Origin of the sequence: Rosenbergiella australiborealis (assembly GCF_018494035.1) — a bacterium.
GTDB lineage: Bacteria > Pseudomonadota > Gammaproteobacteria > Enterobacterales > Enterobacteriaceae > Rosenbergiella > Rosenbergiella australiborealis.
Window position 1 is genome coordinate 1 of sequence record NZ_JABBFO010000013.1, and the last position, 57,671, is coordinate 57,671.

Below are 57,671 nucleotides of genomic sequence, written 5' to 3' on the forward strand. Positions count from 1 at the left end.
GGCTTCACACCAATGCAGCATATTCAACGTATTAACTGATTCTACTTATCGCCTCCGTTAAAAATGGGGGGATTACCCTTGAAACCCATGATGGTAAATAACCTTGGTAAATTTGTAGGAAGAACAATCCCAGTACTTGGATGGGTTCTACTAGCTAATGATGTTGCTACTATATTTTTTAAGGCAACCACTCGTTATAACAAGATAGCTTGAGGGGACGACAAAATATGGTAACTGATCAAGATGTATTAGACTTTTTTCGCAAAGAATTATCTCTAATGACCACCATAGCGATGGATCCTATACACCTTCAGTTAGACACACCCTTGCAAAGCTATACTGAATACGATGAATTAGGTGATGCTATAGAGAAATATGATGAAGTATTCAATGTAGATATTTCTGCCCTTAACATGGATAAATACTATCCATGTAAATTGGAATGGTTTTTCCGTAAATGGTTTACAGAAAAACCAATAAAGCAAGTGTCGAAATCACTCACTGTCCGCATGTTTGCTGAGTCAGCTAGAGCTGGAAGTTGGCTTTATGATTGATAATGGATTTACCATAATGTCGTAACTTTTGAATCAAACGTATCACCTACGATTCTTTCCTTTTTGTTCTACTTGCTGCTGAATGCTACCCATAATCCCCTTTCCAACTTCCTTTGTAATTTCGTTAGAAATTTTTCTAAATTTCGAGCATTTAACATAGAAAAAAAGAATATTATCAATCCTAGAATTATTAAAATTAGCATGAGTTTATAGCCAGCTCAGACCTCGCCAATATAATGGTGGTTTGACGCCGAATGAATCAGAAAGATTGTTTTGGAAAAACTCTAAAGCCGTGGCCAGTTTTTGTTGACCACTACAACCGGCTTATGAGCCTACACCACGATACAAATGGATAAAACAAAAAGGCCAATCAGTGTTCACTGACTGGCCTTATAAATAAACCGCCGTATTAATTAGCGCTTATTCTTCTTCATATGCGCCATTAAACGCTTACGTTTACGCTGCTGCGTCGGAGTAAGCAGGTTACGCTTGCCAGCAAACGGGTTCTCGCCCTCTTTAAACTGGATACGGATCGGCGTTCCCATCACGTTTAGCGTTCGACGGTAGTAGTTCATCAAATAACGCTTATAGGAATCAGGCAGGTCTTTAACCTGATTACCGTGGATCACCACGATCGGCGGGTTATACCCTCCGGCGTGAGCAAATTTCAGCTTCACGCGACGACCACGCACTAATGGCGGCTGGTGATCATCCTGCGCCATATGCATAATACGCGTCAACATTGCAGTATTGACACGCTTCGTTGAGCTATCATAGGCTTCGGTAATTGATTCAAACAGGTTACCCACACCGCTACCGTGTAACGCAGAAATAAAGTGCACACGCGCAAAGTCGATAAAGCCTAAACGATAATCTAACGCTTCTTTAATTTCGTCTCTCACTTCTTGTGACAGACCATCCCATTTATTCACAACGATCACTAAAGAGCGACCACTGTTAAGGATAAAACCAAGCAACGACAAGTCTTGATCAGAAATTCCTTCGCGCGCATCGATCACCAACATGACAACGTTAGCGTCTTCAATAGCCTGCAGCGTTTTAATGACCGAGAATTTCTCTACCGCATCATGAATTTTTCCGCGCTTACGGACACCCGCAGTATCGATCAGTACGTATTCACGCTCATCACGTTCCATCGGAATATAGATACTGTCACGCGTGGTACCAGGCATGTCATACACGACGACGCGGTCTTCGCCTAAGATACGGTTGGTCAGTGTTGATTTTCCGACGTTAGGACGTCCGACGATAGCCAATTTGATAGGTAACGTCGTCGGGTCAAACTCTTCTTCTTCTTCAAGTCTTTCAAGCTCTTCAGCTTCAAGATCCGCCCAATAAGCCGCGTTCTCTTCTTCTTCCGTAAGCGGAGCTTGTTCTTCTTTTTTATCCATCCACGGAAACAGTGCTGTTTCCAACAATGAACTGACGCCACGACCGTGAGAGGCTGCAATAGCGTGGATCTCACCCATGCCTAACGACCAGAAATCGCTGATCGCCGCGTCGGCATCGAGGCCATCGGTTTTATTTGCAACTAAGAAGGTTGCTTTTTCACGTGAACGTAAATGTTGTGCAATTTGCTCATCTGCCGGCATTACCCCGGCACGTGCATCAACCATAAATAACACGACATCGGCTTCTTCGATCGCTAACAGCGACTGTGCCGCCATGCGCGTTTCAACGCCTTCTTCGGTGCCATCAATCCCACCCGTATCGATACAGATGAATTCACGACCTTCTATTTCGGCTTTCCCATACTTGCGATCGCGCGTCAGACCAGGGAAGTCCGCAACCAGCGCATCACGTGTGCGAGTTAACCGATTGAATAATGTTGACTTTCCAACATTCGGGCGCCCAACAAGCGCGACCACAGGTACCATAATAAAGCCTCATGACAAAATAAATCTGCTAACCCAACTTTTATTCGCAATCACTCTTAGTCAAATAAAAGTGGCTTACCATAAAAAATAAACGGCTCCCGTATAACAGGAGCCGTGCAATATAACACACCTAAGCGAAATTACTGAGGATGTTTAACGCGAGATAGAGTAAACCTCGCCACCTTTCGCTTGAATCAGCAAATGGTCACCCGCTGCAACGGGGTCGGTTTGGAATCCTGACTTATCCACTTTTTGTTGTGCAACGAAGCGACCATCCGCAGTATTAATCCAGTGCAGATAACCTTCTCCATCACCCACCACTAAGTAACCGTTAAACAGCACAGGTGAGGTCAGGTTACGATGCAATAATTCGCTTTGACGCCAAATTGCTACGCCGCCATCAGTATTCAAAGCAATTACACGGTCGTCTTGATCGACTAAATAAATGTTACTGCCATCGACAATAATATTTTTAACACCACCGATATCTCGCTTCCAGATGATTTGCCCAGAACGCAAGTCCATCGCCGTTAAACTACCGTTGTAAGCAATCGCATAAACGACGTTATTAGCAATAATTGGCGTGGTATCGACATCACTAAGACGATCAATTTCGGTCGCACCACTCGGTTGAGAGATACGTTGTTGCCAAATAATTTGCCCTTGATTCAAAATTACCGCGCTGACCCGACCATTATCACCACCGACGATGGCGCCACCGTAAGCCACAGCAGGTGCCGACTCTCCACGTAGTGACAGTGAAGGAACATCAAGGTTAACCGACCATTTGATCACACCAGATTGCTGATCCAGCGCTTGGAGAATACCATTGCTTTGGTGGATTAATACTAAGCCATCACTGACCACAGGACGAGATATGGCTTCGCCGGTAACTTGGGTTTTCCATAACGTTTTACCGTCTGCGGCATTGAGTGCATAGACTACCCCACGCTCACTGCCAATATATAAGGTTGCGCCATCAACCGTGATGCCCCCTGATAATAACGCTGAAAGATTACTGGAGAAGAATCCCTGCTTTTCAGAAAGGTCAATCTGCCACTTCTCTTTGCCACTTGCGGCATCCAACGCTTTAACAACGCCATGACGATCGGCAGCATAGACAACGCCATCTTGCCAAGTTGGATGTAAATTGGAGTAGAAGTTACCTACGCCATCCCCCACTGAAGTGCTCCATGCAGTAGACGGTGTAAACTGATTGTGTACGATTGGTAGAGGTGCCATTTTCACAACATCCTCTTCACCACTGAACAGCGAACAACCACTTAACAGGGTGGCCGAAATTAATGCCGGCAGCAGGTATTTACGTAATTCCATGCGCTCTCTCACTGGCTTAGCTAAAATTGTTCAATTTAGTTTGCATCATCTGCTTTAACGCAGGCGATACCTCTGATTTAATCCCTTCACGCCAGGCAGCCGCTGCCCCTTGCTTATCACCTTTACTTAACAGAATATCTCCACGAATATCTGCTGCAATACCGGTCCAGTTATCTCCTTTCACGGCATCTAAGGTTTTCAGTGCTTCATCGGGGGTTTTCAACTCCGACTGAATACGAGCCAGACGTAAACGAATTACTGCTTGCAGGTTCTGATCTGAAGAGTCTTGAAGACCTAGAACTAACTGTTTTTCAGCATTAGGTAAGTCGTTCTTGTCAACAAAGGTTTTGGCTAACGTTAGAGACGCCAAAGCACCATAACTGTTCTTATCTTGCTCAACAAAACTGGCTAAAGCTTGGATCGACGCTGGATTATCGGCCTTAAGCATCGTCGTAAGTTGCTGGTAACGTTCTGATGAAGCCTGAGCATCATTTTGTTGATGATTCACCCAAAAACGCCAGCCTACCAGTGCGGCAACACCAATAACTGCACCGATCGCAAGGGCTTTTCCATTATTTGCAAAGAACTGTTTGACGACTTCTGTCTGATCGCGTTGATTGTCGTTGCTGTAAACTTCCACCGAACTTACTCCTGTATCACTCTCTACCCGCTACGCATGCTTTATTCTGCAAGAAGCGCCGCCTGTAATTCTGCCAGTACATCCTCGGTACTGACGAGTTTCTGTTCGCCACGGGCGAGGTCTTTAATGACGACTTGTCCGTTACTCACTTCATCTTCACCCAGAACGAGCGCAACTTTAGCACCATTTTTATCAGCACGGGCAAATTGCTTTTTAAAATTGCCCCCACCGAAATTGGTCATAATTTTCAAGGTAGGCGCTTGATCACGCAAGTTTTCTGCCAGTTGCATTGCTGCTGATTGGACACCTTGTCCTGATGCTATGACGTAGACATCGACTTTATTGACTGGTTCAAAATCTGCCACAACAGATTGGACTAACAAGACTAGACGCTCTAGTCCCATAGCAAAGCCAACAGCCGGTGTCGGACGACCACCAAGTTGTTCAACCAAACCATCATAGCGGCCACCCGCACAGACCGTTCCTTGTGCACCTAAACTACGGGTTACCCACTCAAAGACGGTACGGTTATAGTAATCTAAACCGCGCACAAGCCGTTGATTAACGCGATAGGCAATTCCCGCATCATCCAGCAACTGACACACCCCATCGAAATGTTCGCGGGAGTCTTGATCGAGGTAATCATGCAATTTAGGTGCATCATTTAATAACGTTTGTACTTCTGGATTTTTACTATCCAATACGCGTAGGGGATTGCTATACATACGACGCAAGCAATCCTCGTCTAATACTTCTTTATGCTGCTCAAGGAAAGCAACTAAGGCCTCGCGGTACGCCGCACGCGCATCAAGCGAACCGATAGAGTTCAGTTCCAGTTCCACATGCTCAGCAATCCCTAAAACCTTCCACCAACGGGCGGTCATCATAATCAGTTCGGCGTCGATATCCGGGCCGGTTAAGCCAAAGACTTCAGCACCTAATTGATAGAATTGGCGATAGCGTCCTTTTTGTGGACGCTCATAACGAAACATCGGCCCCATGTACCAAAGACGTTGTTCTTGATTATAGAGCAGGCCATGTTCGATCCCTGCACGGACACATCCTGCAGTGCCTTCGGGGCGTAAAGTTAAGCTCTCACCATTTCGGTCGTCAAAGGTATACATCTCTTTTTCAACCACATCGGTGACTTCACCAATGGCACGTTTAAACAATGGCGTCTGTTCAACGATAGGCAGACGAATTTCACTAAAGCCGTAACCTGCCAAGACTTGTTGTAGACACTGTTCGATGCGTTGCCATACTGCAGTATCCGCCGGCAAGTAGTCGTTCATTCCCCGGATCGCTTGAATATTTTTCGCCACGTTACAATCTCTTTATATCAAATGCTAAAAAACAGGGTATCACTGCCCTGTTGGAAAATTAAGTATCTAGATGCTGAATTGCTATTCGTGCATTTTCATCAAGCATTGAGGCTTTAGCACGAATGCGGGCTTCCAGTTGGTCTATCATATCGTCGTTATCTAAACGATCGCGTTGACGAACACCATCCTCATAAAAGCCACTTTTTTTATTACCGCCAGTGACCCCGAGTGTCGAGACCGTCGCTTCACCAGGCCCATTCACCACACAACCAATAATTGAAACATCCATTGGTGTAATAATGTCTTCAAGACGTTGTTCAAGGGCATTGACCGTACCAATAACATCGAACTCTTGGCGCGAGCAGGTTGGACATGCAATAAAGTTGATACCGCGCGAACGGATACGTAGAGATTTTAAAATATCAAAGCCGACTTTAATCTCTTCAATAGGATCAGCCGCCAAGGAGACGCGCAACGTATCCCCAATACCTTCAGATAATAAAAGTCCTAAACCAATCGCGGATTTCACAGCTCCAGCCCGTGCACCGCCCGCTTCAGTAATCCCGAGGTGTAGCGGTTGTTTAATTTGCTGAGCCAGCAAACGATAAGACTCAACGGCCAAGAAAACATCAGACGCTTTTACACTGACTTTGAATTGGTCGAAGTTCAGACGGTCTAAGTGTTCAACATGACGCAACGCTGATTCAACTAAGGCTTGCGGAGTCGGCTCACCGTATTTTTCTTGTAGATCCTTTTCCAAGGATCCCGCATTAACACCGATACGAATGGGAATATTGTAATGCCGGGCACAATCGACGACTTGGCGAATACGTTCGTTATTACCAATATTTCCGGGATTAATACGTAAACAGTCAACGCCATATTCAGCGACTTTTAGTGCAATACGATAATCAAAGTGAATATCAGCAACCAGCGGCACATTAACTTGTTGCTTGATAAGCTTAAAGGCTTCTGCCGCATCCATGGTGGGGACTGAAACCCTTACAATATCTGCGCCGACACGTTCTAATGCCTTAATCTGATTAACCGTAGCTTCAACATCTGTAGTACGGGTGTTCGTCATTGATTGTACAGCGATGGGAGCTCCATCGCCGATTGGCACCTTACCGACGTAAATACGTGTCGATTTACGACGATTAATGGGAGCCTCGTTATGCATAGCTTTTCTCCACTAGTCTCAATATTGACGCATTAAGCGCCAACATTCAGACGTGCTACCTGATTACGATGAACAAAACGGCTGAGATCCACTGGCTGACCGCGGAACTGAATCGTGACGGATGCTGGTGCGCCGATTTTCAAATGGTAAGGAAGTTTACCGGTTAGATTGAGTGATGCACCGCTATGTTGTAAGCCACTGAACAGTTTTTTACCACTCGCATCACTCACCTCTAGCCAACAATCGCTTGTAAAATGCATCATTAATGCATCTGTATTTGATGGTGATGGGGCAGCCGCTGTATTGACTGAGGCTTGAGCCGCCGGTAATGAAGTTGAAACCGCAGGCGTGTTCATCGTTGTAGACGCGGGCGCAGCGGGTGCAGCAGGCATAACTACCTGTGCTGCAGGAGGATTGTTAGCAGTCGATACCGTTGATGATGGAGCAGCAGCAGGCTGACTCCCTTGTGTCGGTTCAGGCGCCGTCTCATTAGCAGTAGGTTGAGTATCACTTTCTGCCGCTTGTTGAGAAGACGGATCCGTCGACAGTGGGATAGACTGCCCATTGCCACTATTTTCGTTATCTTGCAGAGTAACACTATTTGTTAGTTCACTTTGCGCAGCTTTATGATTCTGCCACCACCATGCAACGGTTAATCCAACAACAACAAAGATAATTAACCATGTAAAGGTCGCGAGCAAACCGTCTCGTTTTTTTCTACTACGACGGCTACTAATGGAGTAACTTTGCATCGGCGTAATTTTTGCCGGACGTATTGGTGCTTGCTGAGTGATTGCAGGCAGCAGTTCACCTTCAGGGATCTGAACGAGACGAGCATACGAACGGATATAACCGCGTAGGAATGTCGCAGCAAGCTCTGCAGGTGCTTTATCATCTTCAATATCTCGCACCGTAGAAAGCTTCAGGCAAAGCCTATCGGCAACATTTTGCTGTGTCATTCCTTTTGCTTCACGTGCATGACGTAAGCGCTCACCCGCAGATATACGGATAGTTTCTTGATTGGCTTCAGTATTCATTCGCAATATAACGTTAGTACTGTATCGAGGGTGAAAAGTTCGCGCTAACAGCTATCAGTCTTAGACATTAATGTCCAAATACTTCGTTGCGCGGCGATAAAATCATTGTTCAAACTATATCAGTTCATCGACCTGAGTATAAAGATAGTGCGTTTTGCCGAATATCACTGCTCATTTTGGCGCATTTGATCTACATCGTTCCGATCAAACAGTCACGCTATACTTATGGAACCCAGTCCATAATTCATTGAGTAGATACACTTTCTTCATTAGAAAAACAGTAGAGCCAAGGCGTATTTTCTTGTCCGCTGTTTTCTTTACCTCTTGTTTTTACATCACGTTTAAGTAAGCGTTGCGCTTCATCATACTGCCCTAAAGTACAAAGAAAAGCACCGTAATTATCACCTAGCTCAGGATTTTCTGGAGCTATCTGAAAAGCACGTTGGTAATAGGAGAGCGCCGAAGCCGTATCACCTTGCTGTTCGGCAACGCGTGCCAACCCCCACCATCCTTGTACATTCTTCGGTTGTTGTTCTGTTGCTTTGCGAAAATTACGTGCTGCATTGGCGAACTGCTTAAGTTGAAGATATTGTTCACCAAGATACACTCGTAAAGCAAAACGCTGGTCAACCTGAGGCTGGTTGTAGCAACCGACGAGTAGCCCAATCAGCACTATTACTCCCCATCTATTCACTCGCTTCTCCTGATAATCCCTGATAATTTTACAGAGGATGGCAGAACCGAAGAAGCAGTGTCTGGATTTTTGACTAAGGTCTAGATGGCTTTCACAGAAATTTGTTCACCCGCCATTTTTTTTCGTAACGTCCGTTTAGTCCGGTCAATGACATCACCCGCCAATTGACCACAAGCCGCATCAATATCGTCTCCCCGCGTTTTACGCACGATGGTGGTAAAACCATATTCCATCAGCACTTTTGAAAAACGGTCGATGCGACTATTAGAACTTCGCCCATAAGGTGCACCGGGGAAGGGATTCCAAGGAATTAAGTTAATTTTACAAGGGGTGTCCTTCAGTAATTCAGCCAATTCATGGGCATCGTCAGTGCTGTCATTGATATGATCCAACATCACATACTCAATGGTGACACGGCCTTGGTTAGCATTAGATTTACCAATGTAACGTTTCACTGCCGCTAAAAAGGCTTCAATATTGTACTTCTTATTAATCGGTACAATTTCGTCACGGACTTTGTCATTCGAGGCATGCAGTGAGATGGCCAATGCTACATCAATCACATCGCCTAACTTATCTAACGCCGGAACAACGCCTGATGTAGATAAAGTGACACGACGCTTGGATAAACCAAAACCAAAATCATCCAGCATGATTTCCATCGCAGGCACGACGTTGGTCAAATTTAATAGCGGCTCACCCATACCCATCATCACAACATTAGTGATGGGGCGTTGCCCAGTGACTTTAGCTGCACCAATAATTTTGGCAGCGCGCCAAACTTGGCCAATAATTTCTGAAACTTTCAGGTTACGGTTAAATCCCTGTTGGGCAGTTGAGCAGAATTTACACTCTAACGCACAGCCTACTTGTGAAGAAACACATAGCGTGGCACGGTCTTTCTCTGGAATGTAAACCGTTTCAACCAATTGGTCGCCAACTCGTATCGCCCACTTAATTGTACCGTCTGATGAACGCATCTCTTCGGCGACTTCAGGCGCACGGATCTCGGCCATATCACTGAGTTTTTGACGAAATTTCTTATTAATATCCGTCATCTGCTCAAAATCGTCACAACAGTAGTGGTAAATCCACTTCATAATTTGGTCAGCGCGAAACGGTTTTTCACCTAATGAGGCAACAAACTTACGCATTTCCGTACGGTTGAGATCGAGCAAATTAATTTTTGTTGCTTTAGTAGACGAAGAGTTTGGCGCGAAAATTTCTGGGGTGGTGATAGAGTCTGACATAGTAATCTCTGGCCTCGTTGTTACACGTTATGGCTCGTAAAAGGAATTTAATAGTTAAAAAAACGCACCCCCTGCGCGAAGCAAAGGGGTGCGTATTGTACATCATCTTCTAACAGATGCGAATGTACTGTGTGCGACAGGTTAAAAAATTAACGTGTACGTGGGCACACTTCTTCAGCAGAGAAGAAGTACGCGATTTCACGGGCCGCAGACTCAGCAGAGTCAGAACCGTGAGTTGCGTTTTCAGTGAAGCTGTCCGCGTAATCCGCACGCAGTGTTCCCGCTAATGCGTTATCTGGGTTAGTCGCACCCATCAGATCACGGTGACGTTGAATAGCGTTTTCGCCTTCTAATACTGATACAACAACAGGACCAGAAGTCATAAACTCGACCAAACCATCAAAAAATGGACGGCCTTTGTGCTCAGCGTAGAAGCCTTCTGCTTGCTCTTTAGTCAGTTGCAGCATTTTAGCGCCCACGATTTTGAAGCCTGCGCTTTCAAAACGGTTATAGATAGCACCAATTACATTTTTAGCAACGGCGTTTGGCTTGATGATTGAAAAAGTACGTTCGATTGTCATAGTGACCTCAGTCTGAGCTTGCAAAATACGCTATCGCCATTCTGCCACTTTGGCAGGGCGACGATAGTGAGAAACGGCGCCGATTATAGGTGGCAAAAGCCTCGTTGCCTAGGTTAATCCTTTATTTTTTATCATTTTGTACCGATTATTAGCGCTATGGTATCGGTAATGAGAACAGATAGCGCTTTACACCCTAGAGACTTAAAAGTCTCCGTGACAAATCGATTCGCCTTTGTCACTCTGTCTGTCTTGACGTTTTTCGGAGTGAACAGACTATGACGACGGAAATTTTTGTCACGCCTCAGTGGCTGATGGATCACCTTAACGATACGCAAATACAGGTGCTCGATGCACGTTTATTGCCTCCCGGACAAGAGCTTGTGCGAGACGTTGAAGCGGAATATTTAGCAGGTCACTTACCACAAGCCGTTTTTTTTAATATCGAGAAGCTCTCCGATACGAAAGCCCCCTACCCGCATATGTTACCCCGTGCCGAAAACTTTGCTGTCGCTATGCGCGAATTAGGCGTCGATCACGAAAAACATCTTATTGTCTATGATGAGGGGAATCTATTTTCGGCACCACGCGCATGGTGGATGTTACGCCACTTTGGGGTTGAAAATGTGTCAATATTAGCGGGCGGTTTACGAGCTTGGCAACAAGCTGAATTTCCGCTAGCCTCCGGTGAGACTTTCCTTGCTCCTACGCAATTTGAATCAAATATCGTCCACGATGATATCATTCCACTGACTAAAATGTTACTGCTTAGCCATGAAGGGGGGACGCAAATTATCGATGCACGAGCCACTGCACGCTTTAAGGGAGAAGTTGATGAGCCCCGTCCCGGATTACGCCGCGGCCATATTCCTAATAGTCTGAACCTTCCTTGGGATCAGTTGGTCAGTCAAGGGTGTTTGAAAGATAATGCTGACCTACGCGCAGAGTTCAGACGCGCGGGTGTCGATATTACTCAACCTGCGGTAGTAACCTGTGGGTCTGGTGTAACCGCGGTCGTGTTGCTGCTCGCCTTATATCAATTGGGACAACAAGACGTCGGGCTTTACGATGGCTCTTGGGGAGAATGGGGAAGTCGGGATGATTTACCTGTGAGGCCTTAGAATAGCTAAAGCCCCGCCGCTTAATGGCCAGTTTCTTGCTCAACTCACCTTGTGCAATATTCTTAGGCATATTTATAGCCGATAGAATCTGGCTATTGACGCTGACTACATACCGACCGTAATGGAGAGATTACAACAGATTTAATCGCTCTTTTACTCATCCCCTAAAAATGGTTAGTTTACAAAAAGTTATGTGGACTTTTTATGTTGCTAAACTTTGGATAATGTATGCTTTGCTGTGTGCGGAAAGCGGAACTAAAAATCAGATTAGAGCTAGGCAAAATCTATAAGCCTGTATCATCACGCATCGGGATAACGTTGGCGGTTGTCTTCCCGCATAGGGAAGACGTTTTACTCAACAGTTAAAAAACGCTACGGGTTTTACCTTGTGAAGCCTTCAAAAATTATTAATGAAGCGTTAGTCAGGTTATAAGACTAATACAAATTTCGCAAACAGCTTACGAAAAAAATCCCCCGATATAGTTGCCACTATCGGGGGATCAAATTATCTATAATATCCGCTGGCTGCCTTTAAAATCACGCAAAAAACTTCCCCAACGGCGTTCGTAGAACGGAGTAATGTGTGCAGTGAAAAAATGACTGATACCAGTAGGCTGGTCTGTAATTTCACACAGATCGATTAAGGCATCATCCGGTAAGGTATCGACAGCCACTTGACCTGCTTGCTGAATAATCGCGTCAATGTTTTCATCGGCTTCAATCCCTAGCAGTAAATTGGACGCTAACCCCTCCCCTTCACGTATTTCGGCCAGAAAGGCACGACGTACCGGCTTAAGTCCAGCAAAGAGTGTAGTGAGTGAGCTGACGAGCTGCGCGGGCAGTTCATCGATCGCTGAGATCAGTAACGTTTCTCCGCCTTCAATCACGCGTTGTTCAGAAAGCGCATCACCGCGATTATCCAGTAAGGCCGCAATCTCGCTGGCTGAAAACTCTTTACCTGTACGACATTTAGGATTGAGAAATAGATTATTCCCCCGAGTCAGCTCGAAGAGTATTTTCACAGGAAGCTTAACCCAAGGCTCTCCCGACTCACACACCTCACTAAGGACCTGTTCCGAGGTAAAGAAAGGAATGATGCTTTCACCATCCGCTTTCTCCCAATGCGTTAATTCAACGGTGGATTCGGCAGTCAGTGTGTGGTCAACACTACGTCCTAATACCCAAACATCGGCGTCCAGTAACGCCTGAAAAAAAGCAGGTCGATACGCAGGTTCAGTTGCTGCCTGCTCCAGCAACTTTTCCAATTCAACGGACATATTCGGCTCTCGATATCGGCAGGCTACGCGCCTGCCCGAAAATTATTTTAATAAGAGATTTGCTAAGGTACGCACACCAATACCTGTTGCGCCGGCTGACCATTGTTCGACGGCCGATTTACGATAAGTCGCCGAACAGTCGATATGCAGCCATCCCTTTTTATAGTCGGTAACAAACCACGATAAAAAGGCTGCTGCACTACTCGCTCCCGCGGTATGAGCAGGGCTTGCGATATTGTTCAGATCAGCAAAATTAGAAGGAAGATGTTGACGATGGAATTCTGCGAGCGGTAAACGCCAGAAGCTCTCACCTTCAATATCAGCACTATGAAGTAGAGACTGTGCTGCAATATCATCAAAGCTAAACAGTGCATGGTAATCGTTACCGAGTGCCGTCTTTGCCGCCCCCGTGAGCGTGGCTGCATCAATGAGCAGTTCTGGCTGCTGTGCGCTGGCATCAATCAAGCCATCGGCTAACACTAATCGACCTTCGGCATCCGTATTCATTACTTCAACGGATTTACCATTACGATAGTGAATAATATCACCAAGACGCATCGCATTACCATTTACCATGTTATCGGCACAACACAGGATCAGTTTTACCCGTTTTGTTAGCCCACGCGTAATCGCAAGTGCCAACGCACCCGTCAGGGTCGCCGCTCCCCCCATATCTGACTTCATCGAGTCCATCGGGGTGCTAGGTTTGAGGCTATATCCCCCTGTATCGAAAGTGATTCCTTTGCCGACTAAACAGGCAAAAACAGGGGCTGATTCATCGCCACTTGGGTTGTAATCAAGTGTTAATAATGCCGGTGCACGACTAGAGGCACGTCCGACAGTGTGCAAGCCTAAATAGCCTTGTTCACGCAGTTCTTCACCATTAAGAATTCGATAGTTAACGGCATTAGGTGCTACCTGATTCAGAAGATCGACAGCTGTACGCGCAAGTTCTTGAGGACCCAACTCTTCAGCGGGTTTATTGATAGTGTTACGTACCCAATCAATAATGGTTAAACGATGATCAAGCTCGCCGCGATCCGACTCAGAAAGGGTCGGCCACACGACATTACGCTGGCCTTTCGGCGAACGGAATCCCTGCCAGAACGCCCAACAGGCTTCCAAATCCCAGCCTTCACCGGCCAGTTCAACATGTCGAATTCCTTGTTGATCGAGCTTACGGGCTGCACGCTGAATCGTGGAATTTTTCTCACCATCACTAAGGTGAATTATCATTCCTTCGGAACCAGGGCTCATTAATGCCTGGGTGCCCCAACATTCTGTGGCAGGTTGTTGGCTTAAATATAACGGCATGACTGTGGTCATTACTGACTCCTAGAGTTATTCGTATTCATCAATCCAGACTAACAAAATCGCTTCTAAGATCTTTTCGTTTGATGCGGCAGGGTTATCATCAAAACCCTCTAATCCACAGATCCATGCATGCAGATCAGTAAATCGTACGGTTTTAGGATCGATATCTGGATAGCTGTCATAGAGCGCTTCACCGATCTCGCGGCTATCAGTCCATTTTATTGACATACTTATTTGCTCCATAGCAAACGGGCCAGAGGATAAGTCTGGCCCGTAGTGGAATAGATTAGTGTTCGCGCGCGTGGTTTACGGTGTAGCGAGGGAACTCAACAGTAAGATCCTCATCCGTCACACGTGCTTGGCAACTTAACCGACTTTCGGGCTCTAAACCCCAAGCTTTATCGAGCATATCGTCTTCAAGTTCAGAGCTCTCCGCTAAAGAGTCAAAACCTTCGCGTACCACACAGTGGCAAGTGGTACAGGCGCAGGATTTCTCGCAAGCGTGCTCGACATCAATTCCATTTCTCAGCGCAACATCGAGAATCGTTTCTCCCGGCGTTGCATCATAAACGCCACCATCCGGTAATAAATCGGCGTGGGGTAAAATCACTACTTTTGGCATAATTAAACCTCATCCACAGAATGTCCGGTCAACGCTTGACGAATAGATTTATCCATCCGTTGCGCGGCGAAATTCTGGGTTACTTGATCAAGTTGTTTTATTGCTTCAGCGATAGATTCGACATCATTTCCTGCGAGTGCATCACGCAAAATATTTTGTGCAGCATGAATCGCGTGTTGTTCGTTGTCACTGAGCAGCGCAGCGTCTTCTGCTAATGCGCCCGCTAAACTTTCGAGCACACGCAAACCATCGACTTTTTGTTCAGCCAGTTTACGCGCAGAGATATCATCTCGAGCATGCGTCATCGAATCGGTCAGCATCGTCGCTATTTCATTTTCAGTGAGTCCATAAGAGGGCTTCACTTGAATAGAGGCTTCAACCCCTGTCGATTTCTCCATCGCACTGACGCTCAAGAGACCATCAGCGTCGACTTGGAAAGTAACGCGTATATGCGCTCCACCAGCAGGCATCGCAGGAATACCACGTAATGCAAAGCGAGCTAGAGAACGACAGTCCTCGACCAGTTCGCGTTCACCTTGTAACACGTGAATACTCATCGCCGTTTGGCCATCTTTAAACGTCGTGAACTCTTGCGCACGCGCTACAGGAATTGTGGTATTACGTGGTATCACTTTCTCCGCCAATCCGCCCATTGTTTCAAGGCCGAGAGAGAGCGGGATGACATCCAATAACAGCATTTCATTGTCAGGCTTATTGCCCACCAGAATATCTGCTTGAATAGCCGCTCCCAATGCTACCACTTTATCGGGGTCAATCGAAGTTAACGGTTCACGACCAAAAAATTCCCCGACACGTTCACGCACAGCAGGAACACGAGTTGAACCGCCGACCATCACAACTTGAACAATATCGTCCTCGTCAATGCCTGCATCTTTTACCGTGCGGCGACATGCCATCAATGTACGTTTGATCAATGGCGCAATCAGCTGTTCAAACTGCTCACGGGTCAATATGCCTTGCCATTCACCGATCTGAACAGCCGTCTCAACGGCGTCACTCAATGCAATTTTTACTCGCGTCGCTTCATCTAAAACTTCACGCAGTAAATGAGGATCGTAAAGATCGGTGATCCCCGCCTGCTCTTGAATCCAGTGCGCCACCAGTTGGTCGAAATCATCGCCCCCTAACGCCGAGTCACCGCCCGTCGCTAACACTTCAAAGACGCCACGACTTAAGCGCAGAATCGAAATATCAAAGGTCCCACCGCCTAGATCGTAAACAGCAATTACCCCTTCTTGGCCTGAATCTAAACCATAAGCGACAGCCGCCGCCGTGGGTTCATTTAACAGACGTAGCACCTTTAATCCGGCCAGACGCGCCGCATCTTTAGTCCCCTGGCGTTGTGCATCATCAAAATACGCAGGAACAGTAATTACAACGCCTTCCAATTCTCCGCCAAGGGTATCTTGCGCACGCCTCGCGAGGGTCGCCAGAATTTCAGACGACACAGAAATAGGGTTAACCTGTCCAGCTGGGGTAGACATCAACGGCAAACCATTTTCACTCGCGTGAAAATGATAAGGCAGTTGCGGGTACCGTTGCTGAACGTCGGTCAGGGAACGACCTAAGAGGCGTTTTACCGAACTAAAGGTATGTGCAGGATCAGAGACTGCATTTTCACGCGCCGACCAGCCAACAATGATATCATCCGCCGTATAACGAACAACTGAAGGCAGAAGGTCACGCCCTTGAGTGTCGACTAAAGTATCTGTCTGACCACTACGTACCGTTGCGACCAAAGAGTGAGTGGTCCCCAAGTCAATACCGGCCGCCAAACGACGTTGGTGCGGAACAGCACTTAGGCCAGGTTCACTGATTTGCAGTAACGCCATCGTATATCCTTAAAAATCGAGCCATTTTTCTTCCAGTGCCTCGGCATGATCGGCCAGCTTGGAAAAGAAACGGAGTTTACGCACCGTATCGGCAGCCTGTTGCCACTGTTGCTCAGCAAGCTGCTGCTCCACGACGCTCATTAACTGTTTATGCTGTTGTGTGATATCGCGTAAAAAGCCTATCAAAGCCTCATTGTTTTTTTGCTGCTCAATCTCTTCGAGCGTCTCGCGTAGTGTGAGTTGCGCCATCAGAAATTCGGTATCATGCATAGTGTGTTGTTCGTTATTGATATCGAAGCCATGTAACGACAGGATATATTCAGCACGGGGTAATGGCTTGCGTAAAGCCTGGTACCCCTGATTGATATTTGCCGCATAGTGAAGAGCCTGTAAACGCTCGGCTTCAGGTTGAGTGGCAAAATTATCCGGGTGATAACGACGTTGTAATGCTTGATACCGCTCGGCAAGAGACGAGATGTCGAGCGTAAAGCTTTCTGGCAGATCAAACAGCGTAAAAAAGTTCATAAGCTTTCAGTTCGCGTAAGACAAACTCATCGCCCCAGCGAGCTGGGGCGATGAGTTAAATCAGTGTATGACATCAAAGTTATACGTTAAAGCTTTCGCCACAACCGCATTCATCTTTGACATTCGGATTATTGAATTTGAACCCTTCGTTCAATCCTTCTTTCACGAAATCAAGCTCCGTGCCATCCAGATAAACTAGGCTCTTACCATCAACAATCACCTTAACGCCCTTATCTTCAAAGACAAGATCATCAGGCTGTAATTCATCGACAAACTCGAGTACGTAAGCCATGCCTGAACACCCTGAGGTGCGTACCGCAAGGCGCAGACCTACGCCCTGTCCGCGGTTACTTAAAAAGGCACTGACACGAGCTGCCGCTGAATCACTCAGGGAAATTGACATGATAACTCCCTCGCTTACTTAGCCGTTTTCTTGCTCTTATAGTCGTCGATAGCCGCTTTGATGGCATCTTCAGCTAAAATTGAGCAGTGAATCTTCACTGGCGGCAGCTCTAACTCTTCAGCAATCTGCATATTTGAGATGCTTTGCGCTTCGTCTAAGGATTTCCCTTTTACCCACTCGGTGATAAGCGAGCTTGATGCAATCGCCGAACCGCAGCCGTAGGTTTTAAAACGCGCGTCTTCGATAATACCATTTTCACTGACTTTGATTTGCAGTTTCATGACGTCACCACATGCAGGTGCGCCAACCATTCCGCTTCCAACACTTGGGTCGGTGTTATCAAAAGAACCCACGTTACGAGGGTTTTCATAATGGTCGATTACTTTTTCGCTATAAGCCATGATATTTTCTCCAGAAGTCTATAATTAGTGGTGCGCCCATTCGATACTATTTAAATCTACGCCTGCTTTAAACATCTCCCATAATGGGGATAAGTCGCGTAAGCGACCAATAGACTTGTGGCATAAATCGATAGCATAATCGACTTCCTCTTCAGTGGTAAAGCGCCCTAAAGAGAAACGAATTGAGCTGTGTGCAAGTTCATCATTCATTCCCAGCGCACGTAGCACATAGGATGGCTCTAGGCTTGCAGAAGTACAGGCAGAACCCGATGATACCGCTAAATCTTTCAGTGCCATAATTAATGATTCACCCTCAACATAGTTGAAGCTGACATTAAGAATATTAGGGGCACCGTTTTCTAGATCACCATTAAGATAGACTTCTTCCATATCTTTCAAACCATCCCACAAGCGAGTACGCAGCTTGCTTAGACGAGCCATTTCAGTACTCATCTCTTCTTTAGCGATACGATAAGCTTCACCCATACCAACGATTTGGTGAACAGGTAATGTACCTGAACGCATACCGCGCTCATGACCACCGCCGTGGATTTGCGCTTCTAAACGAATACGAGGCTTACGACGAACGTATAATCCACCAATCCCTTTCGGACCATAGATTTTATGGGCTGAGAAAGACATCAAATCGACTTTTAACGTCGAAAGGTCGATAGGCAATTTACCTACACTTTGTGTCGCATCGACGTGGAAAATAACGCCTTTAGCACGACAGATCTCGCCGATACCCGCAATATCTTGTACTACACCAATTTCGTTATTCACGTGCATAACGGATGCCAAAACGGTGTCATCACGTAACGCAGCGGTAAATTGTTCTAAGGTGATTAGACCATTCGCTTGGGGTGATAAATAAGTAATTTCAAAACCTTCACGCTCAAGCTGACGGCAAGTATCCAGTACGGCTTTATGCTCGGTTTTCACCGTAATAATATGTTTACCTTTCTTCTGGTAAAACGTTGCCGCACCTTTGATACCAAGGTTGTTAGACTCGGTTGCCCCAGAGGTGAAAACAATTTCACGCGGGTCAGCTCCGATCAATTCAGCAACTTGGTTACGAGCGATATCCACCGCTTCTTCTGCTTGCCAACCAAAACGGTGAGAACGTGATGCAGGGTTACCAAAGTTGCCATCTTGGGTCATGAACTGCATCATTTTTTCAGCAACGCGGACATCAACAGGTGTCGTCGCTGAGTAGTCGAGATAAATCGGTAATTTCATTGCTCTTAAGCTCCGTACATCACTTCATTGCATGTAATATTTTATAAAATTTAACTGTCGATGACGCGAACCGGCTATGAACCGACCGCGCGTAACTTTACATCGATTTTTTCTGCGAAACGGCCAGAGTGCTGAAATCGACGGTTATCGACAGACGCTTGACGACCGGCTACATCCAAGATTTCTTGGTTATTGACCAATTCTGCCAGCGTAATGTTGTTCAGAAAATCACTAATTCTATCGCTCAGGTCACGCCATAGCGCATGGGTTAAACAACGTTCCCCACCTTGGCACCCTTCTTTACCTTGACACTTAGTCGCATCGACTGATTCGTCAACGGCCATAATCACGGAACCGACCGAGATGTTGGCAGGTTGTTGACCTAGAAGGTAACCACCACCGGGACCTCTCACACTGGCAACCAGTTCATGCTTTCTTAAGCGTGAGAACAACTGCTCTAAGTATGAGAGCGAAATCCCTTGGCGTTCTGAAATTTCAGCCAGTGGCACTGGCCCTTCATGTGAGTGTAACGCAACGTCTAACATAGCGGTGACTGCGTAACGACCTTTGGATGTCAGTCTCATTGTGATACGACCTCGGTTTTCACAGTTGTCAGAATGTTAAATATTTGATGCTTACAGTTTGACATTCCCGACTGATTTGGTCAACTATTTACCTGACTAAATTACTCAGGTATTTAACCGAGCGTGCGTATCACGACATGATCAACGTTTGTTCTGATCGCCCTTTTGAAAGGACGAAAGCATTCCACGCAGAATATTCAGCTCATCGCGTTCTGGACGTGCGCGAGTAAACAATCGACGTAATTTGCTCATGACTTGACTCGGATTACCTTGGCGAATAAAACCGCTTTCTAGCATCATACCTTCCATATGATGATAAAAACGTTCAAGGTCATCGACCAGAGGATATGGCGATGGTTCGTTTACTACGGCTGTAGGGGCTTGTTCATTAGCCAACCATGCCATCCTGACTTCGTAAGCAATAATTTGTACAGCCATCGCCAAATTTAACGAGCTATAATCAGGATTTGCTGGAATGGCGACATGATAATGGCACTTTTGTAGCTCATCATTGGTTAAGCCGACGCGCTCACGTCCAAATACCAGCGCCACTGGTGCTTGATGTCCCTCTTCCACGCTCTTAATACCACATTCACGTGCATCAAGCATGGGCCAAGGCAAAGAACGAGAGCGTGCACTGGTTCCTACCACTAAGCTACAACCTGCTATCGCTTCATCAAGGGTATCGACAATAGTGGCGTTTCCTATTAAATCACTGGCACCGGCTGCCAAAGAAATGGCTTGCGAGTCAGGCTTTAGCAGTGGGTTAACTAAATAGAGATTGGATAGACCCATCGTTTTCATCGCTCGAGCGACGGAGCCCATATTTCCGGTGTGCGAAGTTTCAACCAAGACAATTCGTATATTCTGTAACATAAGCAGGATTCATGTCGCCAATATAAATGATGGGCGGATACTAACATAATCTGAGACTTTTATTTAACCTTCTGCTATACTCGCCGCGATTTTTCGTTCTTTAACATCCAGTGGGAATAACCGATGCATCCGATGCTGAACATCGCCGTGCGCGCAGCGCGCAAGGCCGGCAATCTTATCGCCAAAAACTATGAAACGCCTGACGCAGTAGAAACGAATCAAAAAGGTACCAACGATTTTGTCACCAACGTTGACCGTGACGCCGAGCGTTTAATTATCGAAGTTATCCGTAAATCTTATCCGCAGCACAGCATTGTTACGGAAGAGAGCGGTGATTTAGGTGGTGAGGATAAGGATATACAATGGGTTATCGATCCCCTGGATGGCACCAGTAACTTTATTAAACGTTTCCCTCACTTCTCCGTTTCTATCGCCGTGCGTATCAAAGGCCGTACTGAAGTGGCCGTTGTTTATGATCCAATGCGTAACGAACTTTTCACCGCGGTACGTGGCCAAGGTGCACAGCTTAATGGTTACCGTTTACGTGGCAGCACTGCCCGCGATTTAGACGGCACTATCCTCGCAACAGGCTTCCCTTTCAAAGCAAAACAACACTCAGCAAGCTACTTGAATGTGGTTACGGCATTATTTACTAAATGCGCTGATTTTCGTCGCACTGGCTCTGCCGCATTGGATTTAGCTTATGTCGCAGCAGGCCGCACTGACGGTTATTTTGAAATCGGTCTTAAGCCTTGGGATTTTGCAGCAGGTGAATTGCTTGTACGTGAAGCAGGAAGCCTTATCACTGATTTTACTGGCGGACATGGCTATTTGCAGTCAGGAAATATTGTTGCCGGTAACTCACGCGTTGTACGTGATATGTTAGCGATTATGCGCGATCAACTTAGTGACGCGTTAAAACGCTAAGCCTTCTTAAAAAGAAAAGCCGCGATAGGTGACTATCGCGGCTTTTTTATTGCATCACTATTTTACGCGTAAACAGGGAAACGAGCACAAAGCGCTAGCACTTGACCTTTCACTCGTTCAATCGTTGCCGCGTCGTTTACATTATCTAATACGTCGGCGATCCACCCTGCTAACTCGCGAACTTCCGCTTCTTTAAAGCCACGGCGCGTTACCGCTGGGGTACCGATACGGATACCCGAAGTGACAAATGGGCTTTTCGGATCGTTAGGTACGCTGTTTTTGTTTACGGTAATATTCGCGCTACCCAGCGCGGCATCCGCTTCTTTACCGGTGAGATTCTTCTCAACCAAGTCCAACAAGAACAGATGGTTATGCGTACCGCCAGAGACGATGTTATAACCACGCTCAAGCAGAACCTCTACCATCGCTTTAGCGTTTTTAGCGACTTGCTGTTGGTAAGTTTTGAACTCTGGCTCCATCGCTTCTTTGAAGGCTACCGCTTTACCGGCGATAACATGCATCAATGGACCACCCTGACCGCCCGGGAATACGGCAGAGTTCAATTTCTTATACAGGTCTTCATCACCGCCTTGCGCCAAGATCAGGCCGCCGCGTGGACCGGCTAAAGTTTTATGGGTCGTTGTAGTAACCACATGCGCATGCGGTAGCGGATTAGGATAGACGTCAGCAGCGACTAAGCCTGCGACGTGTGCCATATCGACAAATAACCATGCGCCGATACTATCCGCGATTTCACGCATTTTTGCCCAATCGCAGACACCTGAGTAAGCAGAGAATCCGCCAATGATCATTTTAGGCTTATGTTGCTGAGCAAGTGCCGCAAGCTCGTCATAATCGATCTTACCGCTTTCATCGATGCCGTAAGGGATGACATTATAGAGTTTACCGGACAGGTTAACCGGAGAACCATGCGTTAAATGGCCGCCGTGAGCCAAGTTCATACCAAGGATAGTATCGCCTGGCGTTAATAGAGCGGTGAACACACCAAAGTTAGCTTGAGAGCCTGAGTGAGGCTGGACGTTCGCGTAGTCTGCACCAAATAGCGCTTTTGCACGATCAATCGCCAGTTGTTCTACGATATCAACGTACTCACAACCACCATAATAGCGTTTGCCTGGATAACCTTCGGCATACTTATTGGTCAGTTGGGATCCTTGCGCTTCCATTACACGTGGACTGGTGTAGTTTTCTGAGGCAATCAGTTCAATATGCTCTTCCTGACGCACTTTCTCTTGCTCCATTGCCTGCCATAGTGCCGCATCGTAATCGGCTATGTTCATTTCTCGCTTTAACATTCCCATCTCCACTCAGCTTACTTTTAACATCGAAAATGCCCCATAAGGGTAATACCAGTTAGTGTAAACTCTTTTCAGTCTACGTGGTAGAGACAAACTCCTCTTTTTACGCAATCGTTTGGCTTACTTATTTAGTCATATTACAGCACCCTATTCCGTCTTTTCACAGTGCGAACATCATAAACGCAATAGCAAGCAAAAAGGTAAAATCGATCGCTAAGGGCGCGCTTGTTTGGAATGGGGGAATGGAACAATAATGACGAGATTAACGGGGGATTGCCCCCGTCTTAAGAAGTGAGACGGTGACTTAGTTTAGTGTCGCGGCTTAAATCGCATCTTCATCTTCTTCACCGGTCCGAATACGTACCACGCGTGCTACATCAACCACAAAAATTTTGCCGTCACCAATCTTGCCAGTTTGTGCAGTTTTCATAATGGTTTCAAGACAGGTGTCGACCATCTCGTCAGCAATAACGATTTCGATTTTTACTTTCGGTAAAAAATCGACCATATATTCAGCACCACGATAAAGCTCTGTATGCCCTTTTTGGCGCCCAAATCCTTTGACCTCTGTAACGGTCATTCCTGTGATGCCAACTTCTGCCAGAGACTCGCGGACGTCGTCCAATTTAAAGGGTTTTATGATCGCTTCTATTTTTTTCATGACCAGACCTTATTATCAATAGCATCGCCACATGAAGGCTGTTTGCAGCATTAATGCATAGTGCGGAGAAGTATACGGAGTATTATTGCCGAATTAGATAAGTATGTCACTGAGGAAGAAGAAGTGTGCCCCACCAATGTGATGTCCAGACCAGATACATGAGTATCAACTCTAGGACAGAAGGCACCTTTCAGACATCATTTATATTTATGAATTGTATTCGCATCATAACAGTAAATGAATTGGCCGCATCATAACAACAAAGCGTTGCGGAGCGAACCCCTGACCAACGCTTTAAGAGTTTTCCAGAATCGTGCTTATCCTAACTGCTTACGCGCATTTCTGAAGAGACGCATCCAAGGGCTATCTTCTCCCCAATTTTCTGGGTGCCATGAGTTGCTCACTGTACGAAATACGCGCTCTGGGTGAGGCATCATTATCGTTACTCGTCCAGAAGTGTTGGTCACCGCAGTAATACCATTTGGCGAGCCATTCGGGTTCGCCGGATACTGTTCGGTCACTTCACCACGGTTATTCACAAAACGCAAAGCCGCAAGCTTATTGGCTTCAAGCTGTTGTAAATGATCGCTATTGCGAACTTCGACAAAGCCTTCACCGTGGGAAACTGCGATAGGCATCCGTGATCCGACCATGCCTTCTAACACCAATGATGGACTTTCAACGACTTCAACTAAGCTGAAGCGCGCTTCAAAACGCTCAGATTGGTTACGAACAAAGCGCGGCCATAATTCACTACCAGGAATAATTTCACGTAAGTTAGAAACCATCTGACAGCCGTTACACACCCCAAGTGCCAAAGTCTGATCACGATTGAAGAATTCAGCAAAGGTGTCTCTTACCCGTGGATTGAAAAGTATGGATTTCGCCCAACCTTCTCCCGCTCCAAGCACATCCCCGTATGAGAAACCACCGCATGCTGCAAGCATATGGAAACCATCGAGATTAGTACGTCCTGCCAGTAAGTCGCTCATGTGTACATCGCGAGTATCAAAACCTGCGCGGTGGAACGCTGCAGCCATTTCAACATGAGAGTTAACCCCTTGCTCACGGAGTACTGCCAGCACGGGACGTGCACCTGTTGCAATCATCGGTGCCGCTACATCCTCATTCGGGTCAAAGCTCAGCGAGGCATTTAACCCCGGATCACCTTCATCACATTTTGCTTGATGTTCTTCATCTGCACATGCGGGGTTATCACGCAAACGCTGGATCTGCCAAGTCGTTTCTGCCCACCATTCGCGCAGTGTAGAGCGTTTTTCGTGGTAGATCGTTTGTTGTTGAGCAACAAGAGTGAAATGGTCACCACGACTCGCCTTACCGATAATATGTAAAACGTCACTAAGCCCATGTTGAGCAAAGATGGCTTGTACCGCAGATAATCTATCACCTGCAATTTGTAACACGGCACCGAGCTCTTCGTTAAAGAGCGCAGCAATAGGCTCTCCCCCTAATGTGCTGATATCGGCATCGATCGCGCAATGTCCAGCAAAGGCCATTTCAGCAAGAGTGACTAATAGACCACCGTCTGAGCGGTCATGATACGCCAGTAATTGGCGCTCACTAATCAATTGTTGAATCGCATTGAAGAAACCACGAAGTTTTTCGCAATCCCGAACATCTGCAGGCTGTTGACCTAACTGACGATAGACTTGTGCCAATGCAGTTGCGCCGAGTGCCTGTTTCCCCTGCCCTAAATCAACGAGTAAAAGGAGGTTGTCTCGATCCGAGCGTAATTCTGGTGTCACCGTCAAGCGGACATCTTCCACGCGTGCAAAAGCTGTGATAGCCAGCGACATTGGCGAGATAACCTCACGGTTTTCGCCCTGCTCCTGCCAACGGGTTTTCATTGACATGGAGTCTTTACCAACGGGAATCGTTAAACCAAGCGCTGGGCATAACTCTTCGCCAACGGCCTTAACCGCATCATACAATCCAGCATCTTCTCCTGGGTGCCCGGCAGCGGCCATCCAGTTAGCAGAAAGTTTAATTTGCTTAAGGTCACCGATAGCCGTCGCGGCAATATTGGTCAGCGCTTCACCCACTGCCAATCGTGCTGACGCTGCGTAATCGAGCAGTGCAACCGGCGCACGCTCGCCCATTGCAAAAGCTTCACCAGTGTAGCTATCTAAACTGGTGGTAGTCACGGCGCAGTTAGCCACCGGAATTTGCCAAGGTCCGACCATTTGGTCACGTGCAACCATACCGGTCACGGTACGGTCGCCGATAGTGATTAAGAATGTTTTTTCAGCGACGGCAGGTAAGTGCATGACGCGTTTCACCGCATCCGCCAGATGAATATCATGTGCGGTAAAGCTATCACCATGAGCCTGTTGACGACGAACGTCACGGGTCATTTTAGGGGTTTTACCTAATAATACATCCAGTGGCATGTCGATCGGCTGGTTAGCAAAATGCGGATCATTCAGTGTTAGATGTTGTTGTTCCGTTGCCTCGCCAATAACAGCATAAGGCGCACGTTCACGCTGACAAATAGCATCAAATTCAGCCAATTTATCCGCATCGATTGCTAACACATAACGTTCCTGAGATTCGTTACACCAAATTTCCAGCGGTGTCATACCCGGCTCATCATTAAGAATTTTGCGAAGGTCGAAACGTCCACCTCGTCCACCGTCTGACACAAGCTCAGGCATCGCATTGGAAAGCCCACCTGCCCCAACATCATGGATAAATAGAATCGGATTCGCTTCACCACGCTGCCAGCAACGGTCAATGACTTCCTGACAGCGACGTTCCATTTCTGGATTATCACGCTGTACCGACGCAAAGTCTAAGTCCGCATCCGATTGACCGGAATCCATTGATGATGCGGCTCCGCCACCCAAACCAATATTCATTGAGGGGCCACCGAGTACGATCAATTTTGCACCGACGGTAATCTCGCCTTTTTGCACATGATCATCACGGATATTACCGATTCCGCCCGCTAACATAATCGGTTTATGGTAGCCACGGATCTCTTCGCCATTGTGGCTGTTGACTTTTTCTTCGTAGGTTCGGAAATAGCCATTGAGCGCAGGGCGACCAAATTCATTATTAAATGCCGCGCCGCCTAAGGGGCCATCTAGCATAATGTCCAACGCAGTCACAATACGTTCCGGCTTGCCGAAATCTTCTTCCCAAGGTTGTTCAAAACCAGGAATCCGTAAGTTCGAGACAGAGAAGCCGGTTAAACCTGCTTTAGGTTTTGCTCCACGACCGGTTGCGCCCTCATCACGAATCTCTCCGCCTGAACCTGTCGCAGCTCCCGGCCACGGTGAAATAGCCGTAGGATGGTTATGCGTTTCAACCTTCATTAAAATATGAATCGGTTGTTGATGGAAATCGTACTGGCCTGTTTTCGCATCAGCATAAAAACGCCCAGCGACCGATCCTTCCATTACCGCAGCATTATCTTTATAGGCGGACAGCACATGTTCTGGCGTTGTCTCAAAAGTATTTTTGATCATTTTAAACAGCGATTTAGGTTGCTGTACGCCATCAATGATCCAATCAGCGTTAAAAATTTTGTGGCGGCAATGCTCTGAGTTCGCTTGTGCAAACATATACAGCTCAACATCATTAGGATTACGTCCTAATTGAGTGAAAGCATTGAGTAGATAGTCAATTTCATCTTCAGCCAGCGCAAGACCGAGGCGGGTATTCGCTTCTGCCAGTGCTTGACGGCCACCTTGTTGAATGTCCACTGTCGTCAGTGGGTGGGGAGCCTGTTGGGTAAACAGTTGCTCTGCCTGAGAGAGATCAGTAAAAACAGTTTCCATCATCCGGTCATGGAGTAACCCAGTCAGTTGGGAAAACTGTTTAGCATCAAGCTCAGGTGCATCAACATAGAAAGCAAGACCGCGTTCTAAACGCTTAACCATAAGTAATTCACAGTTATGAGCAATGTCCGTAGCCTTCGATGACCATGGAGAGATGGTACCTGGACGTGGTGTGACTAAAAGTAATCGCCCCTGCGGGGTATGCTCAGTCAAAGAAGGGCCATAGCGTAATAACTTTTCTAATCGCGTCGTTTGCTCATCGGTTAACGGTTGCGTCACATCAGCAAAATGCACGTATTCGGCATAGAGTGAACGGATAGGCAATTGAAGTTCTTGAAAGGTGGTGACTAGCTTGTTAACTCGAAAGGCAGACAGGGCAGGCGAACCACGCAAAATTTCCATCATTAATCATCTCTCGTCGTCGGTATGTCTGGCTGACATACTCAGGCGCTACAGTGGGAAAACGGCGCTAGTATAATGAATCTCGACGCAATACGAAACCGTTTGCGCCGAATTTATCTTAATCATCGGCCTGGCAATCATTGAACATTTATTGCTTAAAAATTTGCGATCTGACGTTAAATTGCTCAGAATGCTCTCCGCCTTGCGTGAAGAAATCATAAGATTCACTCCCTAATATTAGGGGAAACGCGAGCAGAACCGAGAGATAACTATTTGAAATGTATAAAATTTAATTATTTCTTTATCGGTCTTGTCACCTTACTTTTAGCAACAGCACTATGGCCAGTACTATCCTGGCATACTGGGAAACAAGATTCTCTGGCGCAGATCCAATCGCGCGGAGTGTTGCGTATCAGCACCCTTAATTCGGCGCTGACTTACCAACAGATAAAAAATCAATCACAGGGAATGGACTATGAACTCGCGAAACGCTTTGCAGATTACCTAGGCGTTAAGTTAGAGGTTACTGTTCGACCCAATATTAAGAGCTTGTTTAACGACTTATCTGGACACCGTTCCGACCTACTAGCCGCTGGCTTAAACTGGGACGAACATCGTGCACAAGAGTTTGTCGCTGGACCTGCATATTACACAACTTCGCAACAACTGGTTTATCGCGTTGATAAACCTCGACCCAAGAGCTTGGATGACTTACAAGGTACGCTAAGCATTCTCGATGGTTCGACTTTTGCAAGTACGCTTAAGGCAGAGAAAGCTGATCGCTACCCACACCTCCAGTGGGTAACAGAAAGTCATCTTGGCCCACAACAGATATTGAAAGAGGTTGTAGAAGGAAAAATTGATTACACCATTGCTGATTCTGCCACGGTTGAGATGATGCAACGTATTTATCCTAAACTGGCAGTAGCCTTCACAGTGAGCCAAGAACGCCCGGTAAACTGGTATATTTCGGCTGATAAGAGTGACAGCCTCCATGCTGCAATGTTGGATTTTTTCAATCAACTTAACGAGCAAGGAACGATGGCACGCTTAGAAGAGAAGTATTTAGGGCATTCAGGAAATTTCGACTATGTCGATACACGGAGTTTCTTGCAAGCCGTAGATACGCGTTTACCGAGACTCAAGCCGGTCTTCGAGAAATATGCGCAAAATTTCGATTGGCAGTTATTAGCCGCAATGGCTTGGCAAGAGTCGCACTGGGATCCTCGTGCAACCTCCCCCACGGGAGTGCGAGGGATTATGATGCTCACCAAGACAACCGCAAGCAGTTTGGATGTCAGTAATCGCCTCGATACCGAAGAGAGTATCCGTGGTGGCAGTGAATATCTACAGCATTTAATTGACAGGCTACCCAGCGATATTCCAAAGGATGAACGCGTTTGGTTTGCCTTAGCCGCTTACAATATCGGGTTAGCCCATCTGATGGATGCACGGCAACTGACCGTGAACCAAGGCGCCGATCCCAATAGTTGGAGCGATGTCAAAATGCGGTTACCGCTGTTGAGTAAGAAACGCTATTACTCGCAGACTGCTTATGGTTATGCTCGTGGGCAAGAAGCTTACGATTATGTTGAAAAAATACGTAAGTATAATTTGAGTTTAGTTGGGTATTTGCAAGAAATGGAACAAGAGCCATTTGACCCACCACATGCTCCAAATGGTATCTCTACGATGCCCGTCGAACCACAGTTAGTTATGAATTAATTTGTTCAGCCCGTGCCGCTAGGCGCGCGGCTTTTTTTTCGGCCCGCCGTTGCCTGAAAAAATCACTGAGCAAAGCACCACACTCTTCTGCTAACACCCCCCCACAAATGATCGGCTGATGATTCATCCCAGGATGGCGTAAGATATCGACCAGCGACCCCGCTGCACCCGTTTTTGCATCACTCGCGCCATACACTATCCGACCAATGCGACCATGGATCATGGCACCTGCGCACATCACACAGGGTTCTAAGGTGACATATAGCGTCGTGTCGAGTAGGCGATAGTTTTCTAAGACCTGTCCACCTTGACGAATGGCCATAATTTCCGCATGTGCGGTCGGATCGTGGTCATTAATAGGTAGATTCCACCCCTCGCCAATCACCTGCTGTTGATAGACCAATACCGCACCAACCGGGACTTCACCCAATGTATAGGCACGTTGAGCGAGTTGTATCGCATAGCGCATCCATTTTTCGTCATCATTAGCAGGGATAGTATTATCCATAGTCACGGTCCTTAAAGCAGTCAATAACGAGGTATTATACGCATTGCTTACTCTTTTAGGGCGAGATTATTGGTATAGGATAAGTTCAAGGGCTAAAATATAACCTTTTGGACAGGATTGTGGGAGATAGGGGATCATTTTGTGGTGCAATATGATTGTAGAAGAAACCTGAGGCTTATGACCTATTCGAGAAAATGAAATATTTAATGTTGTGAATAGACGTCTATTTATAGAGTGATTACTCCTAGTTAATTATTAACATAATAAATGATTAAAGACTTGCCTATTAGCTAATACTCACACTCACCTCAATCTGTAATATTATCTAAAAAATATGGAATAAATACACGGATAAAATCTCTATAGACTCGAGGTTTTCATTTAATAGAATATCCATTAGAAAAACTAAGATAAATCATTATGAGTAATATCAAAAAAAAGGATAAGATCTAGGAATGCCTCTGAGTCCGTAACGTTGTTCAAATACAGGTCTACGCAGATAATTTCATATGTTTTTGCCACGGAACTACCTGCCTTATCGGTGATAGCCCCCAGCGAAATGTCGGATGTTTTTTACGACTTGCTGTAAGTTTTTGTTATTTTTCCATTAACATCGATATTAAATTCAAATCGATAATTTTTTCCATTTATTGTGTAAACCAATCCGTAATCGCTATTATTTACTAATTCCACCTTTATACAGGTATTAGGATATTTTCTAGCTATGCCATCCTCCATAACTAATGGTGGATGGTAATTATTTACAGAATAACTAAGCATATAAAAACCTACAATATCTCCGGGTTCTGACGCAATACAAATAGAATTTTTAAGCACAACAGCGTCACCTTTATCACGGAAGACCAACCTATCACCAATGCAACCGGATAGGAAAAAAAGCATAAACGATAAATAGACATATTTCATCACAGAGGAAATCCTCCAATGACTTTCTGATATTTTACAATCAAAGATTTTTTAGGCTCGGTGTAATCGTAATTTATGTCATTGACTATACGTTTAAAACCGTTAAAACCGAATCTGATAAGTAACCAATAATCCGCGACAATACTCGCCTGTTGCTCCATGGGGTAACTAGCTAACATTTTTTATCAAGATCGTATTTATCATTTACCGCCTAGGAAACTAAACCACGAACTTTGACATTCATACTACGCTGATATTGCCAAATATGCATCATTTGATGCATAGCAAAGGGTAAGTAGCGATGTGATAAACCCAGAACTGATTATATCGGATGTCGTGGCCATAGAGCTCCATTGCCAAGCGAATTTCACCCGTCGTTAATAATCGTAAACCACCTCTTTTAAGCATAGGGACTCCTTCCCACATAACATTTAACCATTTTGTATTAACCTATAACATAAGGCTTTTATGCCCAAAGTATTATGGCTCGACCTCGAAGTTTTCAGATAAGTGCCCATTAAAAACGGAACCGATACCCATGCCGAAAATGTAGAGATCATGCTGTTTTCCTTGGCGATCGATAGTAACCTTATCGATCTTTAGGTGGAGCGGCTATAGGTTTGGATTCTTGAACATATTTTGGGGGTGGAAAACCTTTAGCTTGAGTATGGTTTTTGCTGCCTAACACAGATTCGTATGGATGGGCTTGTGCGGCGGCTTCCCCCCTCCCTACGTTCTAAAGCGTCCAAAAAACCATCATTATTGGGCTTTTCGGAGTTCCGTGTTACAGTGCGCGGCATTGAAATTCCTTATCCTATAACCCATCGCGAGATAGGCTCGCACATGAGGGTTTTAGGGGGATGATTTTCGGTCTGTGTTACGGTTTTGTGTTACGCAAGTGAGTGCATCAGTGTTTTATACTGCGCAAATCCACAGGCAGTTAACCCCCGTAAGGAATGCAATAGTTATATAACCAATTGATTATATAAGATAAAAAAAGGTAAGTGATTGAAGTGGCTTTACTAATTACAAAAAGCTGTATCAATTGTGATATGTGCGAACCAGAATGTCCTAATCAAGCCATCGCGCTCGGTACAGAGATCTATGAAATCGATCCGACTCGTTGCACTGAATGCATCGGGCATTACGAGGCACCGACCTGCCAACGTGTATGTCCTATCACACATACGATCATTCAGGATGCTGCGTGGCAGGAAACTCGTGAACAGCTATGGGAAAAGTTCGTAATGCTTTACCCATAGTCGCCAAAATGTTTTACTCACTCTCGAAAATAACCGTCGCACAGGCGTAGCGGCGTTCATCCGCGAGGGTTACATGGTGGTGCTTAATCTGTAATTCCTCAGCAAGTTTCGCGGCTTGTCCAAGAAGTCTTAAACATGGCTTACCGAGAGGATTGTTAAAAACTTCAAATTGATTAAACGCTAATCCACTACGGATCCCCGTTCCGAACGCTTTTGCTGCCGCTTCTTTCACCGCAAAACGTTTCGCTAAAAACCGTACGGGTTGATGGTGCTGCTGATACTGTAACCATTCACTTTCGGTTAAAACGCGTTTTGCTAACCGGTCACCTGAACGTTCTATCACCTGTTCGATACGGGTGATTTCGACAATATCAGTCCCCAGCCCCACGATAGCCATTAGCGTCGTGCATCCTGTAAACACTGTTTCATTTCGCGTACGGCATCCGCCAGTCCACTGAACAGTGCACGGCCGATTATCGCGTGTCCAATGTTAAGCTCGTAGATCTCCGGTAATGCTGCAATCGCTTGAACGTTATGGTAAGTCAGTCCGTGTCCAGCATTCACTTTCAGGCCTTTGGACGCCGCGTAGCTCACTGCGACCCGGATACGTTCTAATTCGTTTTCAACTTCCTGAGGATCTTGTGCTTGCGCGTAAGCCCCGGTATGGATCTCAATAAAAGGCGCTTTTGCCGCAACGGCTGCATCAATTTGTTGAATATCAGGATCGATAAATAATGACACTAAAATTCCCGCTTGCTGTAAACGAGCCGCCGCGTCATTCATTTTACTCTGCTGCCCCGCAACATCGAGGCCGCCTTCTGTCGTGACCTCTTCACGCTTTTCAGGAACTAAACAACAGAAATGTGGCCGGGTTTGGCAGGCAATAGTGAGCATCTCTTCGGTGACGGCCATTTCTAAGTTCATACGTGTTTGAATGGTTGCACGCAATAAGGCGATATCACGATCAGTAATATGGCGGCGGTCTTCACGTAAATGAACGGTAATACCATCCGCTCCGGCTTGTTCTGCAACAAAGGCCGCTTGTACCGGATCGGGATATTGCGTGCCCCGTGCATTTCGTACCGTCGCAATATGATCAATATTTACGCCTAAATAAACTTCCGCCATGCTAGACCTCTAAAATAATCACGTAAAATAAGGGACTGTGTAGGTTACCCTTCAGGCTTGTTCACAGGTAATTGAAACTGCCGAAAGAGCGCTTGGCTTTTTAACGGGCGCCCCCCTAAGTAAGGTTTAAGCGCCATACGTGTAAATCGCTTTGCTGCCCGCAGTGTATCAATTTCTGGAAATTCTCGCTGATAAAATGCTTTTAATTGCCGCCCAGTAAAGGTCTGCGAAGTAGGCATAACACTTGCTATAAAACCCCGTTCTTGCCGGTAGTTATAGGTCATCTCATCGCTCACTTCTTCACCTGTTCCTGCACAGTGAAGAAAATCAACGCCATACCCTAGATGCGCTAAAAGTGAAAACTCAAAGCGTCGTAGTGCTGGTTCAGGAGATGAATCGAGTGCGGCAAGGGATTGCAGGCAATGGAGATAATCAAAGAACAGGGCTGAATAGCCTATTTCCTGTCCGAGAACCCTCATTAGTAGTTCGTTGACGTAAAGTCCGCAGTAGAGATAGGTTCCATTTAACGGTAATCCCATCGAGACAGGCTCGGCACTGCGTAAGGTTTTAACCTCTCCTTTCCCACTCCAACGCATTAATAGGGGGGTAAAGGGCTGTAGCGCACCTTTGAGATTGGAACGGCGTGAACGAGCTCCTTTGGCTAATACCGTGACTCGTCCATCGCTTTCGCTAAAGATATCAAGTAATAAGCTCGTTTCGCTGTAAGGGCGAGCATGCAAAACAAAAACGCGCTGCCAGCCCTCCATCAATTACAGATCGTCAGTATAGCCCAAGCTACGCAGCGCACGTTCGTCATCTGCCCAGCCGGACTTCACTTTTACCCATAGTTCTAAATGAACGCGGGATTCAAACATCTCTTCCATATCACGGCGCGCTTCAATACCGATGGTTTTGATTTTAGTCCCTTTGTTACCAATCACCATTTTCTTCTGGCCTTCACGCTCGACGAGAATCAGGCCATTAATATCGTAGCCACCGCGATCGTTGCTAACAAAACGTTCAATTTCAACGGTTACAGAGTAAGGAAGTTCAGCGCCTAAGAAACGCATTAACTTCTCACGAATGATCTCTGATGCCATAAAACGCTGTGAACGATCTGTCACGTAATCTTCCGGGAAATGATGATCCGCTTCCGGCAAAGTATTGTGGACAATACGCGCGATAGCATCTACATTTTGTCCCGTCTCCGCACACAGCGGTACCACATCAGCAAAGTTCATTTTTTGGCTGATTTGCTGGATATGCGGCAGAAGGATGGTTTTGTCTTGGATATTATCGATTTTATTGATAGCTAAAATAACCGGAACTCTTACCGATTTTAATTTATTTAAAACCATCTCATCGTCGTCAGTCCAACGTGTACCTTCTACTACGAAGACGATTAGCTCTACATCACCGATAGAACTGCTTGCAGCACGGTTCATCAAGCGGTTAATTGCCCGCTTTTCTTCAATATGCAGACCTGGGGTATCTACATAGATGGCTTGATATGCATCCTGAGTATCAATACCCATGATACGATGGCGCGTCGTTTGCGGTTTACGCGAGGTAATAGAGATCTTTTGCCCCAATAGTTGGTTCAATAAGGTCGATTTCCCGACGTTTGGACGGCCGACAATTGCGATAAAACCGCAATGAGTTACTTGTTCGCTCATTCAATTCCTAACTTAGTCAGTGCTTGCTCTGCAGCAGCCTGTTCTGCTTTGCGGCGGCTAGAACCTATGCCAACCACCGCTTCATTCATACCACTCACTTGACAGTGAATCGTAAACTCTTGGTCATGAGCCTCACCCCTTACCTGCACAACGAGATAAGCCGGTAACGGTAAGTGACGGCCTTGAAGATACTCTTGTAAGCGGGTTTTTGGATCTTTTTGTTTATCACCTGGGCTAATCGCTGCTAACCGAGAGTGATACCAATTTAGAATCAATTTTTCTGTTTGCTGAATATCGCTATCCAGAAAAATACCCCCAATCAGTGCTTCAACCGTATCCGCTAAAATGGACTCGCGACGAAATCCGCCACTCTTAAGTTCACCCGGGCCTAAACGAAGACATTCGCCGAGTTCAAATTCTCTTGCCATCTCCGCAAGAGTATTACCACGGACCAACGTCGCCCGCATACGACTCATATCGCCCTCATCAACGCGCGGAAATTGACAATAGAGCGCATTAGCAATGACATAACTTAAAATTGAATCACCTAAAAATTCTAAGCGTTCATTATGTTTACTGCTAGCACTACGATGCGTCAATGCTTGTTGAAGAAGTTCCGGATGAGTAAAAGTATAGCCTAGTTTACGCTGCAGCTTATTTATAAGAATGGGATTCATGCTGTTCCAGTTATTCTTTGCGTAGGTTAATTGCACATGAAACAGGGCTGTCTCAACTCACTGTTTCATGTGCAGTAGTAAAATATATAGGTCGAGTTCATCCCTGAACTCGACCACCATCAATGGATACTGCCAATACGACTCAGTCTTACACCCGTTGGCCATTGACCTTCTTGCTTGTCAAAGCTCATCCAAATAGCAACGGCCTTACCAACAAGATTTTTCTCTGGGACGAATCCCCAATAACGGCTATCTGCGCTGTTATCACGGTTATCACCCATCATAAAATATTCACCCGCTGGCACAATCCAAGTTGCCGGTGGTTGCCCTTCCTGCTGGTAATAATCGCCCACTTGGCTTTGCGCTTGATTAACTAAAAGGATATTGTGCGTCACATCACCCAAGGTTTCTTGACGTTCACCCAATTGCAATCCACCCGGTAACATACCCGCTTTAGAGATCTGATAAAAGCCATTCCCCACTTCATTACCATCAAATCCGCTGAAGGTTTGTAGAAAATCACTCTTTTCCATAGGCGAGTAGCTAATGGTAACAGGTGCTTCACAATGCCCTTCTCCACATCCAGGTGTGACTGACACGGTTTTGCTAAACGGGTCGAATACAATTTTGTCACCCGGTAAACCAATTACGCGTTTGATGTAATCAACCGAAGGGTTTTTCGGGTATTTAAACACGACAATATCACCACGTTTAGGATGTCCTGTCGGAATTAACGTCGTTTGTGTGATCGGATCCTTCAATCCGTAGGCAAATTTTTCCACTAGGATAAAGTCACCGATTAATAAAGTCGGCATCATTGATCCTGAAGGGATCTGAAATGGCTCATAGATAAACGAACGAACGATAAACACAATCGCGAGCACCGGAAATACTGATACCGATGTCTCAACCCAGTTTGGCTGACGCGCGACATTGTCTAAAGCGGCTTTATCTAGCGTATTAGCCGCCTGATCTTGTGCCTGTTGGCGCTTGGCACGACGTACAGGTGCCCATTTAAACTTATCCAGACACCAAACTATGCCCGTAATTAGCGTCGCAAGTGCTAAAATCAGTGCAAACATATTTGCCATGACCAATCCTTTTTAATTAATCTTTACCAACATGCAGAATTGCTAAGAAGGCTTCTTGCGGTAATTCTACATTACCGACCTGTTTCATTCTCTTCTTACCATCTTTTTGCTTCTGTAGCAGTTTCTTCTTACGACTCACGTCACCGCCATAACACTTCGCTAACACGTTTTTACGTAATTGTTTGACCGTAGAACGCGCTATGATGTGGTTACCAATTGCTGCTTGAATAGCAATATCGAATTGTTGACGAGGAATCAGCTCTTTCATTTTCTCAACCAATTCACGACCACGTGATTGAGAATTATCACGGTGCGTAATCAGTGCCAAAGCATCAACACGCTCTGCGTTAATCATGACATCTACACGAACCATGTCAGAGGTTTGGAAACGCTTAAAGTTATAGTCTAATGACGCATAACCCCGCGAGGTGGATTTAATACGATCAAAGAAATCTAAAACCACTTCCGCCATTGGAATATCATAGGTTAAAGCGACTTGATTACCGTGATAAACCATATTGGTCTGAACACCACGCTTTTCGACACAGAGCGTAATCACATTACCAAGGTATTCCTGCGGTAATAACATATGACATTCAGCAATCGGTTCACGCAGTTCTTCGATGTTATTTAACGGAGGTAACTTCGCTGGACTATCGACATAAAGGGTTTCTCCACCCGTTGTGATCACTTCATAGACAACTGTCGGCGCAGTAGTAATCAGATCCAAGTCATATTCACGTTCCAAACGCTCTTGGATGATTTCCATATGCAACAAGCCAAGGAAACCACAACGGAAACCAAATCCTAACGCGGTTGAACTTTCTGGCTCGTAAAACAGCGATGCATCATTAAGGCTCAATTTGCCCAGTGCATCACGAAAGTTTTCGTAATCATCAGAACTGACTGGGAATAATCCAGCATAGACTTGCGGTTTTACCTTTTTGAAACCCGGCAGAGGCTTGTCTGCAGAATATTTTGCCGCAGTCAGGGTATCACCTACCGGCGCGCCAAGAATATCTTTAATGGCACAGACTAACCAGCCAACTTCTCCACTACGTAGTTCATCACGGTCAACGCGCTTTGGCGTAAAGATCCCAAGACGGTCGGCGTTGTAAACTTGCCCCGTACTCATCACTTTGATCTTGTCGCCTTTACGCAAAATACCATTCTTCACACGGACTAGAGAGACTACCCCTAAGTAGTTATCAAACCACGAGTCTATAATCAGCGCTTGTAGAGGCGCATCAATATCCCCTTCAGGAGGTGGAATATCTCGCACTAAGCGCTCTAACACTTCAGGAACGCCCAGCCCGGTTTTTGCTGAACATCTCACTGCATCCGTCGCATCAATACCGACAATATCTTCTATCTCTTGTGAAACACGATCAGGGTCAGCAGCGGGAAGGTCAATTTTATTTAGTACTGGTACGACTTCAAGATCCATGTCCAACGCGGTATAGCAGTTAGCAAGAGTTTGTGCTTCAACCCCCTGACCTGCATCAACGACTAACAATGCGCCTTCACAAGCCGCAAGAGAACGTGATACTTCGTAAGAGAAGTCAACGTGTCCCGGCGTATCAATGAAGTTAAGTTGATAAATTTCGCCATTTTTTGCGTGATAATCAAGGGTAACGCTTTGCGCTTTGATGGTAATTCCACGCTCACGCTCAAGATCCATAGAGTCGAGCACTTGTGCTGCCATTTCGCGATCACTCAAACCACCACAGGTTTGAATTAAACGGTCAGATAACGTAGATTTTCCGTGGTCGATATGCGCAATGATGGAGAAATTTCTTATATTCTTCATATCCGGGGATTTTTTCATAGTTTCCTGCAAAATTTATTCAGGTGGACACATAAATGGACCCATGAGGCATGTACCCACTTTTTTACTGCCGAGCATATTACACGACCGTGGCAAAGACGTCAGCATATCAACTACGTTGTAGCGCTTTTTTTTAAGACAATTTATAGGGGCATCGCGGAGTAAGGCGTAATAAAAACCGCTTTATTGTTAAAAGCGGCTTATTCATTTACATTCTGCAGAATACTACGATGAGTGAGAAGAAGGGATCGATTCAACCCGCAATTGGTCTGGACCTAAAGCAACAGTTAAAATAATCGGCTGAAATGCATGTTTATCACCGACTAATTTTGACAAGCACTTCGCAACAAAAAAACCACTCACTCCCCCCATCAATGCTCCAGCGGCACTGGCTAAGTCAGTATTGAACCAGTACTGAAATAATCCAGCGCCAATAAACAGTCCAAGGAGTGGTGTAATATACACCATCAATGCAGAACTTAAGAGGCTACTTTCTTCAATACCGAGTTCAATGCGCTGCCCCGGTTGCAAAACCTGTTCACTCTTAACCTGCATGACATGAGCATCTTTAGGACCAAGTTTATTTAACATCTGGCTGCCACACCCTTTGCGCGCAGAACAACTGTTACAGGTTGTTTTCGCCTCAGTATGCAGTGTCGCCACGCCTTGATGCCACGACACGACGGTCGCCCATTCTCTCATCATCGTTAATCACCCGTATTGACTGTGTCGGCAATGCGTTTGGCTGTGTCACGAGGAAGTTCACCCACAACGCTAATTTCCTTATTATTACGTATTTCAACGTAAAGGGTGCGACGTCCAGTGCTGTAGGACTGTGGCGACGTCGTCTCGCTGGCAGGAGACACATTAACGGTAAAAGTGAACAAACCGTCGGAATAGAGGCGCGATTCGATGTTTTTTGCCAACGCAGGAACATGGCGCTGACTTTGGGAAAGTAGCATTACACCAGCAGGTAGCCAACCTGGAGTCCAGCTTAATTTAGCATTGGAACCCTTAGGCAGCGAAGTGATTTCGGGGGGAAGTTTAGCGTTAACCAGCGGCGACATAACCTGCTGCAATTGATCATCGACAGCAAAATCAACCACCTGAAACTGCTCAATGGTTTCACCCTCTTGCGATAACAAATCAGCACGCAGCGGTAGTCCAGAATCGCTATCGAGCCACACTGCATAGCTAAAGCGCGAACCATCTTTCGAGACGATACGCACAACGTCACAGAGCCTATCAGCGACCCTTGAACGTCCTACACTAATAAAGTTATAGTAATTTTTAAGCCGATCAAAGTCCGCAAATAAGATAGCCGGTAAACCATCAATAATATGATCACCCGGCAGAGTAAAAGGATCCACTCCCGAACTCGCATCAAAATAGCTGATCGCATTACTGCGCTGGATCACCTCGCGACGCGGGCCGTCCATCTGCAATAACTGTGCATAAACATGTTGGTCCACCAATGCATGACGGTAGCGCAGTGACTCAATACCTTGTTCAGTGATATTGATGTATGAAAGCTGATAGTTAAGCGTATTCACCGCTTTATCCATCTGCTGTAACATTACAAAAGGACTGATCGGCTTAGCAACTATCGGATTCGGACTCTCCTGAGCAAACAGAGAGAAAGAAGATAACAAGCTGCCGCATAACACGGCAGAATAGAGACGTTTACCTTTCATTATTGATGAATAGTGCCCGAATACTGTTGTTTATCAAGAACAGAGGTAGTTACCGGTGAGCCGTTACCATTATTTAAACGGCGTTGCAGTTCGTAGTCTTGGAACATCGCATTGACACGAACACGCTGCTCTTGAACTTGGTTGGTTGACGAAGACTTTTCAAACATATCTCCTGGCACTCCTAGGCTTACTGGAGAGGCTTTTCCCATCATAGGCAGCGTATTAAAAACAGGAGTATCTTGGTTGTCTGAGGATGCTCCCTCGCCGGTACGGTTATAGTGCTGTACCCCAACAATAACGACCATCGATACACAAGCCGCAACACCTATTTGCGCCAATTGTGCACCCCACCCCCCTGCTTTCGAGAAAAAGCCCATTTTACGCCAGCGTGAAGGCTCAGGTTGGTTTTCGGTGATTAATGGTGTAACCCTGCTTGAGCTTGGCTCCTGTGCAATCGCTTCAGTCACTTTAGCGGCGATATCAAAATGAACGACTTGTCCTAGATCGCTGCGCAACGTATCACGAACCAGATGGTAACGTTCCCAGCTAGCTTGTAACTTAGTATCTTTAGAAAGTTCTGTGAGTAAAGACTGATCTAAGGCTTCGCCATCCATTAAAGCGGAAAGTTGCTCTTTCTGCATACCTTAATACCCTTTAGGTAGTCACCCCGCCACGCACCTAGCGTTGCAGTAGTGGTTGAACTTTATTATCAATCGCCTCACGCGCACGGAAAATACGTGAACGCACAGTGCCAACGGGGCACTCCATAATTTCAGCGATTTCCTCATAACTCAATCCATCCAATTCACGAAGCGTAATCGCCATACGTAAATCTTCAGGGAGTGTTTCAATGGTTCTGAAAACGATCTGCTTCAATTCATCAGACAACATTAAGTTCTCAGGGTTCGATATTTCTTTCAGTGCCCCGGCGGCTTCAAAATTTTCCGCATCACTGGCATCCACATCGCTTGACGGAGGACGGCGACCTTGAGCCACAAGATAATTTTTAGCCGTGTTCACCGCTATGCGGTAAAGCCACGTATAAAAGGCACTATCACCACGAAAAGACTCCAAAGCACGATAAGCCTTAATAAATGATTCTTGTACTACATCTGGCACGTCCCCTGGCGGAACATAACGTGTCACTAAACTGGCAACTTTATGTTGGTAGCGTAAAACCAGTAAATTGAACGACTTTTGATCCCCTTTCTGGACCCGTTCTACCAGAACTTGATCCGTTAACTGCTCGCTCATCTGAGGCTCTGTCCTCATAAAATAATCAATTCGTAACCACCCTTCGCAACAACGCCACAGCCTTTAGCGAGCCCGAGGTTGGAACTGAATAATAATCAAAAGTTCACTGAAACTTATGTAAATTGTTATTCTCACCCTACAACGATGAAATAATAGCGATAATGATCTGCATATCTAAAGGGCAATTTACCTGATTAACCATGAAGTTTCATATTTTTATCAGTATAGATGACAGCTTAGTGCCCAAGGTAAAATTCTTTCGTTAATGATTGAAATTCCCTGCTGTAATCACCTTGCTGGTTGCGTATCACCAGTCGACTCTCCTCAACGGATCGCGAGCCTAAACACCAGGTCAATAATAGGCGTTTTGCAGACATCCCCTCGTGTTCCTGTATCCAGCATCGTTGAGCCAGCATCCAACCGCTACGCTGCGCATAATCAATAAAGTGCTCGGCTTCTTTCACAGGAAGGATCAACGAAAACAGCCCCTCATCGGTCAGTAACTTTTCTACCCGTTGAAGCAGGACTTGATGATCAAGAACACGACTATCACGCGCTTTTTCCCGTTGAGCATCACGGTAAGATTTACCGTGTTGAAAATAGGGGGGATTGCAGATCACGAGACCATACTTATTTTCAGGGCCCGGTTCCCAAGACAAAAAGTCTTGAAGCCAAACAGTCAGATTATGGCACCAAGGTGACGCATCACAATTTTCTTGCGCTTGGGACACCGCATCAGGATCGATATCGATAGCATCAATCTTAAAAGGTGCATCATCGGGACTTAACCGTTGCGCTAACATCAATGCCAATAGCCCACTTCCAGTACCAATATCTAAAATACGCCGTGTTGTAGGTAAAGGTGCCCATGCCCCAAGTAATATCCCATCGGTGCTGACTTTCATTCCACACCGATCGTGGCCAACAAAAAATTGTTTGAAGGTAAAGCCCCCACGACGAGGTGGTGATGTTATGCTAGCAGTCATAAATAAACGTCTCCGGATCTTTTTGATTCGCCCAGTCGATCAGTAATATGGGGCGAACTTTACCAGCAATTGATACCTTTTACCTGAGCAAAGCAGAAATTATTCAGTAGGAAAAGGTGAACAATCGCAGTGAAATGTCTATAATCGGCGCCCCAACCAGAGGTAGAACATGACTGTAACCACATTTTCCGAATTAGAACTTGATGAAAGCCTGCTAGAAGCCCTACAGGATAAAAATTATCAGCGCCCAACGGCTATCCAAGCAGCTGCGATCCCACCTGCCCTCGAGGGCCGTGATATCCTCGGTTCAGCCCCTACCGGCACTGGAAAAACTGCGGCTTACTTATTACCTGCCTTGCAACATCTCCTCGATTTCCCGCGTAAAAAACAAGGGCCTCCGCGTATATTGATCCTCACGCCAACCCGTGAACTGGCGATGCAAGTTGCCGATCAAGCGAAAGAGCTAGCAAAACATACGCATTTAGATATTTCGACCATTACCGGTGGCGTCGCTTATATGAATCATGCTGAAGTCTTCAGCACGAACCAAGATGTTGTCGTCGCGACAACGGGCCGCCTGTTACAATACATCAAAGAAGAGAACTTTGACTGCCGTGCGGTTGAGACGCTGATTCTTGATGAAGCCGACCGCATGTTAGATATGGGCTTCGCAAATGATATTGAAACCATTGCGGCGGAAACGCGTTGGCGTAAGCAAACCCTCCTTTTTTCAGCGACGTTAGAAGGCGATGACATTGAAGATTTTGCAAAGCGAATCTTAAACGATCCCGTGACGTTAGATGCAGATCCTAGTCGCCGTGAACGTAAGAAAATACAGCAATGGTATTACCGTGCGGATGATTTAGAGCATAAGCGCAAACTATTGATCCATCTTTTACAACAAGAAGATGTGACCCGTTCAGTGGTGTTTGTCAGAAAGCGCGAACGTCTGCATGAGGTCGCAGCGTGGTTACGTGAAGCGGATATTCGCTGTACGTACCTCGAAGGTGAGATGGTTCAAGTTAAACGTAATGAAGCGATTAAACGTCTAGCCGATGGCCGAGTGAATGTACTAGTCGCGACTGATATTGCGGCGCGTGGTATTGATATTGACGATGTCAGCCATGTCTTTAACTTCGATATGCCAAGAACTGCGGATATTTATCTACACCGTATTGGACGTACAGGACGTGCCGGACGTAAAGGTACCGCTTTATCTCTGGTTGAAGCTCATGATAATGCGCTGTTATTGAAAATTAGTCGTTATATTAATGAGCCACTCAAGGCACGAATCATCAATGAACTGCGGCCAACGACTCGTGCGCCTTCTGAAAAAGGGCCGAAAAAAGCCTCTAAAAAAGAGATGGAACGACGTAAAGAAAAACGCGATGCATTAAAAGACGATACCAAACCTCGCGTGAAAAAACGCCATCGTGATGCGAAAAATGTCGGAAAACGTCGCAAACCAACAGAAAAAGTAGTTGTACAAACTAACACCAAAAAAGACGATAGCGAATAGCAGGTAGAGGCGCGATATGCGCCTCTTTTTTTACCCCTGACGGAGATAAGGGAGACATCATGAAAACCACCTTAACCTGGCATGATGTGCTAGGTGATGAAAAACAAAAGTCCTATTTTATTGAAACACTGCAACACGTTCAGCAAGAACGCAGTACCGGCATTGTCATCTACCCACCCGCCGCAGAAGTGTTTAGTGCCTTCAAGCTTACGGACTTTGCCAATATTCGCGTCGTCATTTTAGGGCAAGACCCCTATCATGGACCGAATCAAGCTCATGGATTGGCTTTTTCGGTACAACCTGGTATTGCGCCCCCTCCCTCACTGGTTAATATATATAAAGAGTTAGCGCAGGATATTCCTAATTTTATTCGCCCAGAACACGGTTATCTTGCGAGTTGGGCAAAACAAGGCGTGTTACTGCTCAATACGGTATTAACGGTGAGAGCCGGACAGGCTCATTCTCATGCTGGTCTTGGTTGGGAAACATTTACCTCTCATGTCATCAGCATGATAAATCAACACCATGAAGGCGTTATTTTTTTATTATGGGGCGCACATGCTCAAAAGAAAGGACAGATTATTGATACACAAAAGCATCATGTGTTGAAAGCGCCCCATCCTTCACCATTATCAGCACACCGCGGTTTTCTTGGTTGCCAACATTTTTCACAAACTAATGCCTTACTTGAATCACAAGGCTTAGCCGCGATCGATTGGTCAGTAACCCTACCCGTATAAAAAAAGCTGCCTTAGGCAGCTTTTACATTAAGATCTTGATAATGCTTAGGCCTTTGAAACAGCGACCATTGCTGGACGTAATAGACGCCCGTTTAGGGTATAACCGCGTTGCATTACCATAATTACATGATTAGGGGCTACATCAGCAGATTCAACCATTGACATCGCTTGGTGAACATCGGGGTTAAAAGGAACATGAACATCCCCAACAACTTCTACACCAAACTTGCGAACCGCATCTAACAATGACTTCAGTGTGAGCTCAATCCCTTCGACCATCGAGGCTAATTCTGGATTCTCTTTATTCGCAACTTCGAGTGCACGCTCTAAACTATCAATAACCGGTAATAGTTCGTTAGCAAATTTCTCAAGTGCAAATTTATGCGCTTTCTCGATGTCAATTTCGGTACGTCGACGAATATTCTCAATTTCAGCTTGCGCGCGAACCTGTGCATCACGGACACCGCCTTGAGATTCGGCAAGGGCTTGTTCTAATTCAGCAATACGCGCGTCACGAGGATCGCTATCCTGTGATGCATCTTGTTGATTTTGTTGCTCTGCTTGTTCAGCATTCAGGACTTCAGGATCTTGCTGATTCGGGGTATTCTGTTCTTTACTACTCATGAAAATCTCCGCTTATCATATTCATCTCTGCAATAAGGCTATTATGGGGATGAAATTTTCGGATTCAAGGGACTCTGACGGATTGTCGAGAGTTTTGCGTAAAGAGGAAGCATTACCAAATGAATACGCCGTTTAAATGTATCGGGATTGTCGGCCATCCACGAAATCTGAGCGCAATGTCCACTCATGAGCAACTATGCTATTGGCTCAAAGAACAGGGATATGAGGTACTTGTGGAAGAACAGACTGCACGTGAAATGCAGTTACCCAATATTCATACTGCCACACTCGCACAAATTGGCCAATCTGCAGATCTTGCTGTTGTCATTGGTGGCGATGGCAACATGTTAGGGGCAGCACGCGTGCTCGCCCACTACGATATTAAAGTTATCGGGATCAACCGAGGAAATTTAGGATTTCTCACTGACCTTAATCCTGACAATGCAATTGAAGAGCTAGCTAAAGTACTTAGTGGTGAATATATTACCGATCCCCGCGCCTTACTAGAAGCCTCTGTAAAAGGCCGACACCGGCAATCGCTTAGCGCCACGGCCCTCAATGAGATTGTGCTGCATCCTGGTAAGGTTGCACATATGATTGAATTTGAAGTATATATCGATGAGCAATTCGCTTTTTCCCAACGCTCAGACGGCCTTATTATCTCCACAACCACGGGATCGACCGCTTATTCACTATCAGCCGGTGGGCCGATTTTAATGCCCTCTTTAGAAGCAATTGCTATCGTACCGATGTTTCCACATACCCTCTCAGCGAGGCCCCTAGTGATTGATAGTCGTAGCACCATCAGTTTACGTTTTGCCAGTGTACGCAATGAGTTAGAGGTTAGTTGTGACAGTCAATTAGCTTTACCGGTGCAAGAGGGTGAAGAGGTGATCATTCGTCGCAGTCCAGATGAACTTTTTTTACTCCATCCAAAGGAATATAACTACTTTTCGACCCTAACCGGGAAACTTGGATGGTCAGAAAAATTATTTTGAAAATCTCGATTAGGGGCTTTACTCAGTAAAAAAGAAGATTATACTGTATAAAAAAACAGTCATGTTTTTCCATACAGGTGATTATATGCTGGCACAACTTACTATCAGTAATTTTGCTATTGTTCGCGAACTGGATATCGATTTCCAACAAGGAATGACGGCCATAACAGGTGAAACTGGCGCAGGAAAATCGATTGCGATTGATGCTTTAGGTCTCTGCTTAGGAAATCGCGCGGATGCAGAATCAGTACGTCCCGGCGCCCAACGTGCCGATATTTGTGCCAGATTCCAGCTTAAAAAATCACCTTCTGCACAGCAATGGTTGATCGATAACCATCTTGATGATCAAGGCGAATGCTTACTCCGTCGAGTGATTAGCGCTGACGGTCGCTCTCGTGGATTTATTAACGGCACAGCGGTTCCCCTCTCGCAACTTCGTGAGCTTGGGCAACTCCTGATCCAGATTCACGGCCAACATGCGCACCAGCTATTACTAAAAACTGATCATCAACGTACTTTGTTGGATGCTTACAGCAACTCCCCTGCTTTACTGGCATCAATGCGTAGCGAATATGAAAACTGGCATAAAAGCTGTCGGCAACTAGCAGCGCTGACTCAACAAAAAAATGATCGCGCAGCACGCCGTGAATTGCTCGATTATCAATTACAAGAACTTAATAAATTTGCCCCTGTTGAAGATGAATATACCCAAATTGATGAGGAATATAAGCAACTTGCTAGTAGCGGCCAACGTATCGCTCTTAGTCAGCAAATTGTTCATATGGTCTCAGAAAGTGATGAGGTATCGCTGCAATCTTTAGTTCATCAATCACAGCAACTGTTACAAGAGCTTGTTAATTTGGATGACAGGCTTATTCCGGTTAATACCATGATGGATAATGCAGCAATTCTTCTGAGTGAAATGAGCGATGAATTACGTCATTATCATGAGACGATTGATTTAGACCCTAATCGCTTGCAAAGTCTAGAACAGCGTTTATCACGCTATATTTCCTTAGCGCGCAAACATCATGTTACTCCAGAAGCCCTATATAGCACACACCAGCAGCTATTGAACGAATATGCACAACTCGAAAATGTTGAGTCGGATATTGAACAAGTTTCTGCCGAGGTCGTGCGTTACCATCAACGTGCATTAGCAGTCGCACAGCAGCTTTCTGTGGAGCGTCAACGCTTTGCAGCAGAATTATCAGGATTGATTACAGAATCTATTCAGCAGCTTGCAATGCCACATGGCAAATTTAATATCGTGATTACCCACACACCAGAAAAACTGACTGCTGAAGGCGCTGATAATATTGAATTTCAAGTCTCCGCCAACCCTGGACAATCGTTACAACCCTTGGGAAAAGTTGTTTCTGGTGGTGAACTTTCACGTATCGCCTTAGCCATTCAAGTGATTACAGCTCGAAAAATGGAAACACCTGCGATGATTTTTGATGAAGTCGATGTCGGGATAAGTGGACCTACAGCGGCAATAGTTGGAAAGATGTTACGTAAATTAGGTGAATCAACACAGGTGCTCTGCGTTACTCATTTACCGCAAGTTGCGGGCTGTGGCCATGCACATTTCTATATCAGTAAACTTACTGATGGAGCAATGACAGAGACCCGTATGGTCAATTTAGATAAAACCTCGCGATTAAATGAATTAGCTCGTCTTTTAGGAGGAAGTGAAGTTACACGTAACACTCTAGCTAATGCTAAAGAACTTTTAGCAGCTTAGTGGGCACTTTTTCTGACTATCACAGTCATATCTTGCGCCAGAGGTTTCCATCTGGCGTAAGGTCTATTATTATCGACATCTAGCTTCCCTGCGTTCAGGGTGAACTTATTGTGATGGCAAGTTTTGCCTGTGGGCAACTGGTCAAGAAAAAGGAAATGATTCATGCGCCGTAAAATACTGACTGCTGCGACCGCGGCACTATTGCTAACGACCGCCGGTTGCTCAATGTTAGAACGTGTCGTTTATCGCCCTGATATCAATCAAGGAAACTACTTGGTAGCGACCGATGTGAGTAAAATTCATACTGGCATGAGTCAACAGCAAGTTGCTTATACCTTAGGTACACCAATGATGAGCGACCCTTTTGGCAGTAATGTCTGGTATTACGTCTTCCGCCAAGAGCCAGGCCATGAAAAAGTAAAACAACAAACGCTAACACTAACCTTTAATAGCAGCGGTATTCTCACAAATATCGATAATAAACCCGCACTAACGAATACCAACTAAATTAGTTTCGCTACTCAAATATTATAGGCGGGTAGCGAAATTTTTATTTTTTACTTGCTGCTGAACGTTCTGCACGCTGTCTACGCATTTCCTTTGGATCAGCAAGGAGGGGACGGTAAATCTCAACTCTGTCACCATCCTCAAGGCGGTCGGTAAGTTTAACGGGGCGGCTGTATACGCCGACTTTATTTTCCGTTAATTGAATATCCTTCCTCAGATCAAGTAGCCCCGAAGCCAATATTGCTTGTTCAACGGTACTCCCTTCTGGCAGCACGACTGGACGCAAATATTGCTTTTCCGGTAAAGCATAGACGACTTCTACTGCAATATTAGTCACGGTAAACCTCGTGAGCCCGCTGACTGAATGCTTTGACCATATTATTCGCTAACTCTTTAAATATTCGCCCAAAAGCCATCTCAACTAGCATATTTGAAAACTCAAAATCGAGGCTTAGCTCAACTTTACACGCGTCGTCCCCCAGAGGAGTAAAGGTCCAACCGCCTGATAGCTTACGAAATGGGCCATCAACCAGCTGCATCGCGATACGATGGCTTTGCGTAAGTGTATTACGAGTCACAAATGTTTTACTGATCCCAGCCTTAGAGACATCCATCGATGCCGTCATTTGCTGCTCAGATTGTTCTAATATTTTGCTGCCAGTGCAGCCAGGGAGAAATTGTGGGTAGCTATCAACATCATTAACGAGTCGATACATGTTATCAGCGCTGAACGGTACCAACGCTGAGCGAGTGATCTGGGCCATAAGATTTCCTGGTCTGAAAAAAACAAGTTGATCATAGCAGTTTCAGCAGGTAAACAGAAATGTCTAATCGGAATCAGCGTGCTAGAATAGCACCAATACTTAACTTTCTTACTTTAGGAAGTCAGCTACGCTTTAACAAAGTGGTGTAGAATAGGGATACTATGACAAAGAAAAAATCCAATAAGCCGGGTTCCGCAACCATCGCAATGAATAAACGTGCACGTCACGAATATTTTATTGAAGAAGAGTTTGAAGCCGGTCTTTCATTGCAAGGATGGGAAGTAAAATCCCTACGTGCAGGTAAAGCAAATATCAGCGAAAGCTACATCTTATTACGTGACGGTGAGGCTTATCTTTTCGGCTCAACTTTCCAACCGTTGACCGTTGCATCTTCCCATGTGGTTTGTGACCCTACCCGTAACCGTAAGCTGCTGCTTAAGCAACGTGAACTTGACTCATTGTATGGACGAGTAAACCGTGAAGGCTATACGATTGTCGCGCTATCTTTATACTGGAAAAACGCTTGGTGTAAGCTAAAAATTGGCGTCGCCAAAGGTAAAAAAGAGCATGATAAACGTGACGACATTAAAAATCGCGAATGGCAAGTCGACAAAGCGCGTATTATGAAGAACGCTAATCGCTAATTTAGTTAAATTACTGGTGCAGCAGCGTATTTATCTGCTACACTGTGTAACAGTACTTGGGGCTGATTCTGGATTCGACAGGATTCGCGAAGCCCTAGGAGCATGCCGAGGGGCGGTTGGCCTCGTAAAAAGCCGCAAAAAAATAGTCGCAAACGACGAAAACTACGCACTAGCAGCTTAATAACCTGCTCAGAGCCCTCTCTCCCTAGCCTCCGCTCTTAGGACGGGGATCAAGAGAGGTCAAACCTAAAAGAGATCGTGTGGATGCCCTGCCTGGGGTTGAAGCATTAAACTTAATCAGGCTAGTTCGTTAGTGGCGTGTCCATCCGCAGCTAATTGGCGAATGTAAAGATTGGACTAAGCATGTAGTGCCGACGGTGTAGTAATTCTGGACGCGGGTTCAACTCCCGCCAGCTCCACCAAAATTCTCCATCGGTGATTACCAGAGTCATTCGATGAAGTCCTAAGAGCCCGCACGGCGTAAGCCCTGCGGGCTTTTTTGTGTCTGTCGTTGTCCGAGAACATCCGGCTAAATCCGGTGATTATTAGTATACGTTTAGGTATACGGTAGGGTGTATGCCTAAAAGCGTATACCAATTCATGAAGGAGCGGCCACAGTGGCACGGACAACACGCCCCTGACAAACACCGAAGTTCTGCGCGCAAAAGCGTTAGAGAAAGATCTAACGCTGCATGATGGCGATGGGCTTTTCCTGATAGTGAAAACCAGCGGGAAAAAGCTCTGGCGTTTCCGTTATCAACGTCCGGTACAATGATGGGGCTCGGTGCCTTCCCTGCTCTTTCACTTGCTGATGCCCGAGGGTTAAGAGCAGATTACCTTACCTTATTAGCCTACGGAATCGACCCACAAATTCAGGCCGAAGTTGCAGAGGAAGCGCAGCAAATCGCACTGGACAGTATTTTTTCAACGGTCGCCGCTAACTGGTTCCAGCTCAAAAGCAAAAGCGTCACCCCTGATTACGCAAAAGACATTTGGCGTTCACTGGAAAAAGATGTATTCCCTGCCACCGGTGTTTGGCGACTGGAACGATGCGTTTATGCAGAATGGCGAGGAGGCGACGCGGAAAGCGATTTATGACGCCATCCGGCCACCGGCACAAAGCCCGTTCGACACCATGAGCGAGGCGGAATTTACCGCCATGAGCGCCAGCGACAAGGCGATGCGGGTGCATGAGCATTACGGCGAAGCGCTGACCGTGGATGCGAACGGCCAGCTTCTGTCCCGCTATGAGGCCGGGATATGGAAAATCATTCCACCGTCGGATTTTGCGCGCAATGTGGCCGGGCTGTTCCAGCGTCTGCGCGCCCCGTTCTCGTCGGCAAAAATTGCCTCGGTGGTGGAGACGCTGAAACTGATTATTCCGCAACAGGCCGCCCCGGCACGTCGTCTGATTGGCTTTCGCAACGGCGTACTCGATACCGCCACCGGCAGATTCAGTCCGCATCATAAATCACACTGGCTGCGCACGATGTGTGATGTCGATTTTTCCCCGCCGGTGGCGGGCGAAACGCTGGAAACCCATGCGCCGGATTTCTGGCGCTGGCTCGACCGTGCCGCCGGAGGCAGACCTGAAAAGCGCGACGTGATTCTTGCTGCGCTGTTTATGGTGCTGGCGAACCGTTACGACTGGCAGCTGTTTCTGGAGGTGACCGGCCCGGGCGGCAGCGGGAAAAGTATTCTGGCCGAAATTGCGACCCTGCTTGCCGGGGAAGATAACGCCACGTCAGCCACCATCGAAATGTTGGAGTCGCCGCGCGAACGTGCGACGCTGACTGGCTTCTCGCTGATCCGTCTGCCTGACCAGGAAAAATGGAGCGGTGACGGAGCAGGACTCAAGGCCATTACCGGCGGGGATGCGGTCTCCGTTGACCCGAAATACAAGGATGCGTACTCCACCCATATTCTGGCGGTGATTCTGGCCGTGAACAATAACCCGATGCGATTTACTGACCGTAGCGGCGGCGTTTCCCGCCGCCGGGTGATCCTGCATTTCCCGGAGCAGATTTCCCCGGAGGAACGCGACCCGCAACTTAAGAACAAAATCGCCCGTGAACTGGCCGTGATTGTGCGCCAGCTGATGCAGAGGTTCAGCGACCCGATGACCGCCCGCGCCCTGCTCCAGTCACAGCAGAACTCCGATGAAGCACTCAGCATCAAGCGCGACGCCGACCCGACCTTTGACTTTTGCGGCTATCTGGAAGCGCTTCCTGAGCCTGACGGTATATATATTGGCAACGCCAGCATCATTCCGCGTCAGCCGCGACGCTATCTCTATCATGCCTATCTGGCGTATATGGAGGACCACGGCTACAGGAATACTCTTAGCCTCACCATGTTCGGCAGGGGGTTGCCAGCGATGCTGAAAGAGTACGGGCTGAATTATGAGAAACGTCGTAAAAATCAGGGCATACAGACCAATCTTACGCTAAAAGAGGAAAGTAACGCCGACTGGCTGCCGAAATGTGATGCCCCCATAGCTAAATAACCTGACCTGACCGGCAATCGCCGGTCTTTTTTTTGTCTGCAAAACGGCAAAAGTGAACAGTAAAGTGTTCACTGTTCACCAACCATTTACCACGTAACAATATGAAATTTATAAATAAAATTACTCAGTGAACAGTGTGAACAGTTTTTCTAAAAAAAAGTTTTTTTGCAGAAGTTAGCTCTTATGCACAGAGATAAAATCTCTGCGTAAGCGATTTACGTTCAGTACAAAATTTCTGCTATATTCGCGTCATAATCAATCTTAAAGGGAATTAGAATGGATACGACTCTGCTCAGACCGTTAAATGCAAATGGAAAAGAAAAATGTGAAAGCGCAATAAATGCATTACAGGGGGATGTTTCCGCCGCCGCTGCAAAGCTCTCAGTCGATCCACGACTGCGCCTTGAATACACTAAACGCATTAAAGAGATGGCTGCGGATCTCAGAGCTAAAGCGAACAGCGGCATCATCACCTGGGAAAAGGCAGCGCTGGAGGCTCAGGAAACCCGTAATCTGGTAATGGAGATAGTACGAACACGTAGCACGCCACTTGGACGGGCTATGGCTGAGAAATTGAAAACGTCCGGTAAAACATTTAATGAGCTCATCGCCAATAAAACGGTTTCGTTGTTTGGCCGTCAGGCTAATTTTGTTAATTTATCGGAGGGACAGAAAAATCAGGTATACGCAGGCATTGTAGAATCTGCCGGTAGATCAAACGCTAGGGCCGATCTCAGAATGCGGCAACTTTCTACAGCTGGGAAAGGTCTTATCATGCTCTCTATTGCCATTTCGGTTTATGAAATTTATAACTCTCAGGACAAAATTGCTGAAACCACCAAACAAGCCGTAATAGTGAGTTCCGGTGTGGCAGGAGGTTGGGCTGGTGGAGCAGTGGCTGGTTTAATGTGTGGCCCGGGCGCACCTGTATGTGTTCTTATTGGTGGCTTTGTCGGCGGTGCATTAGCAGCCTGGCAAATGGGGCGAATCTGGGAATGAAAATGGAATTATCGACTGCCATATCGTTGTCTGTTGTCACTGAGGCGAAGGAATACTCACAGACTCAATGCGATATTTTAATTAATGGTAATAACACAGGTATAAAAGTCTCCGGTAAAATTCTTGAAGCCGCAATTGCCGTTGCTGAAGACTATTATCTGTTATTTCTTACAGACGACGTTATTTTTGAGGAAAGCCTGAATATTACTTTCATTCATTTGAAGATGGGTATTCTTGAAAACCTCGAATTGGGTGGTCAATATTCAACTGGATCCTTTGAAAAACTACACATTGAGCAGGACTCTGTAAATTTTCGTTTTATTGGCGATACGACCTGGACTGTGAAGATACTGAAGTCCCCCTCTTTAAGATTACCTTTCTCCGATCCTCGTGGAGTAACCCGATCTTCAAAACTAAAAAAATACATTGATATCACTGCCTGCCCTGCCCCAGCCCGCGCAGATGGATGATCGTCGCCAGGCATTAAGTGGCGCTTTGCTAATGGAACAGAGCGAGCGGTAAATAGCCAGTCCAAGTATCATTGGTATACGCTTAGGTATACGCATGAAAGTTGAATTAGAATAAATTCTTTTTTTCATTCGGTTACAACTAACATTCAGACTCCGCCAGCCCAATCATGGTTGGACAGTGACCAGACAGAGCTAGAGAAATCAAGCATTTGGACACTGTACCCAGACATCGACCAGACGATGATGGGACATGAAAGGATACGCAAAATAGCTGCGGCTCCAAGCGTAAGAAAAAAGCCTTAGACTTGGACTGACCCCATTCCTCAAAAATCTCACCAAATATGACGGAGCAGTACCTTATATAAGTGAATAGTTCTTTTTGCAGGGATACTTACAATTAGACCGATGCAGCTAAGACGCTACCTCTATCACGCTTACTTAATCTTTATGGAAGCGAAAAACTTTCGTGTAATCCGTTAAGCATGAAAAGCTTTAGCCAAGCATTAGAGAGCATCCTGCGAGAATATGGGTTTAAGTATGTCAGTCGGCGGACAAAAAACGGTATACAGATGAATTTAGACCTGAAAGAAGAGATCAACGGTGATTGGTTGCCGAAATACGATAAACCCATGTTGTAGGATCCGAACCGGCGAAAGCCGGTTTTTTTATACCCATAATAAAAGGTGTAGGATGATTGTTCACTCTTCACCCTTTAACAATATGAATAATATGAAGGAAACGCCAAAGGAATACGGTGTGTAGGATTTTTTCATAAAAAACTGATTTTTATTTTACGTTCAGAAAAAATCCCCTCATAAATTCAAACTGACCATAACCGATAGAAATAGGATTATATATATGAAAAAAATAAAATAATTAGCAACCACCCAATCTATTAAAAATCTTAAAATTCAAATCCAATTGGAACGAATTAAGTGCATTTGATCTACATCAATATTTAAAACAAATATATATGATTTTATTGCCTTGCAGACCATTGGCGTTATGTAATTAATAGATTATTTTAGATAATAAAAGCATCGAACCATAGGCCATGAACATTAATACTTTGATATTCAGATTTCACATTAGGGATAAATAACAGTATGGCTGGGATAAATGATTCGCTTCCATTCAGCTCTTCCGGTTATAGCCAGTTAAGAACCCGCGAGGGTGTCCGATACCATTACTACAATGACTTGGGCCCACGTGCTGGAAATTGTACTTGGGGGATAGGCACGCTTGCTCATTTTGGAATTTGTACGGAAGAAGAGCTCAAACGACCGGTATCAAGCACTGACGTGAATAATGCATTGGCTAATGCATGTGAAAAAACTTGAGTAATATCTAAGGAGAAAAGTAAATAAACATCCTCTCACTCAAGCTCAATTTGATGGGTTAATATCATTTAGTTACAATGTATCTGATCCTTCACCTGTAATGGAGCTAGCTAACAGAGGTGATATGGATGGTGTTCGTAAAACTATGCTAAAATATGTTTATGTTTTTAATCATGATAAAAATGGAAAAAAGTAGGACCAACTCGTCTGCTTCCCGCTCTCTACAGTAGAAGGCTGGAAGAGTCCTCTGCTTTTAAATAGGGTTAAATGTTGAAAAAATCACTATTAATATTGCTATTTCTAGTTTTTATATCCCAGCAGGAGGTGTTAGCTGATAGCGATAAAAACACTGACAATCGATTGGATCTTCTTATGGGAAAAAATACACATAAACAATATCGCGATTTTTTTGAAAAATTGAAGGAATCAGCTTTAAAAAATGATAAAAAAACTATTTCATCAATGGTCGAGTATCCAATTACTGTCACTGTAGGCCATAAAGAAATAGAAATTAAAAATAGCGATGAGTTCATCATCGAGTACAATACAATATTCACTAAAAATTTAGTAGGAAAAATAATTAATCAAAAATACTCCGATTTATTTATAAAAGACACTGGCATCATGATTGGTCAATCTGGAGAAATATTGTTTGGAGGTATATGTACTGTAAGTGATTGCAGTAAATTTCAAATAAAAATAATGCAAATAAATAATTAAAGATAAAAAACCAAGTATACTACTAAAGAATAGTAAAGATTTTTTGTGAACCAAACATGAAAACACACAAATAACGGACAGTATTTAGGAATTTCATTTAAATAATTCTTAAATAATAAACAGCCCCCACCCCATTAACATTATCGAATCAATTACATTCGCCACCAAAGGTGTAGAACGATTTTTCACTCTTTAACAATATAAAAAATTAAGAAATATCCATATGTGGAAAATGTGTAGGATTTTTTTAAAAAATAATATTTTTATTTTATGTTTATAAGATCCAGTTTATCAACTCACACTTTAGCCCTTGATAGAAATAGATTGGTATACGTTAGGTATACAATAAAAGTTGATGAAGCGACTTTTTAATACGTAAAATTACCATTATGTTAAATACGATAGGTTTCGATAAAATTTGCTATAACTCCCTATTATGCTTCTTCTCTCAAGGCCAGTTCCGCCTGACGGGCCTGGTATTCTTTGTATAAAATCTCCAGTCGGTTATCTAAATCAAGCAGCTCGGAGTCTTGATTGATGCCTTACGATACTAGATTGTATCAATATCGATTTGTGAGACCTCTATGGCATTACTGGGATATGCAAGGGTATCAACCAGCCATCAAAAATTGACGTTGCAAATTACGGAGCTAAAACCTGTTCTTGGCGAAGGCAAGTAGGAAGCCAGGCTGACTATTCGTTATGCATCTTGCAAGGCGATTGGCTACGGTTTCCAGCGCGGGAATAACTAGCGGATCGTCATGACAAATGTGAGAATTATTATTGAATTTCAGCAATATAACGGCAACCCCTATTACATTCTCACAGCCTTCCCAGCTCTATAGGTACAAAATTCAAAACTTCCACTTTATTGACCAACTGATTTTCGGTTATTTCAACCAGGACGCCGACATCATCAATGATGGCGATGATACGATTGAAGGCATAGTACGGCTGTTCAAAAAGTCAGCGCCAGACTGGATACTCAAAGATCTCGTCGAAGAAGTTGATGATTTTATCTCCACCTATGGTGGCGGTGTCGAAGAGGAATTCAGGAAACGATACGGGTTTGATTTTTCGCCTGAACTTTGGGAAACCACTGCTCATGAATTCCTGATAACAGTACGTCAGATCTCGTCAGAGAAATGAGGTTTACGGGAGTAGATTTCCTGATGAGAAAAAATAATTGGTACACGCTTAGGTACACGAAAAAAACTGAATTAAACAAAAAGAATTTAAAACAATAAGTTGAAAGGTTTATTCAAATTTCGCCAGTCGTTGGACAGCGACCAGACGATGACGGGACATGAAAGAATACCCTTTCTGAAACGCAAAAAATCAGGTCTATGCCAGTATCGTAGAATCAGCGGGTAAATCCAACCCGCAAGTTAATCTGAGGATGATGCGGCTTTCCCGCGCAGGAAAGGGTCTAGTAGTGCTGTCTATTGCCATTTCCTTTTATGAAATCTATACAGCTGAGAACAAGGTTTCAGAAACGGGGAGACAGCTGCCTATTAACGGT

59 protein-coding genes, 1 other RNA gene and 5 pseudogenes (1 of these 65 running past the window's edge) are annotated in these 57,671 nt (G+C 45.5%); 25 read left to right on the forward strand and 40 right to left on the reverse strand.

Annotated features, from left to right (window positions below; translation table 11 throughout):
* Positions 1-78: 78 nt before the first annotated feature.
* Together HGT73_RS15090 and HGT73_RS12195 are read left to right on the forward strand one after the other, a co-directional pair.
* Positions 79-213, forward strand: a pseudogene (locus tag HGT73_RS15090) (STM2901 family protein); the annotation flags it as partial.
* Positions 214-227: 14 nt separating this feature from the next.
* Positions 228-554, forward strand: coding sequence for a DUF1493 family protein (locus HGT73_RS12195; protein ID WP_214215415.1), 327 nt, complete (start codon positions 228-230; stop codon positions 552-554).
* Between the two features lie 413 nt (positions 555-967).
* Here the strand turns inward: HGT73_RS12195 and der are convergent, their stop codons facing one another.
* The 9 genes from der to ndk all read right to left on the reverse strand — a co-directional run bounded on the left by der (position 968) and on the right by ndk (position 10,491).
* Entirely contained in the window at positions 968-2,452 is a 1,485-nt protein-coding gene (der, locus tag HGT73_RS12200; RefSeq protein WP_214215416.1) for a ribosome biogenesis GTPase Der, read from the reverse strand.
* A 153-nt stretch (positions 2,453-2,605) separates the two neighbouring features.
* Complete coding sequence (gene bamB / locus HGT73_RS12205) at positions 2,606-3,787, reverse strand: outer membrane protein assembly factor BamB (protein ID WP_214215417.1); 1,182 nt, start codon at positions 3,785-3,787, stop codon at positions 2,606-2,608.
* A 16-nt stretch (positions 3,788-3,803) separates the two neighbouring features.
* A complete protein-coding gene (locus tag HGT73_RS12210; RefSeq protein WP_214215418.1) occupies positions 3,804-4,427 on the reverse strand; it encodes a YfgM family protein in 624 nt (207 codons plus the stop codon).
* Positions 4,428-4,468: 41 nt separating this feature from the next.
* Positions 4,469-5,749, reverse strand: a complete 1,281-nt coding sequence (hisS, locus tag HGT73_RS12215) for a histidine--tRNA ligase (RefSeq protein WP_214215419.1) — start codon at positions 5,747-5,749, stop codon at positions 4,469-4,471.
* Between the two features lie 58 nt (positions 5,750-5,807).
* A complete protein-coding gene (gene ispG, locus HGT73_RS12220) occupies positions 5,808-6,929 on the reverse strand; it encodes a flavodoxin-dependent (E)-4-hydroxy-3-methylbut-2-enyl-diphosphate synthase (protein WP_214215420.1) in 1,122 nt (373 codons plus the stop codon).
* Positions 6,930-6,961: 32 nt separating this feature from the next.
* Positions 6,962-7,966, reverse strand: coding sequence for a cytoskeleton protein RodZ (gene rodZ, locus HGT73_RS12225; protein ID WP_214215422.1), 1,005 nt, complete (start codon positions 7,964-7,966; stop codon positions 6,962-6,964).
* Between the two features lie 244 nt (positions 7,967-8,210).
* Positions 8,211-8,660: a tetratricopeptide repeat protein gene (locus tag HGT73_RS12230; RefSeq protein WP_214215424.1), complete on the reverse strand. Its 450-nt coding sequence runs from the start codon at positions 8,658-8,660 to the stop codon at positions 8,211-8,213.
* Positions 8,661-8,740: 80 nt separating this feature from the next.
* Positions 8,741-9,910: a bifunctional tRNA (adenosine(37)-C2)-methyltransferase TrmG/ribosomal RNA large subunit methyltransferase RlmN gene (locus HGT73_RS12235; RefSeq protein ID WP_214215426.1), complete on the reverse strand. Its 1,170-nt coding sequence runs from the start codon at positions 9,908-9,910 to the stop codon at positions 8,741-8,743.
* Between the two features lie 149 nt (positions 9,911-10,059).
* Positions 10,060-10,491, reverse strand: coding sequence for a nucleoside-diphosphate kinase (gene ndk / locus HGT73_RS12240; RefSeq protein WP_214215428.1), 432 nt, complete (start codon positions 10,489-10,491; stop codon positions 10,060-10,062).
* Positions 10,492-10,766: 275 nt separating this feature from the next.
* On the opposite strand from ndk, the gene sseA reads away from it, so the two are divergent.
* Positions 10,767-11,609 carry a 3-mercaptopyruvate sulfurtransferase gene (gene sseA, locus HGT73_RS12245; protein ID WP_214215430.1) on the forward strand — a complete coding sequence of 281 codons (843 nt, stop codon included), beginning with the start codon at positions 10,767-10,769 and terminating at the stop codon, positions 11,607-11,609.
* 509 nt (positions 11,610-12,118) lie between these two features.
* Here sseA and sseB read toward each other — a convergent pair.
* The 11 genes from sseB to trmJ all read right to left on the reverse strand — a co-directional run bounded on the left by sseB (position 12,119) and on the right by trmJ (position 20,703).
* Entirely contained in the window at positions 12,119-12,886 is a 768-nt protein-coding gene (gene sseB, locus HGT73_RS12250; protein ID WP_214215432.1) for an enhanced serine sensitivity protein SseB, read from the reverse strand.
* 42 nt (positions 12,887-12,928) lie between these two features.
* Positions 12,929-14,212 (reverse strand): aminopeptidase PepB, encoded by a 1,284-nt coding sequence (gene pepB / locus HGT73_RS12255; protein WP_214215439.1) that lies wholly within the window; start codon positions 14,210-14,212, stop codon positions 12,929-12,931.
* Between the two features lie 15 nt (positions 14,213-14,227).
* Positions 14,228-14,428: a Fe-S cluster assembly protein IscX gene (gene iscX, locus HGT73_RS12260; protein ID WP_214215441.1), complete on the reverse strand. Its 201-nt coding sequence runs from the start codon at positions 14,426-14,428 to the stop codon at positions 14,228-14,230.
* Between the two features lie 58 nt (positions 14,429-14,486).
* On the reverse strand, positions 14,487-14,822 hold the full coding sequence (gene fdx, locus HGT73_RS12265; RefSeq protein WP_214215443.1) for an ISC system 2Fe-2S type ferredoxin: 336 nt from the start codon (positions 14,820-14,822) through the stop codon (positions 14,487-14,489).
* 2 nt (positions 14,823-14,824) lie between these two features.
* Entirely contained in the window at positions 14,825-16,675 is a 1,851-nt protein-coding gene (gene hscA / locus HGT73_RS12270; RefSeq protein ID WP_214215445.1) for a Fe-S protein assembly chaperone HscA, read from the reverse strand.
* Between the two features lie 9 nt (positions 16,676-16,684).
* Positions 16,685-17,200, reverse strand: a complete 516-nt coding sequence (gene hscB / locus HGT73_RS12275) for a co-chaperone HscB (protein ID WP_214215449.1) — start codon at positions 17,198-17,200, stop codon at positions 16,685-16,687.
* Between the two features lie 79 nt (positions 17,201-17,279).
* The gene (iscA, locus tag HGT73_RS12280) at positions 17,280-17,603 is read right to left on the reverse strand and encodes an iron-sulfur cluster assembly protein IscA (RefSeq protein WP_214215451.1); all 324 of its coding nucleotides are present in this window, start codon (positions 17,601-17,603) and stop codon (positions 17,280-17,282) included.
* 14 nt (positions 17,604-17,617) lie between these two features.
* The gene (iscU, locus tag HGT73_RS12285; protein ID WP_214215452.1) at positions 17,618-18,004 is read right to left on the reverse strand and encodes a Fe-S cluster assembly scaffold IscU; all 387 of its coding nucleotides are present in this window, start codon (positions 18,002-18,004) and stop codon (positions 17,618-17,620) included.
* A 24-nt stretch (positions 18,005-18,028) separates the two neighbouring features.
* Complete coding sequence (locus tag HGT73_RS12290) at positions 18,029-19,243, reverse strand: IscS subfamily cysteine desulfurase (protein WP_214215453.1); 1,215 nt, start codon at positions 19,241-19,243, stop codon at positions 18,029-18,031.
* A gap of 74 nt (positions 19,244-19,317) precedes the next feature.
* Complete coding sequence (gene iscR, locus HGT73_RS12295) at positions 19,318-19,827, reverse strand: Fe-S cluster assembly transcriptional regulator IscR (RefSeq protein WP_214215454.1); 510 nt, start codon at positions 19,825-19,827, stop codon at positions 19,318-19,320.
* A gap of 141 nt (positions 19,828-19,968) precedes the next feature.
* Complete coding sequence (gene trmJ, locus HGT73_RS12300; RefSeq protein ID WP_214215455.1) at positions 19,969-20,703, reverse strand: tRNA (cytosine(32)/uridine(32)-2'-O)-methyltransferase TrmJ; 735 nt, start codon at positions 20,701-20,703, stop codon at positions 19,969-19,971.
* Positions 20,704-20,826: 123 nt separating this feature from the next.
* On the opposite strand from trmJ, the gene suhB reads away from it, so the two are divergent.
* On the forward strand, positions 20,827-21,630 hold the full coding sequence (gene suhB / locus HGT73_RS12305) for an inositol-1-monophosphatase (RefSeq protein ID WP_214215456.1): 804 nt from the start codon (positions 20,827-20,829) through the stop codon (positions 21,628-21,630).
* 62 nt (positions 21,631-21,692) lie between these two features.
* Here suhB and glyA read toward each other — a convergent pair whose 3' ends face one another.
* The 3 genes from glyA to purL all read right to left on the reverse strand — a co-directional run bounded on the left by glyA (position 21,693) and on the right by purL (position 27,818).
* The gene (gene glyA / locus HGT73_RS12310; protein ID WP_214215457.1) at positions 21,693-22,946 is read right to left on the reverse strand and encodes a serine hydroxymethyltransferase; all 1,254 of its coding nucleotides are present in this window, start codon (positions 22,944-22,946) and stop codon (positions 21,693-21,695) included.
* Positions 22,947-23,271: 325 nt separating this feature from the next.
* Positions 23,272-23,610: a nitrogen regulatory protein P-II gene (gene glnB / locus HGT73_RS12315; RefSeq protein WP_214194852.1), complete on the reverse strand. Its 339-nt coding sequence runs from the start codon at positions 23,608-23,610 to the stop codon at positions 23,272-23,274.
* 317 nt (positions 23,611-23,927) lie between these two features.
* Positions 23,928-27,818, reverse strand: coding sequence for a phosphoribosylformylglycinamidine synthase (purL, locus tag HGT73_RS12320; protein ID WP_214215458.1), 3,891 nt, complete (start codon positions 27,816-27,818; stop codon positions 23,928-23,930).
* A 270-nt stretch (positions 27,819-28,088) separates the two neighbouring features.
* On the opposite strand from purL, the gene mltF reads away from it, so the two are divergent.
* Complete coding sequence (gene mltF / locus HGT73_RS12325; RefSeq protein ID WP_214215460.1) at positions 28,089-29,540, forward strand: membrane-bound lytic murein transglycosylase MltF; 1,452 nt, start codon at positions 28,089-28,091, stop codon at positions 29,538-29,540.
* On the opposite strand, the gene tadA is transcribed toward mltF, so the two are convergent.
* Positions 29,530-30,048: a tRNA adenosine(34) deaminase TadA gene (tadA, locus tag HGT73_RS12330; RefSeq protein WP_214215461.1), complete on the reverse strand. Its 519-nt coding sequence runs from the start codon at positions 30,046-30,048 to the stop codon at positions 29,530-29,532. The genes mltF and tadA overlap by 11 nt on opposite strands.
* 573 nt (positions 30,049-30,621) lie before the next feature.
* On the reverse strand, positions 30,622-30,975 hold the full coding sequence (locus HGT73_RS12335; protein ID WP_338111617.1) for a putative T6SS immunity periplasmic lipoprotein: 354 nt from the start codon (positions 30,973-30,975) through the stop codon (positions 30,622-30,624).
* A gap of 1,013 nt (positions 30,976-31,988) precedes the next feature.
* Here HGT73_RS12335 and HGT73_RS12340 point away from each other — a divergent pair.
* Positions 31,989-32,237 carry a YfhL family 4Fe-4S dicluster ferredoxin gene (locus tag HGT73_RS12340; protein WP_214215463.1) on the forward strand — a complete coding sequence of 83 codons (249 nt, stop codon included), beginning with the start codon at positions 31,989-31,991 and terminating at the stop codon, positions 32,235-32,237.
* A 13-nt stretch (positions 32,238-32,250) separates the two neighbouring features.
* Here the strand turns inward: HGT73_RS12340 and acpS are convergent, their stop codons facing one another.
* The 12 genes from acpS to HGT73_RS12400 form a co-directional block, all read right to left on the reverse strand.
* Positions 32,251-32,634 (reverse strand): holo-ACP synthase, encoded by a 384-nt coding sequence (acpS, locus tag HGT73_RS12345; protein WP_214215464.1) that lies wholly within the window; start codon positions 32,632-32,634, stop codon positions 32,251-32,253.
* A complete protein-coding gene (gene pdxJ, locus HGT73_RS12350; RefSeq protein WP_214215466.1) occupies positions 32,634-33,365 on the reverse strand; it encodes a pyridoxine 5'-phosphate synthase in 732 nt (243 codons plus the stop codon). The genes acpS and pdxJ overlap by 1 nt, the downstream gene beginning before the upstream one ends.
* A 44-nt stretch (positions 33,366-33,409) precedes the next feature.
* Positions 33,410-34,132, reverse strand: a complete 723-nt coding sequence (gene recO / locus HGT73_RS12355) for a DNA repair protein RecO (protein ID WP_214215468.1) — start codon at positions 34,130-34,132, stop codon at positions 33,410-33,412.
* Between the two features lie 3 nt (positions 34,133-34,135).
* On the reverse strand, positions 34,136-35,041 hold the full coding sequence (gene era, locus HGT73_RS12360; RefSeq protein ID WP_214215469.1) for a GTPase Era: 906 nt from the start codon (positions 35,039-35,041) through the stop codon (positions 34,136-34,138).
* A complete protein-coding gene (gene rnc / locus HGT73_RS12365; protein ID WP_214215471.1) occupies positions 35,038-35,718 on the reverse strand; it encodes a ribonuclease III in 681 nt (226 codons plus the stop codon). Before rnc ends, era begins: the two co-directional genes overlap by 4 nt.
* 119 nt (positions 35,719-35,837) lie before the next feature.
* Entirely contained in the window at positions 35,838-36,809 is a 972-nt protein-coding gene (lepB, locus tag HGT73_RS12370; protein WP_214215473.1) for a signal peptidase I, read from the reverse strand.
* Positions 36,810-36,825: 16 nt separating this feature from the next.
* On the reverse strand, positions 36,826-38,619 hold the full coding sequence (lepA, locus tag HGT73_RS12375) for a translation elongation factor 4 (protein WP_214215590.1): 1,794 nt from the start codon (positions 38,617-38,619) through the stop codon (positions 36,826-36,828).
* Positions 38,620-38,862: 243 nt separating this feature from the next.
* Positions 38,863-39,342, reverse strand: coding sequence for a SoxR-reducing system protein RseC (gene rseC / locus HGT73_RS12380; protein ID WP_214215475.1), 480 nt, complete (start codon positions 39,340-39,342; stop codon positions 38,863-38,865).
* A 2-nt stretch (positions 39,343-39,344) separates the two neighbouring features.
* On the reverse strand, positions 39,345-40,331 hold the full coding sequence (gene rseB, locus HGT73_RS12385) for a sigma-E factor regulatory protein RseB (RefSeq protein WP_214215477.1): 987 nt from the start codon (positions 40,329-40,331) through the stop codon (positions 39,345-39,347).
* Complete coding sequence (gene rseA / locus HGT73_RS12390) at positions 40,331-40,972, reverse strand: anti-sigma-E factor RseA (RefSeq protein ID WP_214215479.1); 642 nt, start codon at positions 40,970-40,972, stop codon at positions 40,331-40,333. The genes rseB and rseA overlap by 1 nt, the downstream gene beginning before the upstream one ends.
* A 37-nt stretch (positions 40,973-41,009) precedes the next feature.
* Positions 41,010-41,585 (reverse strand): RNA polymerase sigma factor RpoE, encoded by a 576-nt coding sequence (gene rpoE / locus HGT73_RS12395; protein WP_214215480.1) that lies wholly within the window; start codon positions 41,583-41,585, stop codon positions 41,010-41,012.
* Positions 41,586-41,821: 236 nt separating this feature from the next.
* Positions 41,822-42,571, reverse strand: a complete 750-nt coding sequence (locus HGT73_RS12400) for a tRNA1(Val) (adenine(37)-N6)-methyltransferase (RefSeq protein WP_214215482.1) — start codon at positions 42,569-42,571, stop codon at positions 41,822-41,824.
* Positions 42,572-42,740: 169 nt separating this feature from the next.
* Between HGT73_RS12400 and srmB the strand changes: the two genes are divergently transcribed.
* Positions 42,741-44,090 carry an ATP-dependent RNA helicase SrmB gene (gene srmB, locus HGT73_RS12405; protein ID WP_214215485.1) on the forward strand — a complete coding sequence of 450 codons (1,350 nt, stop codon included), beginning with the start codon at positions 42,741-42,743 and terminating at the stop codon, positions 44,088-44,090.
* Positions 44,091-44,149: 59 nt separating this feature from the next.
* On the forward strand, positions 44,150-44,830 hold the full coding sequence (ung, locus tag HGT73_RS12410) for a uracil-DNA glycosylase (RefSeq protein WP_214215487.1): 681 nt from the start codon (positions 44,150-44,152) through the stop codon (positions 44,828-44,830).
* A 45-nt stretch (positions 44,831-44,875) separates the two neighbouring features.
* Here the strand turns inward: ung and grpE are convergent, their stop codons facing one another.
* On the reverse strand, positions 44,876-45,454 hold the full coding sequence (grpE, locus tag HGT73_RS12415) for a nucleotide exchange factor GrpE (RefSeq protein WP_214215489.1): 579 nt from the start codon (positions 45,452-45,454) through the stop codon (positions 44,876-44,878).
* 119 nt (positions 45,455-45,573) lie between these two features.
* Between grpE and nadK the strand changes: the two genes are divergently transcribed.
* The 3 genes from nadK to bamE all read left to right on the forward strand — a co-directional run bounded on the left by nadK (position 45,574) and on the right by bamE (position 48,706).
* Positions 45,574-46,452, forward strand: a complete 879-nt coding sequence (gene nadK / locus HGT73_RS12420; RefSeq protein ID WP_214215490.1) for an NAD(+) kinase — start codon at positions 45,574-45,576, stop codon at positions 46,450-46,452.
* 85 nt (positions 46,453-46,537) lie between these two features.
* Positions 46,538-48,199, forward strand: coding sequence for a DNA repair protein RecN (gene recN / locus HGT73_RS12425; protein ID WP_214215492.1), 1,662 nt, complete (start codon positions 46,538-46,540; stop codon positions 48,197-48,199).
* A 162-nt stretch (positions 48,200-48,361) separates the two neighbouring features.
* Positions 48,362-48,706 (forward strand): outer membrane protein assembly factor BamE, encoded by a 345-nt coding sequence (bamE, locus tag HGT73_RS12430; protein ID WP_214215494.1) that lies wholly within the window; start codon positions 48,362-48,364, stop codon positions 48,704-48,706.
* Between the two features lie 43 nt (positions 48,707-48,749).
* Here bamE and HGT73_RS12435 read toward each other — a convergent pair whose 3' ends face one another.
* Both HGT73_RS12435 and HGT73_RS12440 read right to left on the reverse strand, forming a co-directional pair.
* The gene (locus HGT73_RS12435) at positions 48,750-49,043 is read right to left on the reverse strand and encodes an RnfH family protein (protein ID WP_214215496.1); all 294 of its coding nucleotides are present in this window, start codon (positions 49,041-49,043) and stop codon (positions 48,750-48,752) included.
* Positions 49,036-49,470: a type II toxin-antitoxin system RatA family toxin gene (locus HGT73_RS12440; RefSeq protein ID WP_214215498.1), complete on the reverse strand. Its 435-nt coding sequence runs from the start codon at positions 49,468-49,470 to the stop codon at positions 49,036-49,038. Before HGT73_RS12440 ends, HGT73_RS12435 begins: the two co-directional genes overlap by 8 nt.
* Positions 49,471-49,631: 161 nt before the next feature.
* Between HGT73_RS12440 and smpB the strand changes: the two genes are divergently transcribed.
* The 14 genes and pseudogenes from smpB to HGT73_RS12495 form a co-directional block, all read left to right on the forward strand.
* Positions 49,632-50,114 (forward strand): SsrA-binding protein SmpB, encoded by a 483-nt coding sequence (gene smpB, locus HGT73_RS12445; protein ID WP_214215500.1) that lies wholly within the window; start codon positions 49,632-49,634, stop codon positions 50,112-50,114.
* Between the two features lie 58 nt (positions 50,115-50,172).
* Positions 50,173-50,536, forward strand: a transfer-messenger RNA (tmRNA) gene (gene ssrA / locus HGT73_RS12450).
* 195 nt (positions 50,537-50,731) lie between these two features.
* Positions 50,732-51,146 (forward strand): annotated as a pseudogene (locus HGT73_RS12455) (integrase arm-type DNA-binding domain-containing protein); the annotation flags it as partial.
* Positions 51,133-52,620: pseudogene (locus HGT73_RS12460) on the forward strand (primase-like DNA-binding domain-containing protein); the annotation flags it as partial. The pseudogenes HGT73_RS12455 and HGT73_RS12460, both read left to right, overlap by 14 nt.
* A gap of 276 nt (positions 52,621-52,896) precedes the next feature.
* Positions 52,897-53,619, forward strand: coding sequence for a hypothetical protein (locus HGT73_RS12465; RefSeq protein WP_214215502.1), 723 nt, complete (start codon positions 52,897-52,899; stop codon positions 53,617-53,619).
* 2 nt (positions 53,620-53,621) lie between these two features.
* Positions 53,622-54,089: a hypothetical protein gene (locus tag HGT73_RS12470; protein ID WP_214215504.1), complete on the forward strand. Its 468-nt coding sequence runs from the start codon at positions 53,622-53,624 to the stop codon at positions 54,087-54,089.
* 482 nt (positions 54,090-54,571) lie between these two features.
* Positions 54,572-54,727: a hypothetical protein gene (locus HGT73_RS15095; protein ID WP_407073164.1), complete on the forward strand. Its 156-nt coding sequence runs from the start codon at positions 54,572-54,574 to the stop codon at positions 54,725-54,727.
* Positions 54,728-55,195: 468 nt separating this feature from the next.
* The gene (locus tag HGT73_RS12480) at positions 55,196-55,429 is read left to right on the forward strand and encodes a hypothetical protein (protein ID WP_214215506.1); all 234 of its coding nucleotides are present in this window, start codon (positions 55,196-55,198) and stop codon (positions 55,427-55,429) included.
* Between the two features lie 25 nt (positions 55,430-55,454).
* Positions 55,455-55,625, forward strand: a pseudogene (locus HGT73_RS15100) (glycoside hydrolase family protein); the annotation flags it as partial.
* A gap of 128 nt (positions 55,626-55,753) precedes the next feature.
* Positions 55,754-56,149 (forward strand): hypothetical protein, encoded by a 396-nt coding sequence (locus tag HGT73_RS12485; protein WP_214215508.1) that lies wholly within the window; start codon positions 55,754-55,756, stop codon positions 56,147-56,149.
* Positions 56,150-56,733: 584 nt separating this feature from the next.
* Positions 56,734-56,805: pseudogene (locus tag HGT73_RS15010) on the forward strand (recombinase family protein); the annotation flags it as partial.
* Positions 56,806-56,910: 105 nt separating this feature from the next.
* A complete protein-coding gene (locus HGT73_RS15105; RefSeq protein WP_407073165.1) occupies positions 56,911-56,994 on the forward strand; it encodes an RNase A-like domain-containing protein in 84 nt (27 codons plus the stop codon).
* 25 nt (positions 56,995-57,019) lie between these two features.
* Positions 57,020-57,298 carry a contact-dependent growth inhibition system immunity protein gene (locus HGT73_RS12490; protein WP_407073166.1) on the forward strand — a complete coding sequence of 93 codons (279 nt, stop codon included), beginning with the start codon at positions 57,020-57,022 and terminating at the stop codon, positions 57,296-57,298.
* Between the two features lie 250 nt (positions 57,299-57,548).
* Positions 57,549-57,671, forward strand: partial view of a hypothetical protein gene (locus HGT73_RS12495; protein WP_214215510.1) — the 5' portion only. Its footprint extends 42 nt past the window's final position; 123 of the gene's 165 nt are visible here — the first part of the coding sequence; it begins with the start codon at positions 57,549-57,551; the stop codon falls past the right edge of the window.

What these genes read in the sequence shown, in the direction of transcription:
- HGT73_RS12195 (WP_214215415.1), top strand. Translation starts at nt 228, where the DNA reads ATGGTAACTGATCAAGATGTATTAGACTTTTTTCGCAAAGAATTATCT.
- der (WP_214215416.1), bottom strand. Translation starts at nt 2,452, where the DNA reads ATGGTACCTGTGGTCGCGCTTGTTGGGCGCCCGAATGTTGGAAAGTCA.
- bamB (WP_214215417.1), bottom strand. Translation starts at nt 3,787, where the DNA reads ATGGAATTACGTAAATACCTGCTGCCGGCATTAATTTCGGCCACCCTG.
- ispG (WP_214215420.1), bottom strand. Translation starts at nt 6,929, where the DNA reads ATGCATAACGAGGCTCCCATTAATCGTCGTAAATCGACACGTATTTAC.
- rodZ (WP_214215422.1), bottom strand. Translation starts at nt 7,966, where the DNA reads ATGAATACTGAAGCCAATCAAGAAACTATCCGTATATCTGCGGGTGAG.
- HGT73_RS12235 (WP_214215426.1), bottom strand. Translation starts at nt 9,910, where the DNA reads ATGTCAGACTCTATCACCACCCCAGAAATTTTCGCGCCAAACTCTTCG.
- ndk (WP_214215428.1), bottom strand. Translation starts at nt 10,491, where the DNA reads ATGACAATCGAACGTACTTTTTCAATCATCAAGCCAAACGCCGTTGCT.
- sseA (WP_214215430.1), top strand. Translation starts at nt 10,767, where the DNA reads ATGACGACGGAAATTTTTGTCACGCCTCAGTGGCTGATGGATCACCTT.
- sseB (WP_214215432.1), bottom strand. Translation starts at nt 12,886, where the DNA reads ATGTCCGTTGAATTGGAAAAGTTGCTGGAGCAGGCAGCAACTGAACCT.
- pepB (WP_214215439.1), bottom strand. Translation starts at nt 14,212, where the DNA reads ATGACCACAGTCATGCCGTTATATTTAAGCCAACAACCTGCCACAGAA.
- iscX (WP_214215441.1), bottom strand. Translation starts at nt 14,428, where the DNA reads ATGTCAATAAAATGGACTGATAGCCGCGAGATCGGTGAAGCGCTCTAT.
- fdx (WP_214215443.1), bottom strand. Translation starts at nt 14,822, where the DNA reads ATGCCAAAAGTAGTGATTTTACCCCACGCCGATTTATTACCGGATGGT.
- hscA (WP_214215445.1), bottom strand. Translation starts at nt 16,675, where the DNA reads ATGGCGTTACTGCAAATCAGTGAACCTGGCCTAAGTGCTGTTCCGCAC.
- hscB (WP_214215449.1), bottom strand. Translation starts at nt 17,200, where the DNA reads ATGAACTTTTTTACGCTGTTTGATCTGCCAGAAAGCTTTACGCTCGAC.
- iscA (WP_214215451.1), bottom strand. Translation starts at nt 17,603, where the DNA reads ATGTCAATTTCCCTGAGTGATTCAGCGGCAGCTCGTGTCAGTGCCTTT.
- iscU (WP_214215452.1), bottom strand. Translation starts at nt 18,004, where the DNA reads ATGGCTTATAGCGAAAAAGTAATCGACCATTATGAAAACCCTCGTAAC.
- HGT73_RS12290 (WP_214215453.1), bottom strand. Translation starts at nt 19,243, where the DNA reads ATGAAATTACCGATTTATCTCGACTACTCAGCGACGACACCTGTTGAT.
- iscR (WP_214215454.1), bottom strand. Translation starts at nt 19,827, where the DNA reads ATGAGACTGACATCCAAAGGTCGTTACGCAGTCACCGCTATGTTAGAC.
- trmJ (WP_214215455.1), bottom strand. Translation starts at nt 20,703, where the DNA reads ATGTTACAGAATATACGAATTGTCTTGGTTGAAACTTCGCACACCGGA.
- suhB (WP_214215456.1), top strand. Translation starts at nt 20,827, where the DNA reads ATGCATCCGATGCTGAACATCGCCGTGCGCGCAGCGCGCAAGGCCGGC.
- glyA (WP_214215457.1), bottom strand. Translation starts at nt 22,946, where the DNA reads ATGTTAAAGCGAGAAATGAACATAGCCGATTACGATGCGGCACTATGG.
- glnB (WP_214194852.1), bottom strand. Translation starts at nt 23,610, where the DNA reads ATGAAAAAAATAGAAGCGATCATAAAACCCTTTAAATTGGACGACGTC.
- purL (WP_214215458.1), bottom strand. Translation starts at nt 27,818, where the DNA reads ATGATGGAAATTTTGCGTGGTTCGCCTGCCCTGTCTGCCTTTCGAGTT.
- tadA (WP_214215461.1), bottom strand. Translation starts at nt 30,048, where the DNA reads ATGGATAATACTATCCCTGCTAATGATGACGAAAAATGGATGCGCTAT.
- HGT73_RS12335 (WP_338111617.1), bottom strand. Translation starts at nt 30,975, where the DNA reads ATGAAATATGTCTATTTATCGTTTATGCTTTTTTTCCTATCCGGTTGC.
- acpS (WP_214215464.1), bottom strand. Translation starts at nt 32,634, where the DNA reads ATGGCTATCGTGGGGCTGGGGACTGATATTGTCGAAATCACCCGTATC.
- pdxJ (WP_214215466.1), bottom strand. Translation starts at nt 33,365, where the DNA reads ATGGCGGAAGTTTATTTAGGCGTAAATATTGATCATATTGCGACGGTA.
- recO (WP_214215468.1), bottom strand. Translation starts at nt 34,132, where the DNA reads ATGGAGGGCTGGCAGCGCGTTTTTGTTTTGCATGCTCGCCCTTACAGC.
- era (WP_214215469.1), bottom strand. Translation starts at nt 35,041, where the DNA reads ATGAGCGAACAAGTAACTCATTGCGGTTTTATCGCAATTGTCGGCCGT.
- rnc (WP_214215471.1), bottom strand. Translation starts at nt 35,718, where the DNA reads ATGAATCCCATTCTTATAAATAAGCTGCAGCGTAAACTAGGCTATACT.
- lepB (WP_214215473.1), bottom strand. Translation starts at nt 36,809, where the DNA reads ATGGCAAATATGTTTGCACTGATTTTAGCACTTGCGACGCTAATTACG.
- lepA (WP_214215590.1), bottom strand. Translation starts at nt 38,619, where the DNA reads ATGAAGAATATAAGAAATTTCTCCATCATTGCGCATATCGACCACGGA.
- rseC (WP_214215475.1), bottom strand. Translation starts at nt 39,342, where the DNA reads ATGATGAGAGAATGGGCGACCGTCGTGTCGTGGCATCAAGGCGTGGCG.
- rseB (WP_214215477.1), bottom strand. Translation starts at nt 40,331, where the DNA reads ATGAAAGGTAAACGTCTCTATTCTGCCGTGTTATGCGGCAGCTTGTTA.
- rseA (WP_214215479.1), bottom strand. Translation starts at nt 40,972, where the DNA reads ATGCAGAAAGAGCAACTTTCCGCTTTAATGGATGGCGAAGCCTTAGAT.
- rpoE (WP_214215480.1), bottom strand. Translation starts at nt 41,585, where the DNA reads ATGAGCGAGCAGTTAACGGATCAAGTTCTGGTAGAACGGGTCCAGAAA.
- HGT73_RS12400 (WP_214215482.1), bottom strand. Translation starts at nt 42,571, where the DNA reads ATGACTGCTAGCATAACATCACCACCTCGTCGTGGGGGCTTTACCTTC.
- srmB (WP_214215485.1), top strand. Translation starts at nt 42,741, where the DNA reads ATGACTGTAACCACATTTTCCGAATTAGAACTTGATGAAAGCCTGCTA.
- ung (WP_214215487.1), top strand. Translation starts at nt 44,150, where the DNA reads ATGAAAACCACCTTAACCTGGCATGATGTGCTAGGTGATGAAAAACAA.
- grpE (WP_214215489.1), bottom strand. Translation starts at nt 45,454, where the DNA reads ATGAGTAGTAAAGAACAGAATACCCCGAATCAGCAAGATCCTGAAGTC.
- nadK (WP_214215490.1), top strand. Translation starts at nt 45,574, where the DNA reads ATGAATACGCCGTTTAAATGTATCGGGATTGTCGGCCATCCACGAAAT.
- recN (WP_214215492.1), top strand. Translation starts at nt 46,538, where the DNA reads ATGCTGGCACAACTTACTATCAGTAATTTTGCTATTGTTCGCGAACTG.
- bamE (WP_214215494.1), top strand. Translation starts at nt 48,362, where the DNA reads ATGCGCCGTAAAATACTGACTGCTGCGACCGCGGCACTATTGCTAACG.
- HGT73_RS12440 (WP_214215498.1), bottom strand. Translation starts at nt 49,470, where the DNA reads ATGGCCCAGATCACTCGCTCAGCGTTGGTACCGTTCAGCGCTGATAAC.
- smpB (WP_214215500.1), top strand. Translation starts at nt 49,632, where the DNA reads ATGACAAAGAAAAAATCCAATAAGCCGGGTTCCGCAACCATCGCAATG.
- HGT73_RS12465 (WP_214215502.1), top strand. Translation starts at nt 52,897, where the DNA reads ATGGATACGACTCTGCTCAGACCGTTAAATGCAAATGGAAAAGAAAAA.
- HGT73_RS12470 (WP_214215504.1), top strand. Translation starts at nt 53,622, where the DNA reads ATGGAATTATCGACTGCCATATCGTTGTCTGTTGTCACTGAGGCGAAG.
- HGT73_RS15095 (WP_407073164.1), top strand. Translation starts at nt 54,572, where the DNA reads ATGAAAAGCTTTAGCCAAGCATTAGAGAGCATCCTGCGAGAATATGGG.
- HGT73_RS12480 (WP_214215506.1), top strand. Translation starts at nt 55,196, where the DNA reads ATGGCTGGGATAAATGATTCGCTTCCATTCAGCTCTTCCGGTTATAGC.
- HGT73_RS15105 (WP_407073165.1), top strand. Translation starts at nt 56,911, where the DNA reads ATGACAAATGTGAGAATTATTATTGAATTTCAGCAATATAACGGCAAC.